Raw genomic sequence first — 57,671 nt, 5'->3', positions numbered from 1 at the left:
CCGATGTTGGTCAGCACCGAGAGCGATTCCACGACATCCTCGGGCAACGCGAGGCCCGCGTCGTGAAAGAGCCGCTCGGCAGCCAGCCGGGACGGCGACTCGGGCACCGGCAGAATCCACCCGCCGTCGCGCAGTTGCGCAAGCGGTACGCGCTCGGGCATATGCGTCCAGTGACGCTTGCCACCGATCACGCTGAGCGATTCGTTGAAAAGAATCTCATGGGTCAGGGCGAAGGCATTCGCCACAGGCAGCGAGCGCTCGGGCAGACGTCCCACGACGATATCCAGATCGCCGCTCGCCAGCGCCGGGAAGAGCTGCGCTGTCGTGGCTTCGCGCACCGTGACGCGTACCCCCGGCGTGTGTTCCTTGAGCATAGCGATCGTGCGCGGCAGCAGATCGGCCGCCGCCGAAATGAGCGTGCCGACGATCACGTGTCCGCTCGTTCCCGCACTGAATGCGTTGACTTCGTCCGTCAGATAACGCAGTTCGGCCATCAGCGATTTCACGCGATGGCCGAGCAGCTCGCCCAGTTCGGTGGGCTGCATGCCGCGATTGCTGCGTACGAAGAGCGGCCCCTCGAAGCAGGCTTCCAGCTCGTGCACGATCTTGCTCACCGCAGGCTGCGTGAGGCCGGTCTCGTTCGCGGCACGCACGAGCGAGCCCGTCTCGAGCACGCGGTCGAAGACTTGAAGCTGGTGGAACTTGAGCTTTCGTCCGAGGTTGAGGGCAGTCCAGGCAAGTTTGCGCATCGGCGTCCTGTTCAGGCCGCCGCCGCGGAGCCAGACGCTGGCGGCGCCGCTGCCGACTCGGCAGGTTCGCCCGACAGGAAAGCCGCCACGTACTCTTCGAGCATGGCCACGTCCGGCAACGACGCCGGATTGACGTGATAATTGACGAGGCACCCGTCGAAGGTCAGCACGAGCATATCGATGAGACGAGCACGGCGAACGCCGTCGCGCGCGAGACTCGGCGCACTCGCCCCGAGCATGCCCGACAGCCGCTCCCGAAACCACTGAAGCAGCGACGGATCGTACGGATCGCCCGGGCTGACGGTCGCCAGTGCCTGCACCAGATTGTGCGAGAAGCCGTTGTCGAGCCTTGGCGTCTCGACGAGCAGGCCGCCGAGCAGGGTGCGCATGCGAGCATGCGCACCGTGTGCCGCCATGACCTGTGCCTCAAGTGCGGTGATCCGCGCCTTGAACCATGTCTCGTAGACGCAGAAGAAGACTTGCAGCTTCGCGGAGAAATAGCTGTAGATGTTCGCGTGCGAAATACCGGCACGCTTGGCAATCTGCACCATTGTGGTATCGACATACCCCTTTTCGAGAAACAGGGCATGCGATGCTTCGAGAATGGCGAGACGAATGTCTTCTTTCTTGACTTGTGGCATGTGTAAGTCTGCACGGAGACGCCGGGCACCTCGATCGAGAATTCTCAACTTTCACTGACGTCAATACCCGATGTCAGCGGGCACAGTATGCCAGTGCAAACGCAAGTTGCGTCGAAAACTACGCGCAAACACTCCCCCGGATTTTCCCGGTATTTCAACGCATACATCGTGGATTGCGATGACAGACATCGCTTAATGCGCCGTCTTGACGCACGCTGCCCGCACACCGACGAAGCTGCCTTCCGTCAAAGTCTCTCGCGTCTGGTATTTCAAAATTGAACAATTTCGGTGCCATGCATGCAACGCGGGACAGTGAGCCGCCATCGTAGCTTTTGTCGTATATGCAACCGAATGCAAAAACGGATACAAGCACCCATGCCAACGCCATTCTCGCGCGGCAACGAACACGCACTTCGCGTGTCACCGATGCTGTGGCTCGCGATGTGCGTCATCGCGTGCGTTCATGTGCCTGCATGTGCCTGCATGTGCCTTAACGTGCGTCCACGTGGATCCGCCATCGCCCTCAATGTCAGAACGCACCGTCAGCGCATTCCTACATTGATTCGGACTACTGTATATGTACTGCGCATTGTGTGCAGTGCAATACGCCTGCGGGGGCCCGTCAGGTGGAACATCCAAAAGTTATTACAAAGTCTTACAACATGCATCGATCCAAATCCCGCAATTTGCGTCCAACTTATGTACCACTGCACTGAAATCGGAAGTGAATAAATCCCGGTACTGGCTCAAGCCATCGGATGCACTCGATCCGAGTCATTCGAACTGAGTCAATCCATGATGACGACGGGCGGGACAAACACCGCTCTCGCAAGGAGGTCATGATGCGAACGAACACCGAGCACCCTGCGAGTCAGGGCACCCCCGACGACAACCACGCGACAAACCGGACGGCCAAACGCCGGTCGGCGCGCATGTCGAAAGCCGGCATTGCCCGGACGTCCTCGGCGGTGGGGCTAGCAACGTTACTGCTGAGCCTGGCGGGATGTGCCTATGCGCCGCCGCCGCAACCGCGCTTGCCGTACCGAGGCAACGAAACGACGAATCCCGCGTATGAGCCGAACTGCGGCCCGCCGCCGTATGCGCCCGGCTCGGCATGCAGTCCCTACGCTTCGCCGTCCGGGCCCGTGGCGCCGAACACCGACGCCTACGGACGTCCCTATCCGCCGACAGATGCTTATGGCCGACCGTATTCGTCCGACAGTCAGGGGCGTCCGTACCCGCCTCCGCCGCCGCCCCCGGCCTATCAGGAATCGAACCCGGCCAATGGCGTAGGCGCGCCGGCACCGGGCTCGGAGACCGCGCATTGAACGGGCGACGAGACGATTCCCGCGCTTTCCACGCTGTTCACGCAGTCACCCGCTTGTCCACCCATAACGGGCAAAACGTGTCCCAACCGCGATCCGGTCGCGGTTGAAACACCTGCCAGTATCCGGGGCTCCGTGCCCCTTTGAAGGAGCCATGCGCCATGAAAACCACACAACGATGGATCTCGCACATCTCACATCTTTCGCGCTCGGCCGCGCCCATTGTCGTGGGCGCTGCGCTCATCGGCGCGTTGGCCGGGTGCGGCAGCATGACACCGCGCGAATCGCGTAATACCGCGGTGGGCGCCGGTGTCGGCGCGCTCGGCGGTGCCCTCATCTCCGGTGGCGACCTCGGAACGACCGTGGGGGGTGCCGTGGTCGGGGGCGTGATCGGGAATGTCATCACGGATGACCGTCGCCGCTAACGCGAACTTAAGGAGAAGCGAAACATGACACCGCAAGACACACTCCGCCAACGCACGCTTCGAACGCTCAAGACACGACGCCTCGGCCGCCGAGCGCTCGCCGCCATCGCCCTGTGCGCCGGTGCCGCCGCGCTGTCGCTCGCCGCGCTGCCGAGCTTTGCGCAGTCCGGTGCACCGATGACCGGCGTCGTGCCGTCAACGCCGACAGCGCCGCCCCCGATGACAAATGCCACCGGCCCCGATTACGGCGACGCCGCCGACCAGGATGCCGCGCTCGGCCTGTACCTCCAGCGCTCCTTCGACGCCATCGATACCAATCACGACGGCAAGATCGACCGCAACGAATGGGCCGCGTATCAACGCAGTCAGTTGCAGGCGCGCCGCGCGACGTTCGAGCGCTACTTCAAGGCCGCCGACAAGGACGGCGACGGCTATCTGAGCCGCGAGGAAACCGCAGCGTCCGAACCGTTCCTCTATCAGCATTTCGACGAGATCGACGTCAATCACGACGGCAAGCTCTCGCCGGCCGAAATCCGCACGTTCTTCCGTCGCTACTATCACGAGCGCTCGCAGGCCGACGCGGCAACGACCAAGCCCTGAGCCGACGTGAACTGACGCGAACCGACGGGGTGGCGGGGTGACGCAATCCAATGCGCTCCGTCACGAAACGGCCGCCGAACGTCAGATCTCGCGACACAAAAAAATACGCCACGGCATGCCGTGGCGTATTCGCTTTCCCGTCAGGTATGCGCGAGCTGTCACCCCCGCGCGCCCCTCAGGCACGCATTACACGTGGAAGAACTCGGCGATGATCGCGGCACCGAGGAACGTACCGGCGTTCGCGAGGAACGACACGACCACAATGCGCCAGCCCAGACGACGGAAAGCAGGCACGTCCTTGGCGACCGACAGACCGGCGTAGGTGAGCATCGGCGTGACCAGCGACAGGAAGTTGATCTTGCCCGTGAACTGCTCGACGACCGGTGCAAACGGGAACGCAGGCGAGGTCAGGAACATCGCGATCAGCGACACCCAGCACACGGCCGGCACCTTGCGGCGCGTCACGAAGTACAGCGCTTCGCCAACGATCACGGCACCGATGATAATCAGCATGCCCGGCACGCCGTCGAGGAACGGCGTCTTGAAGGCCATGCTGTTACCGACCAGCGCCAGCGTACCCGAGAAGACCCATGCAAACAGACGCGCACCGAAGTTCATTTCGACGGTGTGGGCCGTGCTGGCCTGCTTCAGTTCCTTGGCGGCTTCGGCGTCGGCCACGGCAGCGGCTTCGGCGTTGGCGCGACCGCGACGGCTCATGCGGCCCAGTACCGGCTCCATCACGCGGTAGCCCCAAACGGCGAGCGGCAGCGAGATGAACAGCGTGAAGTACGTACCGATGGTCGTCGTGATCAGGTTCGACGCAGCGGCGAACGTTGCGACTTCCTTCGCGACTTCCGGCGTCTGCTGTGCGGCGATGGCACCGGCCGCAGCCGCCATCATCGAACCCGAGCCCACGCCGGCGCCCATGGCGAGCGAGTGCGGATGGAACAGGTTCAGGCTGGCAACGAAGCCCGCGAACAGCGAAATGAAAACGGCGCCGAAGATGGTACCGGTCAGGTACTCGGCCAGCACGCCACGGCCTTCGGGCGAATCGAAGCCGTACTTCTCGCCGATGATGGCGAGGCTCGGCTCACGACCGACCGAGAAGGTCGCGCCGATGGCTTCGCGCTTGATGCCGAGCATCAACGCGACCGGCAGGCCCAGGATGATCGTGCCGACGAAGTGGCCGAATTCCTGGAAGACGAGGGCCCAGCCAGCGGCCACGAGCTTGGGCAGCGAGCCGCCCACGAGCAGGCCCAGCTTTGCCACGAAGAGCAGCAGGGCCGGTTGCAAAATGGCAGCCGCCTTGTGCTGCATCGGCAGATCGATCTGCGCGAAACGCGGCAAGCGCGCTTGCGACAGGCCCAACGCCGCGCCGAGCAACAACGCCCAGACCATCGGCAACAACACGATCTTGCCGTGACCGGCATTGATGCTGATCGCGCCGATCAGCTCCGCGATCACGAGGATCACGATTGCCCAAACATACAGGCGCACGCCATCGCTGAAGGCGCCCCCTTGCGGCTTGGCCGCTTTTTGTTCCATGACTGCCATCTGGGTCTCCACTGCACTTGCTATTGAACCGGTCCGATGCCTTGCGCTTTCCGGCTACCCGGCAGTCTGGCGATCATTTCGGTGGTTAAGGAAGTTCGGCGCACCGTCCTTCAGGTCTCAAAACCCTCGGACGTCTCCGACACGGCGCTGAACGCTCGCCATATTGGCACGCCTTGGTGACAGCAATAGCACTACGCGCCGAACCGCCCGAGGGCGGCATTATACGCGGTCAAAATAGCCGTTCCGGCCTGATGTCTCGCAGACTGGAACGGCCCCGCACAACGCTCAGACGTAGCCGAACGGCGTGGCCGGGTTGGCGGCCGTCTCAACCCAGACGCTCTTCGTCTGCGTGTACTCATACAGCGCTTCCACGCCGCTGGAGCGGCCATAGCCGCTGTGGTTGTAGCCGCCGAACGGCGACGCCACGTTGATCGTCTTGTAGCCGTTGATCCAGAACGTACCGGCGTCCACCTGCGCGGCCACGCGGTGGGCCCGGGCCACGTCCTGCGTCCACACCGCGCCCGCCAGACCGAACTCGCTGTCGTTGGCAATCGCCAGCGCTTCTTCTTCCGTGTCGAACGGAATCGCCACGACCACCGGGCCGAAGATTTCGGTACGCGCCACGCCCATGGTGTTGTTCGCGTCGGCCAGCACCGTCGGACGCACGAAGAAGCCGCCGTCGCTGCGCTGCTGCGAGCCCGCCGCCAGACGCGCGCCGCCCGCGACACCCGCGTCGATCATGTTCATGACGTGCTGATATTGCGTGCGGTTGCAGATCGGGCCGACTTCGGTCGCGTCGTCAAGCGGCTCGCCCACGCGAATCTTTTCCGCGCCGCGCGCGAGCATCTCGATCATCTGGTCGTACACGCCACGTTGCACCAGCAAGCGCGAGCCCGCCACACAACTCTGGCCGGCACTGGAGAAGATGGCGGCCTGCGCACCCAGACACGCGCGCTTGAGGTCGGCATCGTCGAACACGATGTTGGCGGACTTGCCGCCCAGTTCCAGCACGCTCGGCAGCAGGCGCTGCGCAGCGGCGGCGGCGATCTTGCTGCCCGTAGCCGGCGAGCCGACGAACACGACCTTCTTGATGACCGGATGCGAGATCGCGGCCTGGCCCGTCGTGTGTCCGAAGCCGGCCAGCACGTTGATGAGGCCACGCGGCACGCCGGCCTGCTCGGCTAGCGCCGCGACCACGAGCGAGCTCGCCGGGGTGAGCTCCGAGGGCTTGAGCAGCACGCCATTGCCCATGGCGATCGCCGGGGCGAGTTGCCAGCCGCAGGTGAAGACCGGCGCGTTCCATGGGGTGATCTGCAACACCACCCCCATCGCTTCGCGGCGCGTGTAATTCAGGTGCGTGCTCGGCACCGGGATGACGTCGCCGAAGAACTTGTCGGTCCAGCCCGCGTAGTACTCGAACATCTCCGCCACTTTGCCGACCTCGCCGCGGCAATCGCGGATCGGCTTGCCCGCGCCGACGGACTCGAGCTGTGCGAGCGCTTCGGCGTTCTCGCGAATCTTGCTGCCGACGGCCTGCATCACACGGCCGCGAGCGGCGTGGGTCAGCGCCCACCACGTTTTTTGCGCTGCCTGAGCCGCGTCCGCAGCTCGCGCCACGACGGCGGCACCGGCGTCGCGGTAGGTCAGCACCGTCTGGCCGGTGGCCGGGTTCACGATGTCGATGGTCGTCTCGCCGGTGCCTTCAACCAGCTCACCGTTCACGAATGAACCGATGGTGGTGGCGTTAGGGAAGAACCGGGCGAATGCGCCGAGCAAGGCGGCAGCTTGTTGGTCTGGCATGAGATCACTCCGTGCGATGCACCGTCGCGGGCGCATCGTGTCGTCAAACGAAAAAGAAAAAGCGGTAAATGCAGCGGGAACCTGAAAAGGAACCTAGGCAGGAAGCGAAGCGGCGCGATTACGCGCGGCCCGGTTCGATGAATTGCACGATGCTGTTGAAGTCCTCGTCGTCGCCCACGCTCCCGGCGCTCGCGGCCCACAGACGCCCGACTTCTGCCGACAGCGGCCCCGTGGCCAGCGTGCCTGCCTGCTCGGCCAGCGCCATTGCCAGACGCACGTCCTTGCGCATGAGCTTCATGGTGAAGCCGGAGTCGAAGGCGTCGTTGAGAATCCACGTCGGATAGTTGGTTTGCGTCACCCCACTGCGCCCGGACCCCGCGTTCAGGCCTTCGAGCACCTGCGCCGGGGCCACGCCCGCGGCCTTGGCCAGACGCATCGCTTCGCCTGCCACCACGAGATGCGCGGCGCACATCAGATTGTTGATGAGCTTGGTCACGTGCCCCGCGCCCACATCACCGATGTGTACGCGCTTGGCCGACATGGCGGCGAGCACCGGCTCGATGCGGGCGATGTCGTCTGCCGAGCCGCCCAGCACCATCGTGAGTGCGCCGTTCAGCGCACCCTTCGGCCCCCCGGAGACCGGCGCGTCGACCAGCGCAATGCCCTTCTCGCGCAACGCGACGGCCAGGGCACGCGTGCTCTGCGGGTCGGCCGTGGACGTGTCGACGACGATCAGGCCCGCGCGTCCGTTTGCGGCAATGCCGTCGGCGCCGTTCACAACCGCCTCGACGACTTGCGACGTCGGCAGCGACAGCACGAGTGCGTCGGCTTCGCGAGCCAGTTCGGCGACCGAAGCGCGCAGGCCGATGCCCGCGTCGGCCAGGGCGGCACCGGCAGCCGGCGACGGATCGAAACCGAGCACCGTGAAACCGCCGCGCTGCAATGACAGCGCCATGCCGCGTCCCATATTGCCCAGTCCGACCACTCCGATGATTTTCATGTTGACTCCAGATTGACTGCGAGAATGACGCCGCCCCCACGGGCGACGCCGCGTTGCTCCGCCGGCCGGGGCATCCGGCCGACGCTTGGAAATTTCAGGGAATCGCCGCGCTAGTGGTTGACGAACTCCAGCACCACGTTGCCGGCAAACTCGGGCTCGACGACGAGCCCGTGCTCGTTGTAGCCGTACGGCACGCCATGCTCGCGCCACAGCGCCTCGACGTGCGCCAGATCGGGGGCGAGCAATGTGATCGCCACGGCATGCGTGCGCACGCCCTGCGCCATCGGCAGCCCCACCGCGGCGTAGCGCGCTTCGGCCCGCTGCGGCGACAACGCGCGCAAGTGGCCGCAGCCCGTGTCGACCACGGCGCCGCCACCGTAGAGATCGACCTGACGCACGCCATACATGCGCTGCCAGCGGGTCGCGAGGGTGTGCAACGCGGCGGCGTCGGGCGTCACATACGTCACCCCGACGACGCCGGTCACGCCGTTGGCGTGCTGCTGCCACTCCGGCACCCAGACCAGCTCCGGACGATGCTGATGGCAGATGAAGTGAGAGGCGTCACCGAGCGAATCGTCGATGAACAGCCCGAGCGAGGCGACGACCTCGTCACGCGTGCCGTCGGGCCGACGCATGGCGCGGCGGAAATCGAGAATGCCTTGTGTGTTGAGCCCGGCTTGCGTGAGGCGGGCGTGGTCGGCGCGGGCGTCCTTGCTGTGAAGGGCGACGAGTGACACGCCCTCTTCGCGTGCAAGGAATCCGCCGAGATAACGCCCGAAGCAGAAGTCGCCGACGGCGTTCGTGCCGAACTTGGCCGCGTTGTCGACGCCGATCAGTTCGATGAAGTTCTCGCCGAACATCATGAGCGACGTGACGGTGCCCCACGGGTGATACGAGACCGGCGACGGCGCAAACCCCATGCGCTCGTAATGCGCCAGCCGCCGCGGATGGTCATGCACCGTGACCAGCGGATGATCGATGCCGAATCGCGTATTGCGCGGAGGAATCATCGGGGGTCTCCGAGAGGCCTTGGCGTGACTTGGCGTCACGTTGCGTCACATTAGGTCACTTCAGGTCACATCGAAACTGGCGCGGAATCGGGCCGCCGACGCCGGGCCTCGCCTGGGTTCGTTGCCCGGCGTTGGGGCCGATCCGCATGTTTCGCAGTGTGAATTGAAAAAAAACCACGCTCAATGACAACGCTTGAAGATTTTTGTTCTAATAATTAGTCTTTATGGCATGACACCTGCCATCAATGAAAGCCGTTTGTCGTATCTGTTCGAGGCCGTGCAGTGCGGCACCGTGCGCGCCGCCGCCGACAGACTCGACATCGCCCCATCCGCCGTCAGCCGCCAGATCGCTTTGCTGGAGGCCGAACTGGCGCTGCCACTCATCGAACGTCACAAGCGCGGCGTGCACCTGACACAGGCGGGTCGCCTGCTCATGGAGTATTACCGGGAGCAGCGCGCCCACCAGGAAGACCTGCTCGCCAAGCTCCAGGAAGTGCGCGGGCTGCGGCGCGGGCATATCCGGCTGGCGGTCGGCGAGGGGTTCGTCAGCGATCTGATGGGCGCGCCGTTGCAGTACTTCTGCAAGCGCTACCCCGACATCACCCTCACGCTCGATCTGGCGGGCACCAACGAGGTCATGCGACTCGTCGCGGAGGACGATGCGGACATCGGGCTCGTCTACAACCCGCCGGCCGAGCCCAAGATCGTCTCGCGGGCACAAATGTCGCAGCCCGTGCACGCGATCGTCGCCCCCGGCTCGCCTCTGATCGAAAAGGCGGCCCAATCGGGCAAGACCGGCGCGCTCACGCTCGACGACCTCCATGAGGTGCCGCTCGCGCTCATGCACGGCTCCTACGGCACACGCCAGTTGCTGGAACTGGCCGAGCAGTCCGAGAAGCACCGGCTCACCCCGACCGTCACGACGAACTCGATTTCCGTGCTCAAGCACTTCGTGCGCGCGGGACTGGGAGCCACTTTCCTGCCGACGTTCGCCGTGTCGCAGGAAGTCGAGGCAGGCGTGTTGTGCGCGCTGCCGGTCGATCACCCGATTCTCAGCGGTGCCGAGGCGCATCTCATCACTCGCGCCGGACGGCGGTTATCCGGGGCGGCCAATCGTCTGCTCACGCATCTCGCCAGCAAGATGGAGGCCTTCGGGGCGCCGGACTGAAACGGCCGCATGAAGCCTTTCGCCCGCATTTTCCGACCTGAAAAACCTTGCGCCGGGGTGGCTCGGTTGTACACACGCAACAATCCGGGTATCGAGCCTTTCCCTTATGTTGCGCACGGGGGAATTCGGATATAAAGAAGCCAACAGGCGAATGGGGGCCTTTTCGTTGCGTCGCAGTACGACACATCCGGTCCCAGCTCGACACCAATACCGGTCGCATGGCCGCGCGCGAATGGCGCGCGCCGCCGCCGACCCCACGCCAGTGGACTGCCATGACAACGATCTCTGACGACCAGAGCGTGACGGCATCACTTGCAACCGGCTGCATGTCCCCATGCGGCAACCGTTGCCCCGGCGTTCCCGCTTACCGATTTCTCGTCACTCGTAACGAAATTTCAGGCTTTCCCGACGACATCTCGTATCGCCCCCGCTCGGGCGCTGCGCCGTGACGTCGGCTATTACCACGCAAGAAAGGGGCGGGGCAAAACGCAACCTGGGGAACAGACCATGAAGAAGAAGCTCATTGCAGCAAGCCTGCTTTGCAGCATCGGCACGTTCGCACACGCGCAATCGAGTGTGCAGCTCTATGGACGTGTCGATGGTGGCTTTCAGTTCATGAATAACTTGCAGGACGGTAACGGCGGCACCGCGTCGCGCTGGAGTGCGCAGGGCGGCGACTATGGGACGAGCCTGTTCGGCCTGCGCGGCTATGAAGATCTCGGGCAAGGATTGCACGCCGTATTCAATCTGGAAGGTGGGTTCCAGTTGATGAACGGCTTCAATAACAATGGGTCGGGTTCGATTTTCGACCGTCGCGCGCTGGTCGGCTTCAACTCCCGCTCGTGGGGCCAGTTGACGATCGGGCGTAACCTGTTCATCAGCAACGGGGTCTGGGACTTCGATCCGTTCCAGCAGCAGGCCTTCTCGTCGGCGTCGCTCGTACGCGGACGTAACTGGCCGCAGGCGAGCAATACCGTCAACTATCAGAGCCCGAACTGGTACGGCTTCGATGTGGCGGGTCAGTACGCCTTCTCCAACATCGCGGGACAGTTCAACAACGGCCGCGGCATGGGCGCGCAGTTGACGTACACCCAGGACCGCTTCCAATTGCGTGCGTTGTACGACGAGATCCGCGATGCCAACGGACGCTTCACCGACGTGTTCGCCACGTCACGCGAATACTTCGCCGGTGCGAATGTGTTCCTGAACCGCTTCACGATCTCGCTGGGCTACACGCACATGTCGGCACCGGACGCTCCTGCGCCCGACTTCGCCACGCGCGCCGATCACTACTGGGCAGGCGTGAAGTATCAGGCCACGGCCGTGTGGGCCGCGAACGCGGCGGTGTATCACGTGAATGTGCCGGGCGGCTTCGGGCACGCCACAATGTTCGAACTGGGAACGACGTACAACCTCTCGAAGCGCACGTTCCTGTACGGCACCGTCGCTTACGTGAAGAACAGCGCGAACCAGAGCTTCTCGGTCGCGGCCATTCCCAGCGATTCGCTCGACAACCCGCCAGCCGGCAAGAGCCAGACCGGCGCTTATATCGGGGTATCGCATTCGTTCTGATCGGGGGTAGCGTTGCGCGTCCCCCCGATGCCAGGGGTGCCGGACAGACCGGCATCCCGTGACCGCCGATCACCAGACGTACATGAGTGATCCGGCCACACCCGCCTGCGTTTGTCCTTTGCGCAGGCTGCCGTTCACGCCCCCGTGAAGCGAGAGCTGCTTGCCGAATTTCACGTCGATACCGGCTTCCGCATTCACGATATCGCGCCCGAGCGAGATGCTGCGCGAGTCAGAAAGCAAAAAACCCGCCGCACCTTTTCAGGCACGACGGGTTTTCGTTCGACGCCGGTACATCATGGCAGCCTTGCGGGCTGCCGTGACGCTCAGGCTTAAAAGCGATACTTCGCCAAAATGCCGCCACCGTAGGCGCTTTCGCCCTTACGCAGGCTGACGTTGCCGCCGACGCGCACTTCCAGTTGCTTCATGAGCAACATCTCCAGCCCCAGATCCGCCGTGAAGATGTCACGCCCCAGCTTCGGGCCCCTCACCTTGAACGCGCGCGGTGCGCCGTAGATCGAGTTCGTCAGGATGCTCTGCGTGTTGCCGAACTCGTGCTCGTAGGCCAGACGCAGCGACGGCGCCACCTTCGCACCGCCCACGCCCGCCACCTCGCGCCACAGGCGTACGCCCACCACACCGCGCGCGGACGTTTGCGACTGTGCGTCCACCTTCAGACCGTCGTTGCCCTGGCCGGTGCGGTTCGTTTCGTCGAAGCCGTCCAGACGTGTGGATGCCACCCGTACCCCGATTGACGGATCGATGTTCACACCCGATACGCCAAAGCGCTTGCCGACCTCGCCGAACAGCCCCAACGTCCGGCCGTTCGTCTTGCCCGAGAGACGCGCCGAGGCACTACGCGCGGCCACCCGGCGGTCCGTCTTCACGTTGTGATTCGTGTACGACATCCCGCCGTTCACGAACCAGTTCGTGTCGTGCAGATGCGAGCCGTACAGACCCAGGCTCACGCTATTGACCTTCGACTCGCCCGGCATTTTGGCCGGCTGTGAGTTCTGGTTACCCATACCCACCGATGCGCCGACGATCGTGTTGTCAGCGATGCGCTGATCCACACCGATGGCGCCATCCACGCTCTTCACATCGAACGACACGCCGCCACCGCGCTGGCTGGATTTACCGCCCTTGAACGAGGCCCAGCCGACAGTGCCGTTCCGAGACGCCTTGGCCCCGTTTGCGGTCGTATCGTCGAACATCGAGCCTCCGGCAATCATGCGGGTCTGCATGCTGCGCTGGAACGACGTCGCGGCGCTTTGTGCGGCCAGCGCGTTGTTCACCAGCGATTCGCCCGAGAGCAGACGCGCCGAGTAACGTTGCTCTGCCGAGCCCGCCGTTTGCAACGCCATCTCTGCCAGCACCTTGCCGCCAACGCTGGACGAGACCAGATCGCCCAACGCGACGCCATCCACCGACCTCAGCACCGCTCGCTCATTAGCCCGGTATCGAGTGTTCGCCGCGAGTAAATTGACGGTATCACTGGGGACCAGCGTCACAACGCCGTGGGTAGTGCCACCGCGGGAAGGTTCGCTCACGGTGTTGCCACTGCCACTGTCACTGGTATCGGTGCCGGCTTGGGTCGTCCCGGTGTTGGTGTTGGTGTTGGTGTTGGTGTTGGTGTTGGTGTTGGTGTTGGTGTTCGTGTTCGTGTTCGTGTTGGTGTTCGCGTTGGTGTTCGCGTTGGTGTTCGCGTTGGTGTTCGTGTTCGCGTTGGTGTTCGTGTTCGCGTTGGTGTTCGTGTTGGTGTTCGTGTCCCCGGCAGCGATACCGGTTCTGGGGCGAATGCGGGTCGGAATACTCCCCACGGCCACTTTGCCGACTTGGACGTTGGCACCTTCTTTCGCTTGCACCACCCCCAAGTCCACGCCGACCATGTCGTTGAGCGAGAGGGTGTCCCGGGCGTAAACATTGATTTGCGTCGAGCGGAAATCGCTATCGCGCGTGACGCTGATGGCGCCGACTTGCGGCACCCCGTTCACCTTGTCTACGACCGCAGCGATCCAGGCGCCACCGCCGTCGGACGAGTATTTTTTTACGGCAAGCGTCTGGATGCCCAGCCCAATCGCGCCGTTGTTCACAATCTCCTCGACACCGCCGACGTCAGTCGCCAACGTAATCGCCGCCCCGGGCGCAATCCTCACCGTGCCGGAGCCCAATGCATTGCTGTGTGCGGCCGTTATCGCACCCTGCTCGACGGACAGGCTGGAAATGCCGCGTTGGTCGCCGCCGAATGTCAGGTCGCCCTTACCGACTTTGACGACTTGCGAGGCGGGTGGGATCCGTTCCGGCTCAGCCATGTTCGAAGCCAGGATCCTGCCGTCAAACCGGCCGCTTTCGTTCAATGCGCCCAACACCAGCTTCGTGTCGCCGGTGAAAACATCGCCCGTACCCACCAGAGAGCCGACGGATATCCGCTTATCGGGCATGTCTTCGCCCCCGATCGACATACCGATGTCCGACACATCAAGCGTTCCACCGTCCATTTGAATCGCCGCCTGATCTGCCGTCGTCTTGCCCTGCAGCGTCAAGACACCTCGGTTAATCAACCGCGCGCTTTCAAGCTGCGTATCGGTGATCGCCGCCTCACCGTTATTTTCGATGCGGGCGTTCCCACCCGAGGACTCGACAATCGAGAGAATCCCGTGGTTGGCAATTTGAAGATTCTTGAGTTGCGTGCCAGAGAAGCCCACGTAGCCGCCGTCTTCATTCTGGATAACGGCCTGGCCGGCATCACCGCCCGCGATCTGGGTGATACCCTCGTTGTCGAGCTCGAGTTTCCCCAACGTCGAGTCACTGATTTCCAACGTACCCTCGTTGGTTATCGAGGCTTGATTGACATTGGCATCGGAGAAATAGGCCTCACCCTCCGTCTCGATAAGGATTTCGCTTTTCCCTGCGTCGGCGCCGATGAGGCGCAAATGCCCCTGCCCGAGAATCGAGATATCAGCGCTTCCTGCACTGGTACCGGACTGGAATTCAATCGAGCCGCCAGAGGCATCCGACGCTGGACTCTCCTCGTCAATGGTCTCGTCGTCACTCGCGGCCTGCAGGATGATGCCCTCGGCCGTATCGCGAATACCGTACCCGCCTTCCACAAACTCGATGCGACCGTTTTTGCCAGCAGCCAGCGCCAACATGTCACCGGCACCTTCAATGCCCTGGTGGATGCTGAGCCGACCGTCCGTGACGTCCACGAGGTGATGCGTCTTCTCCGAAGCGCGCAACGTGCCGACCTCTCGCTCACGGTACGGCGCGCCCTCAAGCGGATCGGATATGGTGCCAGAACGCGAAGTAATCTCGAGAGTGGAGCTCTTGACGATGAGATCGGTGTCACCCTCGTTCGCAATATCGGCCTTAAGGCCGTCCAGGTTGTTGCGCTCCCAGGAAACCAGCGTCCCGGGGGCGCCACTCGACGATTCAGGCTTCAACTCATATCGGTCGAGGAGCGCGCTCAAAGTGTCGCCATCCGCGCGGGTCACCGTTTCCAGTTTTTCTCTGACGCGCACCTCGTCGTTCCATAGCACCTTGCCCTTGTCCAACAGTGCCTCAACGCGGTCCGGACGCGTCAGGAATTGCGATAATTTCTTAATCTCTTCCGATCGCTCCTCGCCTGATTTCGCTCTGATGGCATCCGCACCGGCCTTGATTTGTTTCAAATCCTCGATACTCATCCACTTGACGTAATCCAGGGGCTTGCCGTCTTCACCTTTTGCCGCCATTTCCAGCAGCTCGTCGGCTCTCCCGCTAATTTGACTTAACGCCTCGTTCTGTTCGTAAAGATCCGGCTTTTCCAACGCTGCCCAGATATATCGGGTTTCTCCGCGCCAGGTCGACGCACGCAAGTACTCCTCGTTGGTCGCGTCGCGTTCCGCCAGCGTTTTATTGAGCTTCGACGTCAATCGTTCGATGGCCAATCCCCTGAGCGAGTGCGCAGCTGGTACTGTCCTCTCCTTGTCCTCTTGCGCCACCACAATGTCCGGAAATGCGGCGGCGGCCGCCACCACGGCAGCAACTGCCATATAGACCCTGGTTTGACGCAGCACTGCAATCTTCGAAGACTTTTCTGGCATTTGGCCCTCCCTTTATCTGGAAATAGCGACGGCAGCCGTCGTCTCATCAAGAGCGGCACACCGATCGCCGACGATCAAGGGCGAGTCTAAGATTAGCTACATCACAACCCCATCTTTAATCGATACATTTGGTCCATTACCCAAAACAAATAAAAATGGAATTAAATTATGAATACTCCCAGACAAACAGTGACAAAAACCAAAGTGTTCACCAGAATACGACAAACACCGCATCGAAACTTATTTACAGAAAAATTTCAGAAAACCGCAAATAACGTTGATTTAAATATTCCGAACAAGGTGAATCAACGTCTGTACATACGTGATATGCGGTGCTCTTTGAGATGGCAATAAAAAACCCGCCGTGCCCTGACAGGCACGACGGGTTTTCCGTCCCTCATTCCTACTGGCGACCCTCACGGCCGCCTGCGAGCGCTTACTCTCGCACCAGCGTCGTCCCTGGCTCAGCCCACGGGCTTACGCTTGGGCTTCAAGTCCGTGCTGTCGATCTCCTCAAGCACATCGCGAAACTCGGCAATGTCCTCGAAGCTGCGATACACCGACGCAAAGCGGATGTAAGCGATCTTGTCCAGGCGTTTCAACTCGCGCATCACCAACTCGCCAATACGCTGGCTCATCACTTCGCGCTCTGCACCGGCCAACAGCTTGTATTCGATGCGCGCGATCGCGGCATCCATCGCCTCGGCACTCACAGGGCGCTTGCGAATCGCCAACTGCATACTGGCGCGCACTTTCGCGCGGTCATACTCGGCGCGGCTGCCGTCTTTCTTGACGACGGCCGGCATCGCCAGTTCGACACGCTCGTACGTGGTGAAGCGCTTGTCGCACGACGGGCATTTCCGGCGCCGCCGGATGGCTGCGCCGTCTTCCGCTTCACGCGAGTCGATGACCTGCGTGTCGTCGTGCCGGCAGAACGGGCAGCGCATGCGTGCGACGCCTTCGGCTTAGCCGTAGACCGGGAAACGCTTGGTCAACTCGGCCACTTTTGCGCGTACGGCGGCCAGGTTGCCTGCATCTTCCGGATTGTCGAGCACGTCGGCGATCAGGTTGCCCACCTGTGCGGCTTCGACTTCCGTGAAACCGCGCGTGGTCATCGCCGGCGAGCCCAGACGCACACCGCTCGTCACGAACGGCTTTTCCGGATCGTTCGGAATGGCGTTCTTGTTGACGGTGATGTGTGCTTCGCCCAGCGCAGCTTCCGCTGCCTTGCCGGTAATGTTCTTGGCGCGCAGGTCGACCAGCATCACGTGCGATTCGGTGCGACCCGACACGATACGCAGGCCACGGTTGACCAGCGTCTCGGCCATCACGCGGGCGTTCTTCGCGACTTGCTCCTGGTACTTCTTGAATTCCGGCGATGCGGCTTCCTTGAACGCGACGGCCTTGCCAGCGATCACGTGCATGAGCGGGCCACCCTGGATACCCGGGAAGATGGCCGAGTTGATGGCCTTCTCGAATTCCGCCTTCATCAGGATCACGCCGCCGCGCGGGCCGCGCAGGCTCTTGTGCGTGGTCGTGGTGACGAAGTCGGCGTGCGGCACCGGGTTCGGGTACACACCCGCGGCGATCAGACCGGCGTAGTGCGCCATGTCGACCATGAACAGCGCGCCGACCGACTTGGCGATCTGCGCCATGCGCTCGAAATCGATCTTCAGGGCGAACGCCGAAGCGCCAGCCACGATCATCTTCGGCTTATGTTGCTCGGCCAGCTTTTGGGCGGCGTCGTAATCGATGTCTTCGGCTTCGTTCAGACCGTAGCTCACCACGTTGAACCACTTGCCCGACATGTTGACCGGCGAGCCGTGCGTGAGGTGACCGCCGTGCGCGAGGCTCATGCCCATGATCGTGTCGCCCGGCTTGAGCATGGCGAAATACACGCCCTGGTTCGCCTGCGAACCCGAGTTCGGCTGCACGTTGGCCGCTTCTGCGCCGAACAGTGCCTTCACACGGTCGATCGCCAGTTGCTCGACAACGTCGACATACTCGCAACCGCCGTAATAGCGCTTGCCCGGATAACCTTCCGCATACTTGTTGGTCAGTTGCGAACCCTGCGCCTCCATCACGGCCGGGCTGGTGTAGTTTTCCGAAGCAATCAGCTCGATGTGATCTTCCTGACGCTGATTTTCTTTCTGAATCGCGGCCCAGATCTCAGGATCGACGGAGGCAACGGTAGATTTCGATTTGTCGAACATGGCGTTTGCGTTGAATTGAACAGGTTTTCCGGGAGGGGATGCTGCAGCGCGCCTTCCTTTGTGCTTCGGAAGACGATAGACAGGGCAGCACCAACCATCACGGCTGCCCAGGCGAACGGCAAATAAGACCCCGACGCTTCCCGGTGGGTTGCTCCACCTCGGGCACACCATGCAGTGCACCCTAATCGCCAGTCACGTGGGGTTTGTGGCGTCGACAGTTTATGCGAGGTTGAGACGTTAGGCAACCGGCCCGGCCACGCGCACCACGACCTTGCCGAAGGCCCCGCGGCGCAGATGCGCCAACGCCTGGCCGAAGTCGGCAAAGTCGTAGACGGTGTCGACCACTGGCGCAATACCGTGGCGCTCGACTAGCGCCGCGAGCGCCTCCAGGCCGTCACGGTGCCCAACCCCGATGCCTTGAATATGAGCACGCTTGAGCAATACCGGGTACACCGGCAATTGCAGCAAATCCCCACCCAGCGTGCCGATAACGGATATTTTGCCGCCTTGCGCGAGCGCCGCCATCGTCTCCTGTATATCTCCGCCTGCCAGTTCCAGCACCTGCTCGACGCCCCGGCCTTGCGTGAGCCGAAGCACCTCTTGCCCCCAGCCCTCCCGGCGCAACACGCCATGCGTCACGCCCAAGGCGCGCGCCCGGGCCAGCTTGTCCTCGCTCCCGCTCGCGACAATGGTCTTCGCGCCCTGAGCCAGCGCCAGTTGTGCGCCGAACAGCGCAACGCCGCCCGTTCCGATCAACAAGACTGTCTCGCCCGCCACCAGCTTGCGGCCATTACCGAACAGCGCAAACCATGCCGTGAGTCCGGCGCAAGTCAGCGTTGACGCCGCCACGTCGTCAAGCGTGGACGGCGCCCGCACCAGCGCCGCTTCGTCGAACACCGCGTACTGGCGCAACACGCCCTGCAACGTCCCGCCAAAGACTTTCAGGCCCGATGGGGCCGGCTGCCCCCCGATCCAGCGGTCCCAGAACGTATTGACGACGCGCTCGCCCACGGCGACACGTGCGACGCCTTCGCCCACCGCCACCACCTCGCCCGCCATGTCCGAGCCGGGTACGAAGGGGAACGTCACCGGCAAACCCATGCCGGTATCGATCATCAGCGCGTCGCGGTAGTTGAGCGACACCGCCCCCACTTTCACCAGCACCTCGCCCGGCCCGGGCTGCGGAATGCCCACCGTCACCCGTTCAAGCGCGGCTTCGCCCAGGGTCGTCATCTGCCATTGCTGCATCGTCGTCATTGCCAAGTCCTCATGCTGATCTGAAACGCCCGGTACGCCGGGTAGACGTGCTTAGCTTATTGGAGAATACTTTGCGGCAGTGTTGGCAATTTATCCACTCATTGACGACATATGAGACCCAATGAGCTTTACACACCCGACCGGTTGTCGGGCATTTCCGCCTTCGTGGCGGCGGCAGACGCCGGGAGCTTCGCAGGCGCGGCCGCACGGCTGCATCTGACGCGCTCGGCCGTCGCCAAGCGCGTTGGCCGACTGGAGGCTCGGTTGGGCGTGCGCCTGTTTCACCGCACCACGCGCAGCCAGCATCTGACGGACGAGGGGCAGACGTTCTATCAACGCTGTACGAAAGTGCTCGCAGAGCTGTCGGAAGCCGAGAATGCCCTGAGCGCCGGCTCGCAAATGCCGATGGGCAAACTACGGGTGACCATGCCGGTGCAGATCGGCCGTCAGTGCATTGCCCCCGTGCTGCTGGCGCTGGCGAGGCAGCACCAGCAGTTGCGACTAGAGTTGTCGTTCAGCGACCGGCGCATGGATCTTGTCGAGGAAGGCTACGACCTTGCCGTGCGCAGCGGCCCCATCGACGACACGCCCGGACTCAAAGCCCGCTCGCTGGGTGAACAGACGCTGGTGCTGTGCGCTTCGCCCGCCTATCTCGCCGAGCATGGCACGCCGCAAACTGCGGATGACCTTGCCGCGCACGTGCGGCTGATGTAAGGACGCCACGGGACTTTCTTTGAATGGCCCACGTTGCCGATGACGCATGAAATCAGCCAGCCGCCCCGCTTCGTGATGGACGATCTCGTCACGCTCGTCGACGCCGCAGAGCAGGCGCTTGGCATCACCTGCCTTCCCCAGTGGGTGGTCGCGCAGTCGCTAAGCACCGGCAGACTGGTGCGGGTGCTCCCGCAGATCTACGCCCCGGCTTCGCCGCTGCATCTGGTCTGGCCGGACACCCGCCACCCGTCGCCGAAGCTGCGCGCCGCCATCGACGCGCTGCTTGACGCTGTTCCCGCGCTATTGGGCATGCCCTCGGCGGCCTCCCAGAATGACGTCACGAAATGACGATCTTCGGCTGGCCGCAACCTCGCCTCACGCGCCCGCCTGATGCCCGAAGGGCTCTTGCTGGGCGTCGATAGCCCGTGCGCGCATTGGATACGCGTGCGCCCATGCCTGCGCGGCCCACGTGCCGCCGAGTAACTGCACGAGACTGTCCCGGCGTGTCAGGAGATGGTTGACGAAAGCCTCCGAATCCCTGAGCGGCGCCTTCGCTGCCGACGACTCGCCGCCAGCCACGTCCCGCGCACTCTCCACCCACGGACGCACTTCCTGTGCCGATATCCGGCCAAGCCGATAGGCCATCTCGGCGGCCAACGCCCGTACACTCGTCGGGTTCTTCAACTCGTCCAGCACCGTCCGGTTCGGTACGTCGCGGGCCAGCCCGGCCAGTCGTCGAACGAAAGGGGCGTAGTGTTCGCCGTACGGAAACTGCGTCAGGTCAGCGAGCGCGCCGGGCGGCAGCGTTGCGCCGAAACACGCCGCGTCCCTGCGAAACGTCGACCGGAGCGCAGGGGACGATGAGGACGGTGAGGACGATGGGGATGATGAGAGCGACGCCAGACATTGCCGCTGCCCGAGCGCGACTTCATGGCCCTCGTCCTTGAGCGTGCCTTGAAGCCCCAGGTCCAGGCAGGTATCGAAGTCGACCGTCATCATGCAAGGCAAATCGTTCTTGTCGCGCCACACGCCGATGTTCTCCATGAAGACGTTGCAGAGATCCCGGTTGCCCAACCACAGCGCGGCGACATACTGACGCTCCAGCGCACATTGATAGACGGCCGGAAGCGCGCCGCAGAGCACGCCGCGCGTGTCGTTGCGCCGTCGCAGTGCTTCGGCATACGCGCGGGCCGCGGCGCCTTCCAGCGACGGGAACGGTTTGTGGCCGGCCTGCGCCAGCACGTTGGCCATCTGCTGGCCGGCTTCGCGCGCATCGGCCCGCGTGCGCTCAAGGCTGGCGGCCTGGATGGGATCGTCGTGCGAGCCCTCGATGACCCGCCATGCGGCGTCCCCTTCCAGCCAGTCGCCGAGATGCCGATAGACAGGCAGGTACGTCGTGGCCAGATAGATGCGCTCGGGCGCCTGCGTACCGTCGAATGCCTGCGAACACCCCTTGACCAGTATCGCAGTCGGCGTTGCCAGTCCCAACGCGCCGAAAAGTCGCGACGCCAGCCAGGCCTGCGCGGCGTGCCACGCACTCGGGCAGGCTTTCACGACATATTGCGACGCGTGCGCTTGCTGCGTCAGCGACATACGAACGGCATTACCGGCACGATCCGGCGGCACCGCGTCGGGCACACGCGTGGCGGCGGAGAAATCATACGGCCCGATACCCGGCAAGGGCGCGCCACTGCCGTCATGCCCGATCACGGCACCGAACGTGCCGAGCGGGCCGGCCTCGGGCAACAAATCGTCACGCGGCGGCGCGGCCGCGCCGCTCGACGTATTGATGCACGGATTCAGGAAGGGACAGGCGTTGAGGTCCATCACCACGCTCCTTGCTCGTATGGCGGGGTCGCGGTGCGAGCCCCGTGATTGGGATCGGCAAATCTTGCTGCGGCGCCAGACAATCAGCTTTCGAAAATGGGACAACTTCGGACAAATCCGCCTCTCCCCCCCTAACGTGATAGGCTCGCCGCATGTCTACGTCCCCCCGAATTCTTGTCAGCAGTTGCCTGTTGGGCCATCCCGTTCGCTATCACGGGCGTGCCGCGCCTTGTGAAGGCGATGCCAACGCCATTCTCGAGCGCTGGCGCGCCGCAGGCTGGATCGCGCCGATTTGCCCCGAAGTGGCCGGCGGCTTACCTACGCCGCGCCCGCCCGCCGAAATCGCGCACGCCGCAGGCGGCAATGCGGTATGGCAAGGGCTCGCCCGTGTGGTCGACGACACGGGTGCCGACGTGAGTGCGCCGTTTCTCGACGGCGCTCGCCGCACGCTGACGTTGGCGCAGCGTCACGGCATTCGTATCGCGGTATTGAAGGAAGGGAGTCCGTCGTGCGGCAGCGCGTCAATTTACGACGGCTCGTTCACCGGTACGAAGATCGCGGGAGAGGGAGTGGCGGCCGCGTGGCTACGGCAGCACGGCATTGAAGTGTTCAGCGAGCACACGCTCGCGCTGGCGGACGCCAGACTGCGCAGCGCCGATAGCGATCAGTAGCCGTCGCTAGCGCACCACGTCACACGACAGCGGCACAGGATCGAATACACACGCGGGGGCATTGCACCCCCGCGGCCCATCACAGCGCGATTTTCGTCCCCAGAACAGCGAGGAACTGCGCGATCCAGGCCGGATGCGCGGGCCACGCCGGCGCCGTGACGAGATTGCCGTCGGTATGGGCGTCGTCGATGGCGATCTCCATATACTTCCCGCCTGCCAGACGCACTTCCGGCGCACACGCCGGATACGCCGAACACTCGCGCCCTTCGATCACACCGGCAGCCGCCAGCAGTTGCGCACCGTGACAGATCGCCGCAATCGGCTTGTCGCTCTCGGCAAAGTGCCGAACGGCGGCGAGCACTTCGTCGTTCAGACGCAGATATTCCGGCGCGCGTCCGCCGGGGATTACCAGCGCATCGAAATCGGCCGGCGAGAGGCCGTCGAACGTGGCATTGAGCGTGAAGTCGTGACCGCGCTTCTCGCTGTACGTCTGATCGCCCTCGAAATCGTGAATCGCGGTGCGCACCTTGTCGCCCGCCTTCTTGCCGGGGCACACCACTTCCACGCGATGCCCCACTGCCGTGAGTGCCTGCACCGGCACCATCAGCTCATAGTCTTCGACATAGTCGCCTGCCAACACCAGAATCCGCTTCTTGCCCATGTGACTCTCCGTTCAGAGAAAAAATGGAAGGGAAACAGCCCCTCCATGTTACTCAATTCCGGTGACGTCACCGAGACAGCGTCAAACGCCACGCCGCACGACACATGCCCGGCAGACGAAAAAAACCGCGTGCCGAAGCACGCGGTGTCAAGCCGGCGCAGAACGCCGTCGGTCAATCGTGGGGCCACGCGCCGCAGCGCGAGCCCGCAGGTTCGTTACCTCAGTAGGTTTCCAGATGCAGACGCCCCTCGGTCTTCATCCGTTGCCAGAGGGTTTGCCAGTCGAGTCCGGCGTCTGCCGCGATGGTCTGCAACACTTGCAGCACGCCGTCCTCCATGCCCTTCAGGCCGCACACGTAAATGTAGGTGTGATCGTGACGCAGCAGCGCCGCCACATCGGCCGCACGCTCGCGCATCGCGTCCTGCACATAGCGTTTGGCCTGCCCCGGCGTGCGCGAGAACGCGAGATTGGTGTCGATGAAATCCTTCGGCAGATTCAGCAGCGGGCCGAAGTACGGCAGTTCGCCCTGCGTGCGAGCGCCGAAGAACAACATCAGCTTGCCGGTCGCGCCCTTGAGCCGACGGCGGCGGCGATACTCCGTCATCGCGCGCATCGGGGCTGCGCCGGTGCCGGTGCAGATCATCAGCAGATGCGAATCGGCGTGGTTCGGCATCAGGAACGTGCTGCCGAACGGGCCCATCACATTCACCACGTCGCCCTTCTTCAGGTCGCACAGATAGTTCGAGCACACGCCGCCCACCGCCTGCTCGTGATGGTCCTTCGTCACGCGTTTCACGGTAAGCGCCAGGTTGTTGTAACCGGGACGCTCGCCATCGCGCGGCGACGCAACCGAGTATTGCCGCGCATGATGCGCCCGCCCGTCGGCCGTGGTGCCCGGCGCGATGATGCCGATGGACTGCCCTTCGAGCACCGGGAACGGCTGCTTGCCGAAGTCGAGCACGATGTGACGGATGTCACTCTCCGTGCTCGCGTCCGTTACGCGATAGTTACCGACCACGGTGGCCTGGATGGGCGCCTTGTGGTTGTACAAATTGACGTAGGGCTTTGCGGCGGACCACGGCGGCACGACCGAGCCGCGCACGAGGTCGGAGCCGCCGATGACGGGTTCCGACGCGTCCGACGATGCGCCGCCCGGCGCCGCTTGCGTCTCATCGCCAATGACACCCTGCCCCGCGAGCGCATCGTCCTGCACGGGCAGTTCGTCCCACGTGAGCTGATCGTCGACGGCGTAGGCCTCGGCCTTGAGCACGTCGCGCCAGTTGTCGATGGCCCCCGTCGGGCACGGCGAGATACACGCCATGCACCCATTGCACGTATCCGCGCGCACAACGTAGTTGTTCTCGTCGTGCGTGATCGCGTCGATCGGACACGTCTCCTCGCAGGTGTTGCAGCGAATGCAGATCTCCGGATCGATCAGATGCTGCTTCAGGACTTCGACCGGAACGGGGCCGTTCATGATGCTGTCTCCTTGTGGGGATGGCTCTTGCGGCCGTCTCAATTGAAACGCACGTACTCGAAATCGATCGGCTGACGGTTGATGCCGAGCGGGGGCGGCGCAATCCAGTTGGCGAACTTGCCCGGCTCGGTCACGCGGCCCATGAGCGACGCGACGTACGCGCGATCCTCGGCCGACGGCAGCCACTCGCGTTCGTGCGCGGCCCAATCGGTCTCGCTCACGACGCGGCCGTCCGGCGAGACACGTACACCGGCGAACGTGCCGATCTGGCGGTTGAACGCCTTGTGCGGCACCGTCAGACGGAAGTCGATGCCCGCCTTCTCCAGCACCTTGTTCCAGCGATTCACACCCGCGACCGAATCCTTGATGTAGTCGTCGCGCAGCACTTCGTTCATCGCGTTGAGCATCGGCACTTCGCGCTCCACGAGCTTGCCGTTGTCGACATCGAGCAGACGGTACATCTGGCCGTTGAGCTGATGGTCGTCGTCGCGTTTGCTCTCTTCGTAACGCCCCTTCAGCCCGGAACTGTAGAAGATCGCCGCGTTCGACGACTGGTCCGCGCCGAACAGATCGATCGTCACGGAATAATGGAAATTGACGTATCGCTGGATCGTCGGCAGATCGATCACACCGGCCGCGCGCAGCCTGGAGACGTCGTCGGTCTTCAGCTCATTCATCACCTGCGCCGTGCGGGCGATCACGCGCGAGACACCCGACTCGCCCACGAACATGTGATGCGCCTCTTCGGTCAGCATGAACTTCGTGGTGCGCGCGAGCGGATCGAAACCCGATTCGGCCAGCGCGGAGAGCTGGAACTTGCCGTCGCGATCCGTGAAATACGTGAACATATAGAACGCGAGCCAGTCCGGCGTCTTCTCGTTGAACGCGCCGAGAATGCGGGGATTGTCGTCGTCGCCCGAACGGCGGCCGAGCAGCGCCTCGGCTTCCTCGCGGCCGTCGCGGCCGAAGTAGCGATGCAGCAGATAGACCATCGCCCACAGGTGACGGCCTTCTTCCACGTTCACCTGGAACAGATTGCGCAGGTCGTACATCGACGGCGCCGTCAGCCCCAGGTGACGCTGCTGCTCGACCGACGCCGGCTCGGTGTCGCCCTGCGTGACGATGATGCGGCGCAGGTTCGCACGGTGCTCGCCCGGCACGTCCTGCCACGCGGCTTCGCCCTTGTGCTCGCCGAAGTGAATCTTGCGATCGGCGTCGCCCGGCGTGAGGAAAATGCCCCAGCGATAGTCCGGCATCTTCACGTGATCGAAGTGCGCCCAGCCGCTCGGATCGACGCTCACGGCCGTACGCAGATAGACGTCGAATCCATGCGAGCCTTCCGGCCCCATGTCACCCCACCACGACAGGAAGTTCGGCTGCCACTGTTCGAGCGCGCGTTGCAACGTGCGGTCGTCCGACAGGTTGACGTTGTTGGGGATCTTCTCGCTGTAGTTGATCGAAGCCATCGTGGGAATCCTCGTGTCTCGTACGTATTCTGTGGAAAACGTCTCGTTCGATGCCAGCCGCCCGGGCATGGCGCCAGGCGGTGGGGTGTCGCAGTCGTCAGACGCGGTTCAGATCGAACTGCGCCTTGTTGCCCTTGCCGTAGACCTTCAGCGCGCCCTTCTCGCCCACGGCGTTCGGACGGATGAAAATCCAGTTCTGCCACGCCGACAGACGGCCGAAGATGCGCGTGTTCATCGTCTCTTTGCCGTTGAAGCGCAGGTTGGCTTCCATGCCGGTGAGCGCGTCGGGCGACATGGCGGCACGCTCCTCGATGGCGATACGAATTTCGTCCGGCCAGTCGAGATCGTCGACGGCGGCCGTGACCAGCCCCAGACGCTCCGCTTCGTCCGGGCGCACCGGGCGGCCAACGGTGACGCGCACGGCGTCGAGTTCGGCCGCGTCTTCATAGAAACGTCGCGCCAGACGCGACTGATCCGTGACCATCGGCAGCAGACCGAAGTTGACTTCGCTGAGCGTGATGGCGGGTTCATCTTCCTCGCTGGCCGGCAGCGCCGCCATGTACGTGCGGTCGGCGGCAAACGCGAATTCGGCGAGCGTGCCGGTGAAGCACGAATCCGGCTCGATCAGCGCGAAGAGCGAGCGCGACGACACATCGATGCGGGCGAACGTGCGGCGCAGCATGCCAATCGTCTCGCGCACGAACCAGTGATCCTGATGGGCGAGCAGCGACGCGTCGGCGGCGAGAACGTGCTTCGCGTCACCTTCGGTGCGCAGCAGCCACGTGCCGATGTCGAGCTCGTTCGTGCGCAGGTTGAGGATGGCGTCATCGAGTTCGCGCGCCATCTTCAGCGGCCACCAGTTGATGCCTGCGGCCTTGATGCCGGCGATGTCGGCCGGCGGCGCAGACTTCGGCGCCTTGACGGTGAGGCTCGCCGTGCGGTTGACGCGGTCGATCTGCACGTCGACGAATTCGTAACGGATGGCGTCCGGCGCGTCGGTACGTTCAAGGCGCGTGAGCGTCACACCCTTGCCACCCGGACGGTTGCTGCCTTGCGCCAGTTCGTGCGCACGCGCAGCAACGGTCTGCGCGAATTGCGCGGGCTTGACCACTTCGTCGACCAGACGCCATTGCTTGGCGCGTTCGCCGCGAATGCCTTCGACGATGGTGCAGAAAATGTCGGCGCGGTCGTTGCGCACGTGACGCTTGTCGGTCAGACGCGTGAGGCCGCCGGTGCCCGGCAGCACGCCCAGCAGCGGCACCTCCGGCAGCGCGACCGACGACGAACGATCGTCCACGAGATAGATCTCGTCGCAGGCCAGCGCCAGCTCGTAGCCGCCGCCCGCACAGGCGCCGTTCACGGCGGCAATGAACTTCAGCCCCGAGTGACGGCTGGAGTCTTCGAGACCGTTACGCGTTTCGTTGGTGAATTTGCAGAAGTTGACCTTCCACGCATGCGAGGACAGGCCAAGCATGAAGATGTTCGCGCCCGAGCAGAACACGCGGTCCTTGGCGCTCGTGACCACCACCGTCTTCACTTCCGGATGTTCGAACCGGATGCGCTGGATGGCATCGTGCAGTTCGATGTCCACCCCCAGATCGTACGAATTGAGCTTGAGCTTGTAGCCCTCGCGAATACCGCCGTCTTCCGCGATATCGATGGCGAGCGTAGCCACCGAGCCGTCGAAACTCAGCTTCCAGTGCTTGTACTGCGTGGGGTCCGTACGGTAGTCGACGTGGGGTTTGCCGAACATGATTGCCTCCAACTCGAATAATGATCTTGTTGAATTGCAATATAGTGCAGCACAAACCCACCGTCAATCGTTAACCCAAAGAAAAATGAATTATTTTGCAGAAACACAAACATCAGTCTGACGACAACTGCACTGCGAGGCGTCCACGCAGTTGCAGATAGGCATCGGCGAGCGCCCGTCCGCCCGTGTCGAAGCTCATGTCGGCCTTGGCGTAGAAGTCCTGCCGGCCCGCGAGAATGCGCTTGAGATCGTCCATCGCCTCCGCGTTGCCTGACATCGGACGCAGATCGCCCTGCGCCACCACACGCTTCATGTGCTCTTCCGGCGACGCTTGCAGCCACACCGTATAGCAATGCGTGAGCAGGAAATTGAACGTGGCGGCGTCGCTCACGATACCGCCCGGCGAGGCGATCACCGCGCGCGGATGCTCGGCCACCACGGCCTCCAGCGCCCGCAGTTCATAGCGGCGATAGGCGGTGGCGCCATACAGCGAATAGATCTCCGACGGCGGGCAGCCGGCGAGTTGTTCGATCACGCGATTGAGTTCGACGAACGGCACATGCATGTCGTCGGCGAGCATGCGGCCCAGCGTCGACTTGCCCGCGCCGCGCAAGCCGATGAGGGCGATGCGTCCGCGCCGGTCCGGGTCGCGCTCGCTCCCGGCGAAGAGTTCGCTCAGCGCCTGACGCGCCCGCGTGAGCGCCTCGCCATCGCGCCCGTGCAGGATCTCGCGGATCAGCAACCACTCGGCAGACGAGGTCGTCTCGTCGCCCACGATTTCCGCCAACGTGCAATTTAGTGCCTGTGCGAGCTGACGCAGGAACAGCACGGACGCGTTGCCCACGCCCGACTCCAGATTGGCCACGTGACGCTCGGAAACCCCCGCGTCGAGCGCCAGCGCCTTACGCGTCAGGCCGCGACGGGCACGCAACGTCCGAACCCGCTCGCCCAGCGCGACCAGGAACGGGTCTTTATCACCGGCGCCTCGCGCCGTCGGCACCCCATCGGCTTGCGCACTCTTATTCATCGGATGAGATCCTCGAAGCAGGTAACATGTAATATATTGCTTGACAGCCAAATTTGCATGCTCTAATTTTCACCATGCGTCGGTAAAAAAGCAAACTCGGGCCAGCCAGGCTGCGCACCGTTATTGATCGGCGTCATACCAACAGACAGTGCGCGGACCGTGATGCGCGCGAACGACAGGGCATTGTTCCGACGATGCCGGCCTGTAGCGATGCAGGCGCAGGCTGTCGTCGCGACCGGTGTAGCGACTGCGACGTCCCCAGGAGACATGGATGGATGTGCCCCAATTTCAGGCGCTGATTGCCGACGTTACACGGCAACTCGATGGCCGCGCTCTCGACGCTTCGCTCGCCGACTGGCTCAACGCACACTACGGCGCAGGCTCCCAAGGTTACGACACGCTGGCCGACGCCTGCCGCGCCGGTGTGGCCGAGGGCTGGCTGTGCAACCGCGAAGGCGGCGGCATTCGCTATGGCCGCGTCATCAAGCCCACGCCCGGCACGCACGGCTTTTCCGTCGACGTCGTGGACATGGCCGATCTGGCCGGGCCGCACCACGTGCATCCCAATGGCGAAATCGATCTGATCATGCCGCTCACGCCGGGCGCGACGTTCGACGGTCATTCCGCAGGCTGGTGTGTGTACGGGCCGGGCACTGCGCATCGGCCGACCGTCGCCAGCGGACGCGCCCTCGTGCTCTATCTGCTGCCCGAAGGCGCAATCGAATTCACGCGCAGCGCCTGAGCGCTGAAATCCCGGCGCACATCCCCGTGCGCCCCTCTGCTTCGCTTCACATCGATTGATGGACATGCGTACCCCTGCCTTGCTGGAAAACTACGTCGCTGGCCAATGGGTGGCCGGCACTGGAGACGAGCACGCGCGCACTGCGCTCACCGATCCCGTGACGGGCGACACGCTCGCCTACGTGTCGAGCGCCGGTCTCGATCTCAACGCCGCCTTTGCCTTCGCACGCGAGACGGCCGGCCCGGCGCTGCGTGCCCTGTCGTACGGCGAGCGCGCGCAACGGCTCTCGCAGATCGTTGCGACCTTGCAGGCCAATCGCGACGATTACTACGCCATCGCCACCGCCAATTCGGGCACGGTCGCCGCCGACTCCGCTGTCGATATCGACGGCGCCATTTACACGTTGTCGACGTACGCCAAGCTCGGCGCCTCGCTGGGCGACGCCCATACGCTGCTCGACGGCGCTGCAGTCCCGCTCGCCAAGGACGCCACGTTTGCCGTGCGTCACGTGTTCCGTCCGACACCGGGCGTGGCGCTCTTCATCAACGCGTTCAACTTCCCCGCGTGGGGACTGTGGGAGAAGGCGGCCGGGGCATTGCTCGCGGGCGTGCCGGTCATCGTCAAACCGGCGACGTCGACCGCGTGGCTTACGCAACGCATGGTGGCCGATGTCGTGGCCGCAGGCCTCCTGCCGCCGGGCAGCCTGTCGGTGATCTGCGGCAGCGCTGCGGGGCTGCTCGACCGGATCGGGCCTTTCGATGTCGTCTCCTTCACCGGTTCGGCCGACACCGCCGCCACGCTGCGCGCCCATGCCGCGTTCACCGAGCGCTCGGCGCGCATCAACGTGGAAGCCGACAGCCTGAACAGCGCCATCCTGCTGCCGGACGCCGCACCGGGCACCGCCGCCTTCGACCAGTTCGTGCGCGAAGTGGCGCGCGAGATGACGGTCAAGTCGGGGCAAAAGTGCACGGCCATTCGTCGCGCGATGGTGAGCGTCGAGCACTTCGATGCTGCTGCAGCGGCGATTGCCGAGCGTCTGGCCAAGACCGTCGTCGGCAATCCCCGCAACGCGTCCGTCAAGATGGGCTCGCTTGTGAGCGCAGCGCAAAAGCGCGCGGTGCTCGAAGGCATTGCGCAGTTGCAGGCGGAAGCCGAAACACTCTACGACGGCAATCGCAACGCCGCCTTCGTCGATGCGAACGCGCACAGCGCGTGCGTGGCGCCGGTGCTGCTGGGGCTGCGCGATGGGGCGTGCGGCAAGCGTGTGCACGACACCGAAGTCTTCGGCCCGGTGGCAACGCTCGTCGGCTATCGCGATCTCGATGACGCCGTAGCCCTCGCCAGGCGCGGACAAGGCTCGCTTGTCGTCTCGCTGTACAGCAACGACGCCGTCGCAATGCGCTCGCCCGCCCTTGCGCTGGCCGACGCTCACGGTCGTGTGCACGCCGTCGATCCGTCGGTGGCGAAGACGCAGACCGGGCACGGCAACGTCATGCCGCAATCGCTGCACGGCGGTCCCGGCCGCGCCGGTGGCGGCGAGGAACTGGGCGGCCTGCGCGCCCTGCGCTTCTATCACGTGCGCTCGGCCATTCAGGGCCCGGCCGCGCTGGTCGAAGCGCTGACGCAGGACGCCGTCGAACTTCCGAAGTCGTAGTGCGCGATATCGGCGTGATATCGGCGTGATATCGGTGCGACATCGAGACATCGAGACATCGAGCCGAATCGCGCCACAAACCGTACCAATGCCGTACCCAATATTGAGCCAGCAGCAGCAGTCGTAAGCCGTCGCAGTCAAGGTGAAGCAAAGAGGCGCCGTCAGAGCGCTGAATAGAACTTACGCCGTGCGTGCCTCGCCCCTTGGTGTGCGATGCGTCCGCGCGGTGATCCACCGGAGGCAACATGGAAGCCGTACTCACCCCACCGCCGGCGAACTTCAACTTCGCCGCGCATTTGGCGTCGCTTGGCCGCGGGCGCGCTGCCAAGACTGCTTATTTGGACGACACGCGAACCCTCACCTACGGCGAACTGGCCGAGCAAAGCCGACGCTTCGCCACCGGCCTCGCGCGTGCGGGCGTGCATCGCGAAGAACGCATTCTGCTCGTCATGCTCGACACCGTCGATTTGCCCGTGGCGTTTCTCGGCGCGTTGTATGCGGGGGTCGTGCCCGTCGTCGTCAATACGCTGCTCACGGCTGACGACTACGCGTACATGATCTCGCACAGCAAGGCGCAACTCGTGATCGCCTCGGGCGCGCTCATGCCGATAGTGCAGGCTGCGCTCGACAAGGTCGCCGAGACAGGGTCGCCACCGCCGTGCATCGTCTCGCAACCGATCGCGGCCGAAGCCGGCACCGCGACCGCCCTGCCCACCTTCGACACGCTCGTCAACGCACCGCCCAGCGCGCTGCCCGCCGATACCGCGGGCGACGACATCGCGTTCTGGCTGTACTCGTCCGGCTCGACCGGCAAGCCCAAGGGCACCGTGCACACGCATGCGAACCTGTATTGGACGGCCGAAACCTACGGTCGGCTTGTGCTCGGCATTCGCGAGGACGACGTCGTCTTTTCCGCTGCCAAGCTCTTCTTCGCGTACGGGCTGGGCAACGGGCTGACGTTCCCGCTGTCGGTCGGTGCAACGGTCGTGCTGATGGCGGAACGTCCGACGGCGCAGGCCGTGGCGCAGCGGCTTTGCCAGCATCGCCCGACGATTTTCTACGGCGTGCCGACGCTCTACGCCACCCTGCTCGCATCGCCCCACCTGCCCGCGCGCGCGGACGTGGCGCTGCGGCTGTGCACGTCGGCGGGCGAGGCGCTGCCGCGCGAGATCGGTGAGCGCTTCACCGCGCACTTCGGTGCCGAGATTCTCGACGGTATCGGCTCGACCGAGATGCTGCACATCTTCCTGTCGAACCGTCCGGGGCAGGTCGCCTACGGCACCACGGGCTTGCCGGTGCCGGGCTACGCCGTGGAGTTGCGCGACGAGAGCGGCCAGCCCGTGCCCGACGGCGAGATCGGCGATCTGTACATCAAGGGGCCGAGCGCCGCGCTCATGTACTGGTGCAATCGCGAGAAGACGCGCTCCACCTTCCTCGGCGACTGGCTCAGGAGCGGCGACAAGTACCAGCGTCTGCCGGGGGGGTATTACGTCTATGCGGGGCGCAGTGACGATATGCTCAAGGTCAGCGGCCAGTATGTCTCGCCCATCGAAGTCGAGATGGTGCTGATGCAGCACGACGCGGTGCTCGAGGCGGGAGTCGTGGGACGCGACGACAACGGTCTGACCAAGACACAGGCGTTCGTCGTGCTCAAGCCGGGCATCGTCGCCACGGACGAAATGGCCACGGAACTCAAGGCCTTCGTTAAAGCGCGTCTGGCGCCCCATAAATATCCTCGCGAGCTGGTGTTCGTCGACGACCTGCCGAAGACGGCCACCGGCAAGGTTCAGCGCTTCAAGCTGCGCGAGTTGCTTTAGGAGACGAGAAGAAGATGTCGGACGTACAGTTCGCCCGGATCGAGACAGCCTCGCACGGCGCGCTCTCGCTGGAGTATCAGTGGATCAACCGCGAGCACACCGGTGCCCCGCTACTGGTCTTTCTGCATGAAGGGCTCGGCTCTGTCGCGATGTGGAAGGACTGGCCGCAGCAGTTGTGCGACGCGGGCGGCTATCGCGGCCTCGTGTACTCGCGCAACGGCTATGGCCACTCGACACCGCGCCCGCACGACGAGAAGTGGCCGGTCGACTTCATGCACCGTCAGGCGCGCGAAGTGCTGCCCGCGTTTCTCGATGCCCTCGGCGTCGGTCCCAAGCAAGCGGATCGGGTGTGGCTCGTCGGTCATAGCGACGGCGGCTCGATCGCGCTGCTGTTCTCTGCCGCGTTCCCCGACCGGCTCGCGGGCGCAGTCGTGCTGGCGCCGCACCTATTCGTCGAGGATGTGTCGGTCGAGAGCATCGCGAAAACGAAGACCGTGTACGAGAGCACCGATCTGCGGTTGAGACTCGGGCGTTATCACGACGACGTGGATTCGGCGTTCTGGGGCTGGAACGATATCTGGCTGAACCCGGCGTTTCGCGAGTGGAATCTGGTGGGCGCAGCGGCAAGCATCTCGAAGCCGCTGCTCGCGATTCAGGGGGAAGACGACGAGTACGGCACGATGGCGCAGATGGACAGCATTGCCGCGCACGTGCCGCACGCGACGGTGCTAAAGCTGCCGTCATGCGGACATTCGCCGCATCGCGATGCGCCGGCACCGGTAGGCGAGGCCATCGTGGCTTTCGTTGACGCGCACGCGCAGCGTCAGGCAGCGTGAGGATGTGAAGTCACGGGCGTCATCCGGGGTTCGGCGGACGTTCGCGCTGACGTTGCCGGCTCGGCCGACGTCAGCGCCACCCCGCCAGCAGCGGACGATCCGCCTCAGATGACGCGAACGCCCGGCGTGCCCGGACGCATCGCGCCCACGATGGCGGCTTCGATGAAGCCGTCGGCACGGAAGACGGCGAGCACGTCATCCACGGCCCCCGGCGCACACGACACCAGCAAGCCACCGGCGGTCTGCGGATCGCACAGGAGATCGCGGTCACGTGTCGTGAGACGCTCCCCAAGCGCCACCGACGCCCCGTACGACGCCCAGTTGCGACCGGACGCCCCGGTAATGCACCCCATATCGGCCAACTCGCGCACCCCATCGAACAGCGGCACGTCGGACATGCGCAGATAGGCGGCGAGATTTGCGCCACGGCACATTTCCAGCGTATGGCCGAGCAGGCCAAAGCCGGTCACGTCGGTGAGCGCATGCACGCCAGGCAGCGCGGCCAGCGCCGGGCCGACGCGATTCAGACGCGTCGTCGCGTCGATCATGCGGCGATAGCCCGCGTCGTCCAGTTGATGCTTCTTGAGCGCCGCCGACATCACCCCCACGCCCAGCGGCTTGCCGAGCACGAGCACGTCGCCGGCCTGTGCGTCGGCATTGCGCTTGAGGCGTTTCGGATGCACCACGCCGAGCGCCGCCAAGCCGTAGATCGGCTCGACCGAGTCGATGCTGTGGCCGCCCGCAATCGGAATGCCCGCCTCGGCGCAAATCGATTCGCCGCCGCGCAGAATGTCGCGAATCGTCTCGCGCGGCAGCACGTTGATCGGCATGCCGACGATGGCCAGCGCGAAGATCGGCTTGCCGCCCATCGCGTAGATGTCGGAGAGCGCGTTGGTGGCGGCGATGCGCCCGAAGTCGAACGGGTCGTCGACGATCGGCATGAAGAAGTCCGTCGTCGCGATGATGGCCTGCTCGTCGTTGAGCTGATAAACCGCGGCGTCATCGGACGTCTCGGTGCCCACGAGCAGCGCGGCCGGCGCCGGCAGCGGCGCCTCGTTGCGGGCAAGCAATTCGGAAAGCACGCCCGGCGCAATCTTGCAGCCGCAGCCGCCGCCGTGCGAGAGCGAAGTCAGACGCGGTGCGGCCGGCGCGGCGCCCGCTTGAGTTGCATCGTTTGCGGTCATGGTCGTTGGTGTTCGTTTTCCTGAAGTCGACGTATTATGAAGCAGCTTTGGCCCATCGCCATGTCTCGAAATGGCGGTCGATGACGCCATGCTACCGCGTCACATCGTCCCTGCATCGCAGGACACTTTCGCATCGCTGTACCCTACCACCATGCGCCGTGAGCGCTGACGCAAAAGGGGACCCACATCATGCAACGCCGCCGCTTCCTCTCGCTGGGCGCCTGCGCCCTGCCCGCCTCCCTGCTCTCCACGTCGTTGATTCCGGCCCAGGCACGCGCCGCGTCCTCGTCCATCCCCGCGCTCAGTGCTGCCGAGGGCTGGCGCACGTTCGAGCTGACGACGCAGGTCGATCTGCCCGCCGGGACGGGGGCGAACGGTCCCGCGAACGTCTGGCTGCCGGTGGCGGCGTCGCCCTCGGGGGCATATCAGCATGCCCTCGCCACGCGCTGGGACGCGCCAGGAGCCCAGGCCGGGCTGCGCACGGTGCGCGGGGCAGCGGGCGTCGGCGTGCCCATGCTCGCCGTGGCGTGGCCCGACGCAGCCGCCCAGGACACCCGCACTGTCACGCTCACCAATACCTTCGCCACCCGGGATCGGCACGTCGATTTGTCGCAGCCGCCCTCAGCCAGTGCGCCGCGTGAATCGCCCGCGGTGCTTCGTCAGTACCTTCAGCCGACCGAGCTTCAACCGACCGGCGGTCTGGTGCGCGAAACCGCCGAGAAAATCACGCGCGGTGAAAAGGGCGACGTGGAGAAAGCGCGCGCGATCTATCAATGGATCGTGGAGAACTGCCGTCGCGAAGGCTCGGTGCGCGGCTGCGGCACGGGCGACGTGCGCTATCTGCTCACCACGGGCGATCTCGCGGGCAAATGCGCCGACATCAACGCACTCTTCACGGCGCTGGCGCGCTCGGTCGGTATCCCGGCGCGCGATGCCTACGGCGTGCGCGTGGCGACGTCGCGTCACGGGTTCAACAGCCTGGGCAAGGCGGGGGACGTCACACGCGCCCAGCATTGCCGCGCCGAGTTCTATGCCGCCGGTTATGGCTGGGTGCCGGTCGACCCGGCGGACGTGCGCAAGGTCGTGCTCGAAGAAGTCCCGGGTGGTCTGCCGCTGGACGATCTGCGCGTGCGCGCGGCGCGCGCCATGCTCTTCGGCCAATGGGAAATGAACTGGGTTGCGTTCAACCACGGTGCAGACATTGCGCTGCCGGGCGCGCAAGTCGCACGCGACGCCACGGTGCCGTTTCTCATGTATCCGAATGGCGAAGTGGCGCGCGCCCGGCTCGACAGCCTCGATCCGGACACCTTCCGCTATCGCATGAACGCCCGCGAAATCACGGCCTGAACCCCGTCGCGACCCTCACACTCATCACGTGCGTCACAAGCTCACCAAGGAGCGTATCACCATGCAACGCCGTCACTTTCTTCACACGCTCGGGGCCATCGGTGCTGTCGGCGCGCTGGGCGCAGGCGGCGCACAGGTGCGAGCGGCGCAACCGGTGAAAGGCGCGGCGGAGGTCGACGACAGCGCGCTCGCCGGGACATCCGGCGGCACGCTCTCGGCATGGCGTGGCGCCACGCCCACCTTCGCGCTCGAAGGCCTCGACGGCAAGACACACGCCTTGTCCGAGTATCGCGGGCGCGTGGTTATCCTGAATTTCTGGGCCACGTGGTGCGCCCCCTGCCGTGAAGAGATTCCGGCAATGGGCGCAGTCGTGCGTCAGTATCGTCAGCGCGGCCTGTCGCTGCTTGCCGTGAACTACAAGGAGCCGCTCGCCACGGTCAAGCCGTTCGTCGACAAACTCCCCATCGACGGCACCGTGCTGCTCGACCCCGACGGCGCGGTCTACAAGCGGTACGGCTCGCTCGGCCTGCCCGCGACATATCTCGTCGACCGTGCAGGCAACGCGCGCTTCTGGCGTATGGGCGAGCTGGACTGGCGCGACGTGGGATTGCACGGGCACATCGAAGCGCTGCTCACGCAAACGGGCAGCACGACGGCTTGAGCCGCGCTATTGCGCTATCGTGCAATGCCCCTGTTACCCTGTTGCCCCGCCTCATTCGGCCGCGATCGACGCCGCCGTGGCATGCACATGATCGAGCAAGCGTGCCGTCGGCCCGGCGAGTATGCCCTCCCGATAGGCGCAGCACAGCGGCGCACGCGGGGGCGGTGCGAGCGGCCGGTAGACGATGCCCTCCACCTGCATGCGCATGAGCGACGCGGGCACCACCGACACCCCGAGCCCGGCGGCAACGAGCGAGAGTGTGGTGAGCAGCCGCGGCGCTTCCTGCTCGATTGCCGGACTGAAGCCCGCGCCGTGGCAGGCGGCGATGATGGCGTCGTAAAGCCCTTGGCCCGCGCGTCGACGATAGAGAATCAGCTTCTCCGCCGCGATGGCCGCCATTGGCACGGCGGCTTTACCGGCGCGCCCGGTGAGTGCGAGCGGATGCGCTGAGGGCACCACCAGCACCATCGGCTCCTCCAGCACCTGCACGACAGTGATCTCGCCGGTATTCCCTTGTGGCTGACGAATAAACGCGACATCGAGATGCCCGTCGCGCAATTCGTCGAGCAACTCGCCCGTGCTGGCCTCGTCGAGCATCAACGAGACCGACGGCGCATCGCTGCGAAAGGCCCGAATCACCGTCGGCACGAACGGATGCAGCGCCGCCGAACTGGTGAAGCCCACCGACAGCCGCCCCTTGACGCCCGCCGCCACGCGTCGCACATCGTCGACCGCCTGATCGAGCTTGCGCACGACCTCCAGGGCATCGGCGAGGAACGCCTGCCCGGCGTCGGTGAGCGCCATGCCGCGCGGCAGGCGCTCGAAGAGCGTTACACCCAATTGCGTCTCCAGCAACCGGATCTGCTGCGAGAGCGGCGGCTGCCCAATGCCCAGACGCTGCGCAGCACGCGTCATATGCCCGGTTTCGGCGACTGCAATGAAGTAGCGCAGCAAGCGCACATCGATATTTGCCATATTGTTTCAATATGAATTAAGTCACTTCCATATATTGGACAATATAGCGCAATCGCCCTACTCTGAGTGGGTCCCGCGCGGCATCCGTGCATTCTCTCCCCGATGACACTCCCTGCCGGGCGGCCCCACCGTAGTCCAGTTTTCAGAACAGACCCGCCATGAATACGCCGGCCCCACCCGCAACCGCGACGTCTCCTACGTCCTCCCCATCGATCTCGCCCGGTGCGCCTTCGGCGATGCCAGCGCCGCCCATGACCGAGGCACCGAGCGTTCGCGCGCTCTTCTTCGGTTTTCTCGGTCTGGGCATGACCGCATTCGGCGGCGCGTTGCCGTTGGCGCGTCGCATGATCGTCGACAAGCATCGCTGGGTGACAGCGGCCGAGTTCACCGATTTGCTCGGCCTGTGCCAGTTCCTGCCGGGCGGCAACATCATCAACCTGTCGGTCGCACTCGGCATGCGCTTTCACGGCTGGCGCGGGGCGCTCGCGTCGATCCTCGGCCTGATCGCGGCGCCGTCTGCCGTCGTGATTGCACTGGGCACGATCTACCAGCACTTCCAGAACGATCCGCATGTGAAGCATCTGTTCGCCGGGCTGGCAGCCGCCGCGGCGGGCCTGTTGATTCAGATGGCGTGGAAAGTGGCGTGGCCGCTGCGCAAATCGGTGGCGCTCGGCGGCGTGGCGGTGGCGTGTTTCATCGCGATTGCCGTGCTGCGCGTGCCGCTCGTGCTCACCATGCTCGTGATGACGCCGATCTCCATCTACGCCACGTGGAGGGTCTCGCAATGACCGGTACGCTCATTTCGCTCGCGCTCATCTTCACGCAGTTGTCGGTGCTCGCCTTTGGCGGCGGCAATACGATACTGCCGGAGATGGAGCGTCAGGTCGTCGATCTGCATCACTGGATGACGTCCGAAGAGTTCAGCGCATTGTTCGCGCTGGGGCAGGCCGCGCCGGGCCCAAACCTCATGATCGTGACGCTCGTCGGTTGGCACGTGGCCGGCTGGCAGGGCATGCTCGTCACGTCGATTGCCAAGTTCGGGCCGTCGTCGCTCATCACCGTGGGCGTGCTACATCTGTGGGAGCGCTTCAAGGACCGGCCGTGGCGGCGCATCATACAGGCCGGACTGCTGCCGATGACGGCCGGCCTCGTCGCCGCGAGTGCCGCGCTCATCGCCGAAGCGTCCGCGACGTCGTGGCTGCTCGCGGGTATCACCGCGAGCGTGGCGGTGCTGGCCATCCGCACGCGGGTGCATCCGCTGTGGTGGCTCGCCGCAGGCAGCGTTGCGGGGTTGCTCGGTGGCGCGTATCTGTAGTCGAGCCGGGGGGAGCGATTCGGGGCGCCAGAGGCGCGCGGGACGCGCCAGACACTTATGTCGCTTAGGGCGGCTCCGTCGTCTGCGTCGTTTGCATCGCCGCCGTTCTCACGCTTTCCCCTCTTCGCAGACGTGTGCAAAGGCAACGCGCCAGTGGTCGCGGCCCAGCCTCTCGATCCCGTCGACCAGATGAATCCATTCGTCGCTGCCGATCACCAGCGACGCCGGCGTATCGCCACGCGCCAATGCGGCAACCCGCGGCGGGCAAGGTTCATGCGAGCCCGGCGTACCCGCCACGAGCATCACGCGGGCGATCCATTGGGCGACCTTCAGAGGAATCGTGGGTAGCACTCCCGCCCCCGGCTGCGGCACCGGCTCATCCGTCCAACGCCATGCGTAGCGGGCACTGATGCCGGAGCGCGTTGCAATCCCCATGGCGATGCGCACCTGATCGCAGGTCATGCCGCGCGCTGCGGCCTTCACCAACGCAAGCTGCGCGAAATTGCGCCAGTCGCCGACACCCCCGCAATCCTCGCGCACGCTGGCGGCAAACAAGGCCACGACGCGGGCGCGCACACGCTGCAAAGCGACCGGATGCGTCAATAGTCGGCGAGCGTCGCGCGTAGTCTCCGAGAGGTCGGCTGTGGTCTCAGCGGGATCGAGTACCTGCACGTCGACGGGATGGACCGAGAACGTCGGCGAGCCGGCCTCGTCGTGACGCCAATCCGGCTCGAGCCGCTCGCGCAGCAGCGTGAAGGCGTCGTCGTAGCGAATCAGGGACGAGCGTTCCTCGCTGACGTGGAGCGCCTCAAGCGTGGCCTTCGGCAACTTGAAGCCCAGGCCGTGAGCCAGCAATTGGCAGAGTGCCGCGACGCGGTCGCTTCCCGCGAAATCGGCTTGCGGGGCATCGGCAATGTGCAGAAGCAGCGATTCCGCGATGTGCCGCTCCGCGCGCGTGCGGCGCGACATCGGCACGGTTGGCTGTGGTGCCGGCGTGGTTTGCGCCGACTGCGTCGCCTCGAACACCGCCAGACACTGACGCATGGCGGTCACATCGGCCAGCGTGCGGCGACGCAATTGCACCTGCGTCTGGTACAGCCACTGGCGCTGCGTGTTCTCCCCGGCCTCGAAGGCGTTTTCAAATTCGCGAAACTCGGGCCAGAGATAGCGATACGTGACGCCGATGGCGACGGCGCCCAGCGCGCAGGCGACGCCTACGTCGGCAAAGCCGGGCACCGTCGCACCGTGCTGCAGATAGCGCTGACTCGCGTTTTGCCATTCCTCGGTCAACAGATGGTGCAACCCGCTCTCTCGCAGGCAGGTGGCCGCGCGCGTGAAGTCGCCACGAAAGCCGTCATAGAGGCAACTGACCGCCTCGCGCGCGAGATGCACAATGGCGTTTGTCGTCGGGGACAGCGATGTCGCGGGATAAGACAGGGTCGTATCGGACACGAATGGCATGGGGTTGGCTCCTTGGCGTGGGGAAAGGGTCGAAAGGGTCGAGGGGTAGGAAGGTTCAAACGGCTCGACGGCAATGTCGACTCGTTTCGAGCCATTCGAATGCGTCGAACGATGAAAAGGCGGAGGAAAAGCCGAGCATCGTGCGTCACTGGCAAATCGGACGCTTCAGGATTCGCGCGCCGCCTTTTCGGGCACCCTCTCGCAGAATCTGGGATGATGTCGCCATTGCAGTGCCCTCGAACCCCGCCGGAGGCCCTTATGCCGACCATTGCCACGCTTGCCACGTTCGTTGTTGTCGTTCTCGGGCTTTTTCTGATTCCCGGGCCTGCGGTATTGCTGACCATCACGCGTACCGTGCAGGGCGGGCGCCGCGCAGGCGTCATGACCGGCATGGGGATTGCGCTCGGCGACCTCGTGCACACCCTGTGCGCCGCCGTCGGCTTGTCTGCCGTGCTGATGACCTCGGCCCTCGCCTTCGACGTCGTCAAATACGTGGGGGCGGTCTATCTGATCTATCTGGGAATCAAGGCGCTGCGTGAGCGTCCGTCCGACCCGCAGTTGCTGGTCGCGCCCAAGGTTTCGCCCGGACGAGCATTCGCGCAGGCCGTGGCGACCGAAGTCCTCAATCCTAAGACCGCCCTTTTCTTCCTCGCCTTCATGCCGCAGTTCGTGCATGCGAGCGAGGGCAACGTTTTCGCGCAATTCCTTGTGCTGGGTCTGGTGTTCGTCGCCATGAGCGCGATCTACACCGCAGCGATCGCACTGTCCGTGCGGCCGCTCGGCAAGTTCGTGCGACGCTTCACCTGGCTGCTGCGCTGGCAGGGCAAAATCATCGGTACCATCTTCATCGGCCTGGGCCTGCGTGTGGCCATGCAACAGCGCTGAGGTCGCACGTTAACGTGGGAGTCGCACTATGCAACGCATTGTCTCGACGCTTCGTTTTCTTGGTTCTCTTCGTCCTCTTCGTCCTCTTCGTCCGCTGTCTTACGCACCCCATCTTCCTCGCCGCCTGCGGGCGAGGACGCTTGCCGCCGCGGCATGCCTGACAGCGGCCAGCCTGAGTCTACCGGACGCCTTCGCGGCCGATGCCGGCGCAGGCACCGGCGCTGAGGCCACACCCTTCTCCAAAGCGAGTCCGGGCAGCGCGTTACCGGCCGGATGGCAGAACCTGCCGGTCGTCAAAGGCAAGAAGCTCACCGTCTACACCGTGGTCGCCGACGGCAAGCGCAACGTGATCGAGGCCAACTCGTCCGACTCCGCTTCGGCGCTCATGGCCAAGGGCGACGACGTCGATCTGAGCGCAACGCCCATCGTCGCGTGGCGCTGGAAAGTCGACAAAGTCATTCCGGGGGCCGACAACCGGGTGGCCGAAAAAGAAGACTCGCCCGCGCGGCTCGTGTTCTTCTTCGACGGCGACAAAGCTTCGCTCCCGTTCGGCGACCGGGCGGCGATGACACTCGCCAAGGCCGGGGGCGAAGACCTGCCTTACGCCACCCTCATGTACATCTGGTCCAACGATGCCCCGGTGGGCGGCGTCATCCAGAACCCGCATACCGACCGTGTGCAGATGCTCGTCGTGGCGGGTTCGGACGCGAGCCTCGGCAAATGGCAGACCTTCTCGCGCAACGTCGCGGCCGATTACGAGCGCATCTACAAAGAGAAGCCGGGCAAATTACTCGGATACGGCGTCTTCACCGACAGCGACAACACCCATGCGAGTGCCCACGCGTGGTATGGAGACATACGATTCGACGCGGGCAAATAGCGAGACGAGTTAGACGCGCGAGACCGAATTCGCGCTGAAAATCCGCCTTCGGTTTCACCTGCCGACACCGGTACGCGGTGCCGTGCCGAAGGCATCGAAAAAAACCCTGAAAGCCCCGTGTGACGGGGCTTTTGCGCTATTGCAACAGTCGCTTGCATGCTACGCTATCTCGCCTAGAATTTGAGCCAGATGTAGACAGGCTCAATGCTGTTCACGCCTCTCAACGCCCCGCGAGCGCCATGCAAAAGAATCGCCAGCCCAAGGACGTCACGTTCGCCGCAAGTCCTGTTTTGCAATCGCGCATGTCATTGTGGCGCTCCAAGCTTGTCGTCATCGTCATCACCCTCGCCTTCATCGGGTTGGTCGTCCGGGCCTTCTGGATTGCCGGGCCGGGCAACGGCTTCTACATCGCGCAGGGCGAAAAGCGTTACGAGCACACCATCGTCATGCCTGCCGTGCGCGGCAAAATCGAAGACCGCGACGGCCGAGTGCTCGCCACCAGCCTGCCGATGCGCACCATCTGGGCCGTGCCTGCCGAAGTGCCGGACGACCTGTCCGACAGCGACGTCCAGAAAGCCGGCAAGCTGCTCGACATCCCGGCCAAAGAACTGCGCGCCAAGCTCATCGGCGAGAAAAAATTCGTCTACGTGAAGCGTCAGGTCTCGCCCGAGATCGGTAAGCAGATCGAAGCACTGGGCATTCCCGGCGTCTACGAAAGCAGCGAATACAAGCGCTTCTACCCCGAGGGTGAGGTGGCGGCGCACGTCGTGGGCTTCACCAACGTCGAAGACAAGGGCCAGGAAGGCATGGAACTGGGTGAAGAGTCGTTGCTCGAAGGCTCTGCGGGCGTGCGGCGCGTCATCAAGGACCGAATCGGGCGCACCATTCAGGATCTCGACGACTCCAGCCCGCCGCGAGACGGCAAGGACCTTCGGCTGACGCTCGACACCCGCGTGCAATACATCGCCTACGAGGCGTTGAAGAATGCGCTCGAGCGCACCGGTGCGAAAGCGGCAATGGCCGTCGTCATCGACGCCAAGACCGGGCAAGTGCTGGCATTGGCCAACTTGCCGACATACAACCCCAACGACCGCGAGCATTTGACGGGCGAGCAGTTGCGCAACCGCGTGTTCACCGACGTCTTCGAGCCGGGCTCCATTCTCAAGCCGTTCACGATGGCGCTGGCGTTGGACTTGCATCGCCTGACCCCGACCACGCTCATCGACACCGGCCCGGGTCGTTACGTCTTCGAAGGCGCGACCATCAGTGACGACAGTGCCAATGGCGTGCTGACGGCGGCGGGCGTCATCCAGAAGTCGAGCAACATCGGCATGACCAAAGTGTCGACCCTGTTGCGGGCGGAGGAAATGTGGGACATGTTCACCGAGATCGGCCTGGGGCAACAACCGAAGCTGGGCTTCCCGGGCGCCGTCTCGGGGCGGTTGCGCCCATATAAGTCGTGGCGACGCATCGAGCAGGCGACCATGGCTTACGGCTACGGGATTTCGGCGTCTCTCTTCCAATTGGCGCGCGCGTACACCATCTTCGCCAACGACGGCGTGCTCGTGCCCATCTCCATCATCGAACCGGATACCCCGGTACAGCCTGAGGGCGTACGCGTCATCGATTCGCACACGGCGGCGGAGATGCGCAAGATGTTGGCGGGCGTGGTCGATACGGGCGGCACGGCGACGACTGCGCAGGTGGCGGGATACAGCATTGGCGGGAAGACTGGGACGGCGTACAAGGCGGGTGCGCACGGCTACGACCATTCGAAGTATCGGGCGTCGTTCGTGGGGATTGCGCCGTTGTCGGCACCGCGTCTGGTGATTGCCGTGTCGGTGGATGAACCGAAGGCATCGCAGCACTTTGGCGGTCAGGCGGCGGGTCCGGCGTTTGCGGAGATTGCATCGCAGGCGTTGCCGTTGCTGGGGATTCGTCCGGATCTGCCGGTGCGCCCGGGAGTAATCCTGGCGGCCCCGACATCGGACACGCCGCCGGACGACGGCTCGCACGGTTGATTTCCCCTGTCGCGCTTGAATGAACTTTAAGCGATTGAAGCGGAGCGCCCGCCTGGCTTTCAGCGTCAGCGGTCAATCAGGGTGGGGGCCGCCCGCGGCGCTCCGATGTTTGTTAAGTCGCACCGCGGGCGGCCCCCACCCTGATCGCACCACGATAGCGATGCGACGACCCCGATGGGTGCGTGGGCGGTTGTCGAACAGGATGTATGAGCGGTGATTGTCGGTGCCCTGACGGAGCGACTTTAAGTTGGAGCGCAGTCAGGGTACCGGCAAGCGCCGCGGGTTCGGGCGGGGGTAGAGACGAGATGGTGTGAAGCGAGGGCGGTGTCGACGGACTGGGGGCGCGTGAGCAAAAAGGGCGATTCGATGATTCGAATTGCCCTTTTTGCGTACTGGAGAGACCAAGCGTTACTGAACCGGCGTTGGCGCCCCCGACGAAACCACACCTTTCACTGACGGAGACAGCCCCGCCGTCGGGAATTCCCCCAAAGGCATGTGAGCCGTACCGGATCGCAAATTGGAATATGTAGAATGAAAAGCATTATCACAGTTGGAAGCTCAGCCCGGGAAGATAAAGAGCGACCAATCGACATCCGGGATGCGCATCGGTGTTTACACTCGATTTCATCGTCAATAAATAACAACTCACGATTCGGAAAAGTTATTCACTGAGACACAATTAATCAGGAGACAAGGCTTTGAAAGAATTATCAACACACGAACTCCAACACGTCTCAGGCGCTGGAGTGACAGGCGGCTTCGTTGGCGGGGTAGTTGGCGCAATGGTGGGTGGTGCCTCGGGCGCAGGGTAGGAGGCACAATCGGTGCGGCAACCGGCTCAGTTGTACCAGGCATTGGAACAGTCGGGGGTGCCATCATTGGTGCGGGATACGGAAGTAAGCGTGGAAGAGAATTAGGAATGCTCGCCGGCGCCTCGATCGGAGACAAGCTTCAAGACCACGGGCTAGCGTACTTTTTCCCCAATGGCTTCCCTTCGTTTAACGATTTATACGCGTTCACCAATGACGTCTTACAATGACGCGTTAAATTAAAAACACACCTCAATAAATCCCACTTTCATGAAATGGGAATCAAACAAATCAAGATTGGAGAAGCGGCTCGCACTTAGCTTGCCGTTGATGACGATAACAAGCACAACGTGCTTCTTATATCTCGAAAATGTCGCAATCGATCTATTGTCCATAACTTTTTTAATGTTACTTTGGACATTTTTTTTCGATCTTTTCCTACTACCCAAGCTGACTCACGCCGGATATCGGTTCGACTGGACTCCCGCAGGAATGGATCAACCGATCATCCTTGCTGCATTCTTTATGACTGCATGGGCGCTTCTTTCGAAATACAACGGTACAGGGACATACTTTCTATATGCGCTCCCGCTATGCACCGGTCTCGGCGCGGGCGAATATCTGGCGCTCCGATGGACGCAGCGCGCTCGTAGGTGATCTGATTGCCGAGCTAGACCAGTTCTCCTGAAAACAAACACGCAGGCAGACATCATCCCTATCCAGAAGGCATAAAAAAACGGCCTTGAGCAGAACTCAAGGCCGCTTTTCGAACCTCCCCGTCAACCAGCACGGGGGGGCTTCACCGACATTACATCCCCGGCATCATCAGCGAGTTGGCGTTGTGCATGATCCAGAGCGAGCCGACCAGCACGATGGCCACGATCAGGACCGTAAACAGGAACGCCATCACATTCCAGCGCTGTTCCGACGAGCGGTCCATGTGCAGGAAGTAGACCAGGTGGACGATGATCTGCACGAGGGCTGCGCCGAGAATCAGCGGCAGAACCGTCGACGGCGGCATCGTGCCATCCATCACCAGCTTGAACGGCACGACCGTCAGGATCACCGCGAGCACGAAGCCGATCAGGTACGACTTCACGCTGCCATGGCTACCACCGGCCGCATTGTGGCCAGCGTCGTGGCCGTGCGATTGCACCGATTTGCTATTGCTCATTTACATCGCTCCCATCAGGTACACGACCGTGAAGACACCGATCCAGACCACGTCCAAGAAGTGCCAGAACAGCGAGAGGCACTGCAGACGCGTCGTGTTGGTCGAGGTCAGGCCCTTTTTGGCGATCTGGAACATCAGAACCGCCATCCACAGCAGGCCCGAGGCCACGTGCAGACCGTGGGTTGCCACGAGTGCGAAGAACGACGACAGGAAGCCGCTACGGTTCGGACCTGCACCTTCAAGGATCAGGTGATGGAACTCATACAGCTCCATCGCGATAAAGCCCGCGCCCAGCAGCCACGTGATGGCCAGCCAACCCATCACGGCGCCCTTCTTGCCGTTGTGCAGGCCGATCATGGCGAAGCCATACGTGATCGACGAGAACAGCAGGATGAATGTTTCGACCAGCACAAACTTCAGGTCGAACAGTTCCTTACCCGTGGGGCCGCCCGCCGTCGAGTCACGCAACACCGCGAAGGTGGCGAACAGGCTGGCGAATAGCACCAGGTCGGTCATCAGGTACACCCAGAAACCGAAGATCGTGTTGCCCCCGGTGTCGTGGTGCGCGTGGTCATGCGCATGCGCATCGGCATGCGCGCCAGTGTGTTTGAGAACTTCGCTCGTCATGATTAAGCCTTTGCTGCTGTGGCCAGTGCCTGATGGTGAGCCGTTTCAATGGCCACCACTTCCGGCGACTGCACGTAGTAGTCGATCGAATCGTTGTTGCTGCGGCAGATGAACGTCACGATCATGCCCACGAAGCCAACGATGGCGAGCCACCAGATGTGCCAGATAGCGGCGAAACCGAACACCAGCGAGAACGCACTGATGATGAAACCGGCGCCGGTGTTCTTCGGCATGTGAATCGGGGCGTAGCTCGTCTTCAGATCGCTCTTGATGCCGTGTGCCTTGCGATAAGCCAGCTCGTCGATGTCATGCACGCGCGGCTCTTCGGCAAAGTTGTAGAACTGCGGCGGCGACGACGTCATCCACTCCAGCGTACGGCCGTTCCAGGGATCGCCCGTAGTGTCGGCCAGTGCCTTGCGGTTCTTGATCGACACGACCAGTTGCAGCACCTGGAAGCCAATACCGGCAGCAATGAACAGCGCACCGATCAGCGCGGCGATCAGCCAGGGTTGCCATTCCGGGTTGCTGTAGTGATTCAGGCGACGGGTCATGCCCATCAGGCCCAGCACGTACAGCGGCATGAACGCGAGGTAGAAGCCGATCAACCAGCACCAGAAGCTTGCCTTGCCCAGACGCTCGTCGAGCTTGAAGCCGAAGGCCTTCGGGAACCAGTAGTTCATACCGGCGATGTAACCGAACAGCACGCCACCGATGATCACGTTGTGGAAGTGAGCGATCAGGAACAGCGAGTTGTGCAGCACGAAGTCCGCGCCCGGCACTGCCAGCAGCACGCCCGTCATACCGCCGATCACGAACGTGACGATGAAGCCCAGCGTCCACAGCACCGGCACGGTCATTTGCACGCGACCGCGGTACATCGTGAACAGCCAGTTGAAGATCTTCACGCCGGTCGGGATCGAGATAATCATCGTCGCGATACCGAAGAAGGCGTTCACGCTGGCGCCCGAGCCCATCGTGAAGAAGTGGTGCGCCCACACGAGGAACGACAGCACCATGATCGCCGCCGTGGCGTACACCATCGACTTGTAGCCGAACAGCTTCTTGCCCGAGAACGTCGAGATGATCTCCGAGAAGATACCGAACGCCGGCAGGATCAGGATGTACACCTCCGGGTGACCCCAGATCCAGATCAGGTTGATGTACATCATCGGATTGCCGCCCAACTCATTCGTGAAGAAATGGAAGTCGAGGTAGCGATCCAGCGAGAGCAGGCCCAGCGTCACCGTGAGCACCGGGAACGCGGCGCACACCAGCACCATCGTGCACAGCGAGGTCCAGGTGAAGATCGGCATCTTCATCAGGTTCATGCCCGGCGCGCGCATCTTCAGAATCGTGACGACGAAGTTCACACCCGTGAGCAACGTCCCCAGACCCGAGATCTGCAAGGCCCAGATGTAGTAATCCACCCCCACGCCCGGACTGTATTGAATGCCCGAGAGCGGCGGGTAAGCCAGCCAGCCCGTGCGAGCGAATTCACCCACGCCCAGCGACAGGTTCACCAGCACTGCGCCGGCCGCGAACAGCCAGAACGACAGCGTGTTCAGGAACGGGAACGCCACGTCGCGCGCGCCGATCTGCAGCGGCACCACGAGGTTCACCAGTCCCGTCATGAACGGCATCGCCACGAAGAAGATCATGATCACGCCGTGGGCGGTGAAGATCTGGTCGTAGTGATCCGGCGGAAGAATGCCGGGGGAGTTGTGGGCGAGCGCCAGTTGCGTACGCATCATCATGGCGTCGGCAAAGCCGCGCAGCAGCATGACGAGTGCGACCAGCACGTACATGACACCGATCTTCTTATGATCGACCGACGTCACCCACTCGCTCCACAGGTACTTCCACTTGCCGAAGTAGGTGAGCAGCGCGAGGATGCCCAGCCCGCCCAGCACCATCATGCCGACCGCGCCGACGATGATCGGCTCGTGGTACGGGATGGCTTCGAGAGTCAGTTTGCCAAACAGCGTTGACATTGTTGTTTACTCCTTGTGCGCGTGCGCAGCCGTACCGGCGTGCATCGCGTGCGCGCCGGCATCCATGGCCATGGTCATCGACTGGCCTTGCACGTTGGCAGCGGCGGCCGGAGCCGTCGCGGCGTCGGTGCCCGCGCCCTTCATTTCCATCTTCATGTCCATACCTTTCATGTCCATGCCCTTCATTTCCATGGCACCGTGGTTCTCATGGCCTTCCTGCTGCTGGGCCATGCCGGTTGCCATCGGGGCGTGCAGGATCGACAGGAACATGTTCGTATCGACCGAGCTGTAGTACGTGACCGGGGTGTTCTCACTCATCGGGACCAGCGAGGCGTAGGCGTTCTTGTCGAGCACCTTCTTCGACTCGCGCACCTTCGTGACCCATTGCTGGAAGTCGCTATCGGTCATCGCCAGCGTCTTGAAACGCATGCCCGAGAAGCCGCCGCCGCTGTAGTTCGCCGAAATGCCGTCGTACGAGCCGACGTGGTTGGCGATCAGGTGCAGCTTCGTCTCCATACCGGCCATCGAGTAGACCTGGCTACCCAATTGCGGAATGAAGAACGAGTTCATGATCGATTCCGAGGTGATCTTGAAATTCACCGGGGTATCGACAGGAACGGCCAGTTCGTTGATCGATGCAATGCCCTGTTCCGGGTAGATGAACAACCACTTGTAGTTCATCGCCACCACTTCGACCGTGATCGGCTTCACGTCGCTTTCCAGCGGCTTGTAGGGATCGAGTTCGTGGGTGGAGACCCAGGTGATGCGCGCGAGAATCGCAATGATGATGATCGGCACGAGCCAGACCACGACCTCAATGGCCGTCGAGTGCGACCAATTCGGCTCATAGCGCGCCGACTTGTTGGTTGCGCGGTACTTCCACGCGAACCACAGCGTCATCAGGATGACCGGAATCACCACGATCAGCATCAGCCAGGTGGCCGTGAGGATCAGGTTCTTGTTTTCTACTCCGATCTGCCCCTTAGGGTCGAGCAGCGTCATGTCGCAGCCAGCCAAAATCAGCGGCGAGCACAAGGCGAGGAGCCTAAACAATCGCGGGTTTCTGTGTTTCTTCATGTCACACGACAGGGTTGAGTTGGCCAGCGAACGGCGCAACACGGGCTTACCGGCCTGATGCAGGGTCGCAGGAGGTTGGCAAGGGTTAAGGTGGGACGGGAGCAGTCGTCACGCCGGTATTGCACCGGTCGAACTACGACGACTGTGTCATCGAAAAGACGGGAACCGGGGCGGATTGCCGCCCGCAGACCTCAAGTCACTGTCCGACTTCTTGTCTTTTACTTCCATCACGGTGCGGCATTATGCCGAAGTTTAATTAGCCCGGACATCGCGCACCCACCTGCGCGACAATGTGTCGCGCGGCCTTCACGCGTACGCGCGTGAGGTTTTCAAAGCAGATCGATACCTTTTTGGCGGTAAACGCTGTGCAATGCAGCAATACGGGAAGGTGCCCAGATTTCAAGAGGTGCGACGTTGTGTCGCACCCTGATTTGCGGTGTCGCAGCGAAATGCACCTATTTGGTGCAATAGCCGGAGGGGGATGCAGGGTGGAGGTATTGTGCCCGGCTTTTCAGTCGAGCGACAAGCGTACGGCGAAAGCCATGAGCGCCGCCGCGAACGACCAGCGTTGTACTTTTTGTGCAAGCGGCCGGGTGCGCAGCCAGTGCGCGATGCGCGCGGCGCCGAAGGTGAGCGTCACGTCGAAAATCGCGCCGACGACCAGCAGCAGCACGCCGAGTTCGAGCACCTGCGTCCAGACCGGTCCCGCCTCGGGACGAACGAACTGCGGCAGCAACACCGAACAGAACAGAAGCGCTTTCGGATTGAGCACACTGGAGAGCACGCCGCGCCGCAAAGCGCGCGAGAGCGGGGGGACACCGCCCGCCGGTGCCCCGACTGTCGCCACGCCGAAGGCCGGCGAGCGCCAGATCTGGATCGCCACCCAGGCAAGATAGATGGCGCCCGCGATGCGCACCGTCTCGAAGAGCCAGGGCGCGGTGCGCAATAGTGCCGCCACACCGCAGGCCGAAAGCGTGACGTGCCCCGCCCGTGCCAGCGCCAGCCCGGCCGCCGTCGCCAGACCGTGTCGCACGCCGCGCGTCATGCTCGTTTGCATCACGAGCGCCATGTCGGGCCCCGGCAACGCATAGACGACAATCAGAGCGCCAATGAAAACGGTGAGCAACTGCGGCGAGACCATGATTTTCCCCAGAGGAAGAAGCAACTAAAAACAAGCTTCATGATCTCGCCATTTCGCGAGCGATTGATAGCGTTTTCCACCCACTATAATTTACATATTTGGCGCTTTTCTCCATCCATATTCGCTTTCGCGGAAAAAGCGCCAATACCGACATTGGCGCGTCGCCGATCGGCCTAAGCCAGACGGATGAGGGCAACACTTCCCGCAGGTATCGGATCGTGGTGGAATACCGTCTTTACAGCAGATTTCGTAGCGGGATACCTACAATGAACGAACTCGACGCCATCGATCGGGCGATTCTCTCCATCGTGCAACGCGACGGCCGCATCTCCAACGCCCGCCTTGCCGAGCGCGTGTCGCTCTCGGAGACACCCTGTGCCCGACGTCTAAAACGCCTCGAATCCGACGGCTACATCACCGGTTACCGGGCCGAGCTCTCGCATCGCGCGCTGGGTCTGGGCGTGACGGCATTCGTTCACGTGCGCTTCTCCGTTCATGACCGTGTGCTCTCAGAACGATTCGAGCGTGAAGTGCTGGCCATCGACCGTATCGTGTCGTGCCACAACATCTCGGGCAGCGCGGACTATCTGCTCGGCGTGGTCGCCACCGACCTCGACGATTACGGCAGTTTCACGCGCGATGTGCTGCGCGCCCTGCCCGGCGTCTCGTCCATCGAATCGATGCTTTCCTTGCGCGAAGTCAAACGCGACACGGGCGCGCCACTGCTGTAAATCGATTCACTGCGGCGTGGAGCGGGTTTGATCGTAGAATGGCGGCCTAAAACAGACCAGACCATCAGGTGCCACATGCCGGACGCCATGCCCGCCGTACCTCCCGAAGCACTGCCGCCCCCGCACGCCGGGGCCACCGACGACGCCCTGATGTTCGACCTCGCGCCCGTCTCGCTCTGGCTAGAAGATTTCAGCGCTGTAAAGCAGTTGTTCGACGAATGGCGCGCGCTGGGCGTGATCGATCTTCGCGCCTACTTCAAGGCCGATCCGGCGCAGGTCTCGCAATGCTCGCAACGCATTCGCGTCATCAAGGTCAATCGCCGCACCTTGTCGATGTTCAACGCGCCGTCGCTCGACACGCTCGTGGCCAACCTGCCGCGCGTGTTTCGCGACGACATGCTCAAGACGCACATCGAAGAGCTCTGCCAACTGTGGGACGGCGCCACCCATTTCACCAGCAAGACCGTCAATTACACGCTCGACGGCCGTCGCCTCGATGTCCTTCTGAACGGCTCGGTCCTGCCCGGTCATGAAGCCACGCTCGATCGTGTGCTGATCTCGCTCGAGAACGTGACCGAACTGGAACACGCGCGCGAGCGCGTGACGATGGGCGAGCAATACGCCCGCGGCCTCTTCGAATACTCGCCGGTCTCGCTCTGGGTCGAGGACTTCAGCGCGATCAAGCTGCTGCTCGACGACGCCCGCGCGCGCGGCATCACCGACTTCCGCACGTTCACCGACGTTCACCCCGAATTCGTCCAGCGTTGCATGAACGAGATCGACGTGCTCGACGTGAACCGCCACACGCTCGCGATGTTCGTCGCGCCCGACAAGGCCACGTTGCTCGCGCGCCTGCCGGAAGTCTTCCGCGACGACATGCGGCACAACTTCCGCGAGCAGTTGATCGACCTGTGGGAAAACAAGCTCTTCCAGCAACGCGAAGTCATCAACTATTCGCTCGACGGCAACGAGATCAACGTCCATCTGCAATTCGCCGTGCTGCCCGGACACGAATCGCGCTGGGATCTGGTGCTCGTTGCGCTCACCGACATCACCGCGCGCAAGAAAGCCGAGTCGTATCTCGAATTCCTCGGCAAGCACGACGTGCTCACCAAACTGCGCAACCGCTCCTTCTACGTGGACGAACTCAACCGGCTCGAGCGCAAGGGCCCGTATCCGGTGACGGTGGTCGTGGCCGATCTCAATGGACTGAAGGCCGTGAACGATCAGCTCGGTCACGCGGCGGGCGACGCGTTGCTGCGTCGCGCGGGCGAGGTGCTGGGCAAGGCCATTGCGGCGCCGCAGATCGCTGCGCGCATCGGCGGCGACGAATTCGCCCTGCTGTTGCCGTCCACCGATGCGACCGGCGGCGCGGCCATGATCGAGAGCATTCGTCAGCTCGTGGAGCTGAACAACTCGTTCTACCCAGGCACGCCGCTGTCATTCTCGATGGGCATGGCCACGTGCGAGGACGGCGAACGCCTGGAAGCCACGATCCAGCGCGCCGATTTGCTGATGTACGAAGAGAAGCGCAATCACTACGCGGGCAGCGTGAACGAGCGCCGCACGCTCGACGCCTTGTCGTCGGGCGCCACGGGCAGCGACGCGTAATTCGAGGCACCGGCCGCGAGATGGGCCGCTACAGCCGCCACATCCGCCGCCGGCCGCCCGCTGGCGCGCACGTCGCCGGCATTTCCCAACGGCTCGCAGATTTGTGCGAGCCAGTCCACAAACGCTCTCACGCGCGGCGACACCCGCTTTTGCACCGGATACGCTGCCGAGAGCCGTAACGGCGGCGGCGGACATGTCGGCAGCACCGGCACCAGACGCCCCGACGCGAGATAGGGCGCCGCCGCCAGCACTGTCGGCTGAATCAGCCCGAGGCCTTCGAGCCCGGCCGCCAGATACGCCGCCTCATCGCCCACATGCAACTGCCCGCGCGTGCGCACGCACGTGGCCTTGCCTCCGACGATCAACGTGAGATCTCCACAGCGCGTGGGCAGCGCAATCCCCGCCCCGCCCGGTGAAGACGATGACGCGGCCGATGACGCGGATGATGACGACGCGAGCGATGCCAACGATTCGGCCGGCGCCGACAACCATTTGACCGACGTATGCGAAGCGAGTCCGTCGAGATCGCCCGGTGTACCATGCGCGTCGAGATAGCGACGGCTCGCACACGTCACCCGGGGCAGATCGCCCAGATGACGCGCCACCAACCGCGAATCGGGCAACTCGCCCAGCACAACACCGCAGTCCACCCCGTCACCCCGCCAATCGCCGTGGGCAGGCGTGGCGTCGAGCGCGATTTCGAGCCCCGGATAGCGGGCCTGAAATTGCGCGAGCGACGGCATGACAACCTCGCGAGCAATGACCGGCGGCAGCACGACGGCGAGACGTCCGCGCAATTGCGCCTGCGCACCGAACAGGCCCGACTCGACTTCTTCGACATCCGCGAGAATGGCCGAACACCGCTCGTAATACGCCGCGCCTTCCATGGTGAGCGCAACGCGCCGTGTGGAGCGCGTGAAGAGCGCCACGCCGAACCAGCGTTCGAGATGCTGCACCTGGGTGGTCGCCGTCGCGCGAGGGATGTCGAGCGACGCGGCCGCCTTCGTGAAGCTGCCGACTTCGGCCACGCGCACGAAGGTGCGCATGGCAGTGATGCGATCGATCATGATGCCTCCTGCCCGGTCACGGGCGCGGCGACCTTGCCGCGCCATGCCATAACGGCAGCGCCCGCCGGCGCCAGCGCAAACACCGCGAACAACCACACAGCCGCGCGCTGCGCCTGAGCGAGCGCACCGTCCGCCAGCCCCGCCGAGTTCGCGACCAGTCCGGCCAGCGCCGAGCCCAGCGCCATCGAATACAACTGCACGGTCGTGATCGATGCCGATGCCAGACCGGCCTCCCCGGGGCGCGCCGCGGTCATCACACGCGTCAACAGATGCGGCCAGCCGATGCCCACGCCAATGCCCACGCCGAACAACGCGATACAGACGCTCGCCACCCCCGCCGCGCTCGCAAAGAGCGAGGCCTGCGGCAGCAACCACGCGAGCGCGAGCATGCCGACGGTAACGATCACCGGGCCCAGACGCACGCGGCGCTCGGCGGCGTCGCCATGCCGCCCGGCGCTGGTCATCGAGCCGACCGACCAGCCCGCCGCCATGAGCGCAGCAAGATAGCCGGCAGCGAAAGGCGTCCGGCCGTGAATCGTCTGAAGAAAATACGGGATGTAGATCTCGCTCGTCATGGCCAGCCCGAGCAGACTCATGGCCGCGTAGATGCCGCCGAGTCGCGTTCGCAGCGAGTACGCCCCCGTCGGCATGAGACGCGGCAATGCATGCCGCGCGCTTCGCTCGCGCTGCGCCAGCCACCACGCGAGCACCAGGCCCGCAAGCATCCACGCCGTCGCGAGAAGGTACGAACTCACCACGGCGCCGAGCGAGATCGCCACGGCAGACGCGCACAACAAGACCACTTTGAACCACGGCACGGCATGCGACGCCTCGGCCTGATCGATCCTTTCGGCATGATCGGCCCGGGCTATCCCACGTCCGGCCGGCACCTGCGCACGAATGATGAGCCCCAGGCCGACGACGATCGGCAGCAACGACCAGAAGGCCCAGCGCCAGTGACCGAACTGCGCGAACACACCGCCGAGCGCAGGCCCGCACAGCGTAGCGACGCCCCACATGCCCGAGACCAGCCCCATCGCGCGCGACCACAGCGGTGGCGCGAAGACGATACGAATCAGCGCATAGCTCAGCGCGAGCAGAATGCCGCCACCGAAACCTTGCAGCGTGCGTCCCGCCAGCATCCACGGCATGTTGGGCGCGGCCGCGCACAGCATCGTGCCCGCACTGAAGCCCAGCAACGCCGCGATATAGGCGACGCGCGGGCCAAGCGTGGCGAGCATCTGCGAGGCGAACACCGAGCCGAGAATCGACGCCACCACGAACAGCGTGGTGTTCCAGGAATACAGATCCAGCCCGCCGATCTCCTTGACGATGGACGGCAACACGGTCGTCGCTACATAGACGTTGGTAGCATGCAACGCCACACCGCCGGCCAGCGCCAGCGACCGCCAGCCGTTGTTGCCACTCAGCAAGTCGCGCCAACCCGGCGCGGTGGGATTCGTGGTGCTCGTTGTCATGGATGGACAGTCGACCGTCGGGCGACTAATATGCAAGAAAGTTCTTGGATATTACATGTCCCACAATGAATTACCCAAATAACCACTTGGATAATAGGGCGACAATGCCCGGCGCCGCCGGTGCCGGGCACGAGCGCGTGCTGCATTGGTTGAAGGCCCAAGGACCGGCGTCGACGGCCGAGGTCGCCGCTGCGCTGGGGATCACGGCGGAAGCTGCCCGTCAGCAGGTTCAGAAGCTGGTCGCGGACGGGTTGCTCGCGGGCGAGACCATGCCGTCGCGCGGGGCGGGACGTCCGCGTCAGGCCTGGGCCCTCACCGAGGCTGGCCACAACCGCTTTCCCGACGCGCATTCCACGCTCACCATTCAGTTGATCGGCTCGATCCGCCAGCTCTTCGGTGAAGACGGTCTCGATCGTCTGATTACGCAACGCGCCGTCGAGACGCGTGCGCAATACAAGCAGGCCATCGACCCGTTGCCCGGCTTGCCGGCCCGCATGGAAAAGCTCGCGGAGATTCGTTCAGCGGAAGGCTATATGGCCCGTGTGGAGCGCGACGGCGACGACTGGCTGCTCATTGAAGATCACTGCCCGATCTGCGCGGCGGCGAAAACCTGTCAGGGCTTTTGCCGCACCGAGCTAGAACTGTTTCAGGAGTTGATCGGCGAGCGCGGCACCGTGTCGCGCGAGACGCATATCCTCGCAGGTGGGCAACGCTGCACGTATCGCGTGCGCACGCGCGCGACGGCTGCGTGAAGCTTCGGCGCGTTCGGTTCGTCCCCGGAGCGGTAGGACGTTGAGAGGTTGCGCAGTGCCGATGGCCTCTGCGCCATATCGGCGATAGCGTGACGCCGTCTCAGCGCGGCTGAAACGCGATCAGGCTCATGCCCGCGAGCGCGACGACCACGCCGGCGATGTCCCACGGCGTCGGACGCATGCCGTCGACCAGCCACAACCACACGATTGCGACACCGATATAAATGCCGCCGTAAGCGGCATAGACGCGTCCGGCGGCCGACGGATGCAGCGTGAGCAGCCAGGCGAACAGCGCCAGCGCGATCCCGCCGGGCACCAGCAGCCACGCGCTGCGATCGTGCTTGAGCCACAACCACGGCAAATAGCATCCGACGATTTCCGCCACCGCAGTGACGACATAAAGAAGAAAAGTTTTCATGGTGCGATTATGCCCGGCGACTTTG

The 57,671-nt window shown here is 63.7% G+C and carries 48 protein-coding genes, 1 pseudogene and 1 riboswitch (1 of these 50 cut by a window edge); of the genes and pseudogenes, 21 read left to right on the top strand and 28 right to left on the bottom strand.

The features are described 5' to 3' along the window. Window positions 1-749, bottom strand: partial view of a LysR substrate-binding domain-containing protein gene (locus ACIPHM_RS15630; protein WP_400329742.1) — the 5' portion only. It extends 229 nt beyond the left edge of the window; 749 of the gene's 978 nt are visible here — the first part of the coding sequence; it begins with the start codon at window positions 747-749; the stop codon falls past the left edge of the window. A gap of 11 nt (window positions 750-760) precedes the next feature. Next, window positions 761-1,390 carry a TetR/AcrR family transcriptional regulator gene (locus ACIPHM_RS15625; protein ID WP_400329739.1) on the bottom strand — a complete coding sequence of 210 codons (630 nt, stop codon included), beginning with the start codon at window positions 1,388-1,390 and terminating at the stop codon, window positions 761-763. Between the two features lie 839 nt (window positions 1,391-2,229). On the opposite strand from ACIPHM_RS15625, the gene ACIPHM_RS15620 reads away from it, so the two are divergent. The 3 genes from ACIPHM_RS15620 (at window position 2,230) to ACIPHM_RS15610 (ending at window position 3,740) form a co-directional block, all read left to right on the top strand. Next, window positions 2,230-2,718 (top strand): hypothetical protein, encoded by a 489-nt coding sequence (locus ACIPHM_RS15620; RefSeq protein ID WP_400329736.1) that lies wholly within the window; start codon window positions 2,230-2,232, stop codon window positions 2,716-2,718. A gap of 158 nt (window positions 2,719-2,876) precedes the next feature. Then, complete coding sequence (locus ACIPHM_RS15615; RefSeq protein WP_400329733.1) at window positions 2,877-3,140, top strand: hypothetical protein; 264 nt, start codon at window positions 2,877-2,879, stop codon at window positions 3,138-3,140. A 24-nt stretch (window positions 3,141-3,164) separates the two neighbouring features. Next, window positions 3,165-3,740: an EF-hand domain-containing protein gene (locus ACIPHM_RS15610; RefSeq protein ID WP_400329731.1), complete on the top strand. Its 576-nt coding sequence runs from the start codon at window positions 3,165-3,167 to the stop codon at window positions 3,738-3,740. A 186-nt stretch (window positions 3,741-3,926) separates the two neighbouring features. On the opposite strand, the gene ACIPHM_RS15605 is transcribed toward ACIPHM_RS15610, so the two are convergent. The 4 genes from ACIPHM_RS15605 to ACIPHM_RS15590 all read right to left on the bottom strand — a co-directional run bounded on the left by ACIPHM_RS15605 (window position 3,927) and on the right by ACIPHM_RS15590 (window position 9,104). Beyond that, complete coding sequence (locus tag ACIPHM_RS15605) at window positions 3,927-5,294, bottom strand: DUF3100 domain-containing protein (protein WP_400329728.1); 1,368 nt, start codon at window positions 5,292-5,294, stop codon at window positions 3,927-3,929. Window positions 5,295-5,579: 285 nt separating this feature from the next. Next, window positions 5,580-7,094, bottom strand: coding sequence for an aldehyde dehydrogenase family protein (locus tag ACIPHM_RS15600; protein ID WP_400329726.1), 1,515 nt, complete (start codon window positions 7,092-7,094; stop codon window positions 5,580-5,582). Window positions 7,095-7,212: 118 nt separating this feature from the next. After that, window positions 7,213-8,304 carry an NAD(P)-dependent oxidoreductase gene (locus ACIPHM_RS15595; RefSeq protein ID WP_400329723.1) on the bottom strand — a complete coding sequence of 364 codons (1,092 nt, stop codon included), beginning with the start codon at window positions 8,302-8,304 and terminating at the stop codon, window positions 7,213-7,215. Next, window positions 8,205-9,104 carry a VOC family protein gene (locus ACIPHM_RS15590; RefSeq protein ID WP_400329721.1) on the bottom strand — a complete coding sequence of 300 codons (900 nt, stop codon included), beginning with the start codon at window positions 9,102-9,104 and terminating at the stop codon, window positions 8,205-8,207. Before ACIPHM_RS15590 ends, ACIPHM_RS15595 begins: the two co-directional genes overlap by 100 nt. Window positions 9,105-9,333: 229 nt before the next feature. On the opposite strand from ACIPHM_RS15590, the gene ACIPHM_RS15585 reads away from it, so the two are divergent. Together ACIPHM_RS15585 and ACIPHM_RS15580 are read left to right on the top strand one after the other, a co-directional pair. After that, entirely contained in the window at window positions 9,334-10,272 is a 939-nt protein-coding gene (locus ACIPHM_RS15585) for a LysR family transcriptional regulator (protein ID WP_400329718.1), read from the top strand. A gap of 507 nt (window positions 10,273-10,779) precedes the next feature. Continuing rightward, complete coding sequence (locus ACIPHM_RS15580) at window positions 10,780-11,844, top strand: porin (RefSeq protein ID WP_400329715.1); 1,065 nt, start codon at window positions 10,780-10,782, stop codon at window positions 11,842-11,844. A gap of 69 nt (window positions 11,845-11,913) precedes the next feature. Here the strand turns inward: ACIPHM_RS15580 and ACIPHM_RS15575 are convergent, their stop codons facing one another. The 5 genes from ACIPHM_RS15575 to ACIPHM_RS15555 all read right to left on the bottom strand — a co-directional run bounded on the left by ACIPHM_RS15575 (window position 11,914) and on the right by ACIPHM_RS15555 (window position 19,387). Beyond that, on the bottom strand, window positions 11,914-12,084 hold the full coding sequence (locus tag ACIPHM_RS15575) for a hypothetical protein (protein WP_400329712.1): 171 nt from the start codon (window positions 12,082-12,084) through the stop codon (window positions 11,914-11,916). An 89-nt stretch (window positions 12,085-12,173) separates the two neighbouring features. Next, window positions 12,174-15,926, bottom strand: a complete 3,753-nt coding sequence (locus tag ACIPHM_RS15570) for an autotransporter domain-containing protein (RefSeq protein WP_400329709.1) — start codon at window positions 15,924-15,926, stop codon at window positions 12,174-12,176. Window positions 15,927-16,390: 464 nt separating this feature from the next. Beyond that, window positions 16,391-16,873: a transcriptional regulator NrdR gene (nrdR, locus tag ACIPHM_RS15565; RefSeq protein WP_400329707.1), complete on the bottom strand. Its 483-nt coding sequence runs from the start codon at window positions 16,871-16,873 to the stop codon at window positions 16,391-16,393. A gap of 18 nt (window positions 16,874-16,891) precedes the next feature. After that, window positions 16,892-18,139, bottom strand: coding sequence for a serine hydroxymethyltransferase (gene glyA / locus ACIPHM_RS15560; protein WP_400329705.1), 1,248 nt, complete (start codon window positions 18,137-18,139; stop codon window positions 16,892-16,894). A 98-nt stretch (window positions 18,140-18,237) separates the two neighbouring features. Continuing rightward, a riboswitch (ZMP/ZTP riboswitch) is annotated at window positions 18,238-18,345 on the bottom strand. 31 nt (window positions 18,346-18,376) lie between these two features. After that, a complete protein-coding gene (locus ACIPHM_RS15555; RefSeq protein WP_400330026.1) occupies window positions 18,377-19,387 on the bottom strand; it encodes an NAD(P)-dependent alcohol dehydrogenase in 1,011 nt (336 codons plus the stop codon). A 120-nt stretch (window positions 19,388-19,507) separates the two neighbouring features. On the opposite strand from ACIPHM_RS15555, the pseudogene ACIPHM_RS15550 reads away from it, so the two are divergent. Then, window positions 19,508-20,458 (top strand): annotated as a pseudogene (locus tag ACIPHM_RS15550) (LysR family transcriptional regulator). 27 nt (window positions 20,459-20,485) lie between these two features. Here ACIPHM_RS15550 and ACIPHM_RS15545 read toward each other — a convergent pair. Continuing rightward, entirely contained in the window at window positions 20,486-21,937 is a 1,452-nt protein-coding gene (locus ACIPHM_RS15545; RefSeq protein ID WP_400329702.1) for a hypothetical protein, read from the bottom strand. Window positions 21,938-22,089: 152 nt separating this feature from the next. Between ACIPHM_RS15545 and ACIPHM_RS15540 the strand changes: the two genes are divergently transcribed. Then, window positions 22,090-22,608, top strand: a complete 519-nt coding sequence (locus ACIPHM_RS15540; RefSeq protein ID WP_400329700.1) for a DUF523 domain-containing protein — start codon at window positions 22,090-22,092, stop codon at window positions 22,606-22,608. A 79-nt stretch (window positions 22,609-22,687) separates the two neighbouring features. Here the strand turns inward: ACIPHM_RS15540 and ACIPHM_RS15535 are convergent, their stop codons facing one another. The 5 genes from ACIPHM_RS15535 to ACIPHM_RS15515 form a co-directional block, all read right to left on the bottom strand. After that, window positions 22,688-23,269, bottom strand: a complete 582-nt coding sequence (locus tag ACIPHM_RS15535) for a DJ-1/PfpI family protein (protein ID WP_400329697.1) — start codon at window positions 23,267-23,269, stop codon at window positions 22,688-22,690. A gap of 220 nt (window positions 23,270-23,489) precedes the next feature. Further along, complete coding sequence (gene boxA / locus ACIPHM_RS15530; protein ID WP_400329695.1) at window positions 23,490-24,746, bottom strand: benzoyl-CoA 2,3-epoxidase subunit BoxA; 1,257 nt, start codon at window positions 24,744-24,746, stop codon at window positions 23,490-23,492. Between the two features lie 38 nt (window positions 24,747-24,784). Then, window positions 24,785-26,212, bottom strand: a complete 1,428-nt coding sequence (gene boxB, locus ACIPHM_RS15525) for a benzoyl-CoA 2,3-epoxidase subunit BoxB (RefSeq protein WP_400329693.1) — start codon at window positions 26,210-26,212, stop codon at window positions 24,785-24,787. A gap of 97 nt (window positions 26,213-26,309) precedes the next feature. Further along, window positions 26,310-27,965, bottom strand: coding sequence for a 2,3-epoxybenzoyl-CoA dihydrolase (gene boxC, locus ACIPHM_RS15520; RefSeq protein WP_400329691.1), 1,656 nt, complete (start codon window positions 27,963-27,965; stop codon window positions 26,310-26,312). Between the two features lie 112 nt (window positions 27,966-28,077). Further along, on the bottom strand, window positions 28,078-28,992 hold the full coding sequence (locus ACIPHM_RS15515) for a helix-turn-helix transcriptional regulator (protein ID WP_400329689.1): 915 nt from the start codon (window positions 28,990-28,992) through the stop codon (window positions 28,078-28,080). A gap of 271 nt (window positions 28,993-29,263) precedes the next feature. Here ACIPHM_RS15515 and ACIPHM_RS15510 point away from each other — a divergent pair, with 271 nt between their 5' ends. From ACIPHM_RS15510 to ACIPHM_RS15495, 4 genes are all read left to right on the top strand, one after another. After that, on the top strand, window positions 29,264-29,734 hold the full coding sequence (locus ACIPHM_RS15510) for a DUF4863 family protein (RefSeq protein ID WP_400329686.1): 471 nt from the start codon (window positions 29,264-29,266) through the stop codon (window positions 29,732-29,734). Between the two features lie 58 nt (window positions 29,735-29,792). After that, entirely contained in the window at window positions 29,793-31,388 is a 1,596-nt protein-coding gene (locus tag ACIPHM_RS15505) for a 3,4-dehydroadipyl-CoA semialdehyde dehydrogenase (RefSeq protein WP_400329683.1), read from the top strand. A 245-nt stretch (window positions 31,389-31,633) separates the two neighbouring features. Further along, window positions 31,634-33,205, top strand: coding sequence for a benzoate-CoA ligase family protein (locus ACIPHM_RS15500; protein ID WP_400329681.1), 1,572 nt, complete (start codon window positions 31,634-31,636; stop codon window positions 33,203-33,205). 14 nt (window positions 33,206-33,219) lie between these two features. After that, window positions 33,220-34,041, top strand: a complete 822-nt coding sequence (locus ACIPHM_RS15495; protein WP_400329679.1) for an alpha/beta fold hydrolase — start codon at window positions 33,220-33,222, stop codon at window positions 34,039-34,041. Between the two features lie 104 nt (window positions 34,042-34,145). On the opposite strand, the gene selD is transcribed toward ACIPHM_RS15495, so the two are convergent. Beyond that, entirely contained in the window at window positions 34,146-35,225 is a 1,080-nt protein-coding gene (gene selD / locus ACIPHM_RS15490) for a selenide, water dikinase SelD (RefSeq protein ID WP_400329676.1), read from the bottom strand. A gap of 189 nt (window positions 35,226-35,414) precedes the next feature. Here selD and ACIPHM_RS15485 point away from each other — a divergent pair, with 189 nt between their 5' ends. Both ACIPHM_RS15485 and ACIPHM_RS15480 read left to right on the top strand, forming a co-directional pair. Then, window positions 35,415-36,572 carry a transglutaminase-like domain-containing protein gene (locus ACIPHM_RS15485; RefSeq protein ID WP_400329674.1) on the top strand — a complete coding sequence of 386 codons (1,158 nt, stop codon included), beginning with the start codon at window positions 35,415-35,417 and terminating at the stop codon, window positions 36,570-36,572. Window positions 36,573-36,633: 61 nt separating this feature from the next. After that, the gene (locus ACIPHM_RS15480; RefSeq protein WP_400329671.1) at window positions 36,634-37,233 is read left to right on the top strand and encodes a TlpA family protein disulfide reductase; all 600 of its coding nucleotides are present in this window, start codon (window positions 36,634-36,636) and stop codon (window positions 37,231-37,233) included. A gap of 51 nt (window positions 37,234-37,284) precedes the next feature. Here the strand turns inward: ACIPHM_RS15480 and ACIPHM_RS15475 are convergent, their stop codons facing one another. After that, window positions 37,285-38,208 (bottom strand): LysR family transcriptional regulator, encoded by a 924-nt coding sequence (locus ACIPHM_RS15475; RefSeq protein ID WP_400329668.1) that lies wholly within the window; start codon window positions 38,206-38,208, stop codon window positions 37,285-37,287. A 251-nt stretch (window positions 38,209-38,459) separates the two neighbouring features. Here ACIPHM_RS15475 and ACIPHM_RS15470 point away from each other — a divergent pair, with 251 nt between their 5' ends. Both ACIPHM_RS15470 and ACIPHM_RS15465 read left to right on the top strand, forming a co-directional pair. After that, window positions 38,460-38,996 (top strand): chromate transporter, encoded by a 537-nt coding sequence (locus ACIPHM_RS15470; RefSeq protein ID WP_400329665.1) that lies wholly within the window; start codon window positions 38,460-38,462, stop codon window positions 38,994-38,996. Beyond that, the gene (locus ACIPHM_RS15465) at window positions 38,993-39,523 is read left to right on the top strand and encodes a chromate transporter (protein ID WP_400329662.1); all 531 of its coding nucleotides are present in this window, start codon (window positions 38,993-38,995) and stop codon (window positions 39,521-39,523) included. The genes ACIPHM_RS15470 and ACIPHM_RS15465 overlap by 4 nt, the downstream gene beginning before the upstream one ends. 108 nt (window positions 39,524-39,631) lie before the next feature. On the opposite strand, the gene ACIPHM_RS15460 is transcribed toward ACIPHM_RS15465, so the two are convergent. Beyond that, a complete protein-coding gene (locus ACIPHM_RS15460) occupies window positions 39,632-40,984 on the bottom strand; it encodes a hypothetical protein (protein WP_400329659.1) in 1,353 nt (450 codons plus the stop codon). A 258-nt stretch (window positions 40,985-41,242) separates the two neighbouring features. Here ACIPHM_RS15460 and ACIPHM_RS15455 point away from each other — a divergent pair, with 258 nt between their 5' ends. The 3 genes from ACIPHM_RS15455 to ACIPHM_RS15445 all read left to right on the top strand — a co-directional run bounded on the left by ACIPHM_RS15455 (window position 41,243) and on the right by ACIPHM_RS15445 (window position 44,770). Continuing rightward, window positions 41,243-41,869: a LysE family translocator gene (locus ACIPHM_RS15455; RefSeq protein WP_400329656.1), complete on the top strand. Its 627-nt coding sequence runs from the start codon at window positions 41,243-41,245 to the stop codon at window positions 41,867-41,869. A 28-nt stretch (window positions 41,870-41,897) separates the two neighbouring features. Further along, window positions 41,898-42,749 carry a DUF3047 domain-containing protein gene (locus tag ACIPHM_RS15450; RefSeq protein ID WP_400329653.1) on the top strand — a complete coding sequence of 284 codons (852 nt, stop codon included), beginning with the start codon at window positions 41,898-41,900 and terminating at the stop codon, window positions 42,747-42,749. 239 nt (window positions 42,750-42,988) lie between these two features. After that, window positions 42,989-44,770: a peptidoglycan D,D-transpeptidase FtsI family protein gene (locus tag ACIPHM_RS15445; RefSeq protein ID WP_400329650.1), complete on the top strand. Its 1,782-nt coding sequence runs from the start codon at window positions 42,989-42,991 to the stop codon at window positions 44,768-44,770. Window positions 44,771-46,387: 1,617 nt separating this feature from the next. On the opposite strand, the gene ACIPHM_RS15440 is transcribed toward ACIPHM_RS15445, so the two are convergent. The 5 genes from ACIPHM_RS15440 to ACIPHM_RS15420 form a co-directional block, all read right to left on the bottom strand. After that, entirely contained in the window at window positions 46,388-46,753 is a 366-nt protein-coding gene (locus ACIPHM_RS15440; protein ID WP_400329647.1) for a cytochrome o ubiquinol oxidase subunit IV, read from the bottom strand. Further along, window positions 46,754-47,380 carry a cytochrome o ubiquinol oxidase subunit III gene (locus ACIPHM_RS15435; protein WP_039396910.1) on the bottom strand — a complete coding sequence of 209 codons (627 nt, stop codon included), beginning with the start codon at window positions 47,378-47,380 and terminating at the stop codon, window positions 46,754-46,756. Between the two features lie 2 nt (window positions 47,381-47,382). After that, the gene (cyoB, locus tag ACIPHM_RS15430) at window positions 47,383-49,362 is read right to left on the bottom strand and encodes a cytochrome o ubiquinol oxidase subunit I (protein ID WP_400330023.1); all 1,980 of its coding nucleotides are present in this window, start codon (window positions 49,360-49,362) and stop codon (window positions 47,383-47,385) included. Window positions 49,363-49,377: 15 nt separating this feature from the next. Next, on the bottom strand, window positions 49,378-50,448 hold the full coding sequence (cyoA, locus tag ACIPHM_RS15425) for a ubiquinol oxidase subunit II (RefSeq protein ID WP_400329644.1): 1,071 nt from the start codon (window positions 50,446-50,448) through the stop codon (window positions 49,378-49,380). Window positions 50,449-50,959: 511 nt separating this feature from the next. Further along, a complete protein-coding gene (locus ACIPHM_RS15420) occupies window positions 50,960-51,589 on the bottom strand; it encodes a LysE family translocator (RefSeq protein WP_400329641.1) in 630 nt (209 codons plus the stop codon). A 266-nt stretch (window positions 51,590-51,855) separates the two neighbouring features. On the opposite strand from ACIPHM_RS15420, the gene ACIPHM_RS15415 reads away from it, so the two are divergent. Next, complete coding sequence (locus ACIPHM_RS15415) at window positions 51,856-52,320, top strand: Lrp/AsnC family transcriptional regulator (protein ID WP_400329639.1); 465 nt, start codon at window positions 51,856-51,858, stop codon at window positions 52,318-52,320. Window positions 52,321-52,407: 87 nt separating this feature from the next. Continuing rightward, the gene (locus tag ACIPHM_RS15410) at window positions 52,408-53,931 is read left to right on the top strand and encodes a diguanylate cyclase domain-containing protein (RefSeq protein ID WP_400329636.1); all 1,524 of its coding nucleotides are present in this window, start codon (window positions 52,408-52,410) and stop codon (window positions 53,929-53,931) included. On the opposite strand, the gene ACIPHM_RS15405 is transcribed toward ACIPHM_RS15410, so the two are convergent. Next, on the bottom strand, window positions 53,859-54,998 hold the full coding sequence (locus ACIPHM_RS15405) for a LysR family transcriptional regulator (RefSeq protein WP_400329633.1): 1,140 nt from the start codon (window positions 54,996-54,998) through the stop codon (window positions 53,859-53,861). The two genes, ACIPHM_RS15410 and ACIPHM_RS15405, sit on opposite strands and share 73 nt — an antisense overlap. Continuing rightward, window positions 54,995-56,476, bottom strand: a complete 1,482-nt coding sequence (locus ACIPHM_RS15400; RefSeq protein WP_400329630.1) for an MFS transporter — start codon at window positions 56,474-56,476, stop codon at window positions 54,995-54,997. Before ACIPHM_RS15400 ends, ACIPHM_RS15405 begins: the two co-directional genes overlap by 4 nt. Before the next feature lie 104 nt (window positions 56,477-56,580). On the opposite strand from ACIPHM_RS15400, the gene ACIPHM_RS15395 reads away from it, so the two are divergent. Then, complete coding sequence (locus ACIPHM_RS15395; RefSeq protein WP_400329627.1) at window positions 56,581-57,228, top strand: helix-turn-helix transcriptional regulator; 648 nt, start codon at window positions 56,581-56,583, stop codon at window positions 57,226-57,228. A gap of 100 nt (window positions 57,229-57,328) precedes the next feature. Here the strand turns inward: ACIPHM_RS15395 and ACIPHM_RS15390 are convergent, their stop codons facing one another. Beyond that, window positions 57,329-57,646: a YnfA family protein gene (locus ACIPHM_RS15390; protein ID WP_400329624.1), complete on the bottom strand. Its 318-nt coding sequence runs from the start codon at window positions 57,644-57,646 to the stop codon at window positions 57,329-57,331. Window positions 57,647-57,671: the final 25 nt, after the last annotated feature.

Source organism: Pandoraea sp. NPDC087047 (assembly GCF_044745225.1).
Classification (GTDB): domain Bacteria; phylum Pseudomonadota; class Gammaproteobacteria; order Burkholderiales; family Burkholderiaceae; genus Pandoraea.
Note: the sequence above shows the minus strand (reverse complement) of the source record. Positions and strands in the feature narration are given on the sequence as shown.

Coding starts and splice junctions, on each gene's coding strand:
- ACIPHM_RS15410 (WP_400329636.1), top strand. CDS start 52,408: ATGCCCGCCGTACCTCCCGAAGCACTGCCGCCCCCGCACGCCGGGGCC.
- ACIPHM_RS15390 (WP_400329624.1), bottom strand. CDS start 57,646: ATGAAAACTTTTCTTCTTTATGTCGTCACTGCGGTGGCGGAAATCGTC.
- ACIPHM_RS15555 (WP_400330026.1), bottom strand. CDS start 19,387: ATGCAGCAATGGCAGATGACGACCCTGGGCGAAGCCGCGCTTGAACGG.
- ACIPHM_RS15510 (WP_400329686.1), top strand. CDS start 29,264: ATGGATGTGCCCCAATTTCAGGCGCTGATTGCCGACGTTACACGGCAA.
- ACIPHM_RS15605 (WP_400329728.1), bottom strand. CDS start 5,294: ATGGCAGTCATGGAACAAAAAGCGGCCAAGCCGCAAGGGGGCGCCTTC.
- ACIPHM_RS15500 (WP_400329681.1), top strand. CDS start 31,634: ATGGAAGCCGTACTCACCCCACCGCCGGCGAACTTCAACTTCGCCGCG.
- ACIPHM_RS15405 (WP_400329633.1), bottom strand. CDS start 54,998: ATGATCGATCGCATCACTGCCATGCGCACCTTCGTGCGCGTGGCCGAA.
- ACIPHM_RS15615 (WP_400329733.1), top strand. CDS start 2,877: ATGAAAACCACACAACGATGGATCTCGCACATCTCACATCTTTCGCGC.
- ACIPHM_RS15465 (WP_400329662.1), top strand. CDS start 38,993: ATGACCGGTACGCTCATTTCGCTCGCGCTCATCTTCACGCAGTTGTCG.
- ACIPHM_RS15440 (WP_400329647.1), bottom strand. CDS start 46,753: ATGAGCAATAGCAAATCGGTGCAATCGCACGGCCACGACGCTGGCCAC.
- boxC (WP_400329691.1), bottom strand. CDS start 27,965: ATGTTCGGCAAACCCCACGTCGACTACCGTACGGACCCCACGCAGTAC.
- ACIPHM_RS15610 (WP_400329731.1), top strand. CDS start 3,165: ATGACACCGCAAGACACACTCCGCCAACGCACGCTTCGAACGCTCAAG.
- ACIPHM_RS15590 (WP_400329721.1), bottom strand. CDS start 9,104: ATGATTCCTCCGCGCAATACGCGATTCGGCATCGATCATCCGCTGGTC.
- ACIPHM_RS15480 (WP_400329671.1), top strand. CDS start 36,634: ATGCAACGCCGTCACTTTCTTCACACGCTCGGGGCCATCGGTGCTGTC.
- ACIPHM_RS15460 (WP_400329659.1), bottom strand. CDS start 40,984: ATGCCATTCGTGTCCGATACGACCCTGTCTTATCCCGCGACATCGCTG.
- ACIPHM_RS15400 (WP_400329630.1), bottom strand. CDS start 56,476: ATGACAACGAGCACCACGAATCCCACCGCGCCGGGTTGGCGCGACTTG.
- ACIPHM_RS15545 (WP_400329702.1), bottom strand. CDS start 21,937: ATGGACCTCAACGCCTGTCCCTTCCTGAATCCGTGCATCAATACGTCG.
- selD (WP_400329676.1), bottom strand. CDS start 35,225: ATGACCGCAAACGATGCAACTCAAGCGGGCGCCGCGCCGGCCGCACCG.
- ACIPHM_RS15445 (WP_400329650.1), top strand. CDS start 42,989: ATGCAAAAGAATCGCCAGCCCAAGGACGTCACGTTCGCCGCAAGTCCT.
- cyoA (WP_400329644.1), bottom strand. CDS start 50,448: ATGAAGAAACACAGAAACCCGCGATTGTTTAGGCTCCTCGCCTTGTGC.
- ACIPHM_RS15625 (WP_400329739.1), bottom strand. CDS start 1,390: ATGCCACAAGTCAAGAAAGAAGACATTCGTCTCGCCATTCTCGAAGCA.
- ACIPHM_RS15585 (WP_400329718.1), top strand. CDS start 9,334: ATGACACCTGCCATCAATGAAAGCCGTTTGTCGTATCTGTTCGAGGCC.
- ACIPHM_RS15455 (WP_400329656.1), top strand. CDS start 41,243: ATGCCGACCATTGCCACGCTTGCCACGTTCGTTGTTGTCGTTCTCGGG.
- ACIPHM_RS15505 (WP_400329683.1), top strand. CDS start 29,793: ATGGACATGCGTACCCCTGCCTTGCTGGAAAACTACGTCGCTGGCCAA.
- ACIPHM_RS15470 (WP_400329665.1), top strand. CDS start 38,460: ATGACCGAGGCACCGAGCGTTCGCGCGCTCTTCTTCGGTTTTCTCGGT.
- ACIPHM_RS15600 (WP_400329726.1), bottom strand. CDS start 7,094: ATGCCAGACCAACAAGCTGCCGCCTTGCTCGGCGCATTCGCCCGGTTC.
- ACIPHM_RS15475 (WP_400329668.1), bottom strand. CDS start 38,208: ATGGCAAATATCGATGTGCGCTTGCTGCGCTACTTCATTGCAGTCGCC.
- ACIPHM_RS15415 (WP_400329639.1), top strand. CDS start 51,856: ATGAACGAACTCGACGCCATCGATCGGGCGATTCTCTCCATCGTGCAA.
- ACIPHM_RS15495 (WP_400329679.1), top strand. CDS start 33,220: ATGTCGGACGTACAGTTCGCCCGGATCGAGACAGCCTCGCACGGCGCG.
- ACIPHM_RS15515 (WP_400329689.1), bottom strand. CDS start 28,992: ATGAATAAGAGTGCGCAAGCCGATGGGGTGCCGACGGCGCGAGGCGCC.
- ACIPHM_RS15435 (WP_039396910.1), bottom strand. CDS start 47,380: ATGACGAGCGAAGTTCTCAAACACACTGGCGCGCATGCCGATGCGCAT.
- ACIPHM_RS15540 (WP_400329700.1), top strand. CDS start 22,090: ATGTCTACGTCCCCCCGAATTCTTGTCAGCAGTTGCCTGTTGGGCCAT.
- glyA (WP_400329705.1), bottom strand. CDS start 18,139: ATGTTCGACAAATCGAAATCTACCGTTGCCTCCGTCGATCCTGAGATC.
- ACIPHM_RS15535 (WP_400329697.1), bottom strand. CDS start 23,269: ATGGGCAAGAAGCGGATTCTGGTGTTGGCAGGCGACTATGTCGAAGAC.
- ACIPHM_RS15580 (WP_400329715.1), top strand. CDS start 10,780: ATGAAGAAGAAGCTCATTGCAGCAAGCCTGCTTTGCAGCATCGGCACG.
- boxB (WP_400329693.1), bottom strand. CDS start 26,212: ATGGCTTCGATCAACTACAGCGAGAAGATCCCCAACAACGTCAACCTG.
- ACIPHM_RS15620 (WP_400329736.1), top strand. CDS start 2,230: ATGATGCGAACGAACACCGAGCACCCTGCGAGTCAGGGCACCCCCGAC.
- nrdR (WP_400329707.1), bottom strand. CDS start 16,873: ATGCGCTGCCCGTTCTGCCGGCACGACGACACGCAGGTCATCGACTCG.
- ACIPHM_RS15395 (WP_400329627.1), top strand. CDS start 56,581: ATGCCCGGCGCCGCCGGTGCCGGGCACGAGCGCGTGCTGCATTGGTTG.
- ACIPHM_RS15450 (WP_400329653.1), top strand. CDS start 41,898: ATGCAACGCATTGTCTCGACGCTTCGTTTTCTTGGTTCTCTTCGTCCT.
- ACIPHM_RS15420 (WP_400329641.1), bottom strand. CDS start 51,589: ATGGTCTCGCCGCAGTTGCTCACCGTTTTCATTGGCGCTCTGATTGTC.
- boxA (WP_400329695.1), bottom strand. CDS start 24,746: ATGAACGGCCCCGTTCCGGTCGAAGTCCTGAAGCAGCATCTGATCGAT.
- ACIPHM_RS15485 (WP_400329674.1), top strand. CDS start 35,415: ATGCAACGCCGCCGCTTCCTCTCGCTGGGCGCCTGCGCCCTGCCCGCC.
- ACIPHM_RS15570 (WP_400329709.1), bottom strand. CDS start 15,926: ATGCCAGAAAAGTCTTCGAAGATTGCAGTGCTGCGTCAAACCAGGGTC.